The 54,367-nt window shown below is 68.8% G+C and carries 39 protein-coding genes and 5 pseudogenes; 17 read left to right on the top strand and 27 right to left on the bottom strand.

Annotated features, from left to right (window positions below; all coding sequences use genetic code 11):
* From C665_RS03410 to C665_RS03395, 4 genes are all read right to left on the bottom strand, one after another.
* Positions 1 to 368: biotin/lipoyl-containing protein (locus tag C665_RS03410; RefSeq protein ID WP_004300084.1), on the bottom strand; the 368-nt coding region annotated here is incomplete at its 3' end.
* Complete coding sequence (locus C665_RS03405) at positions 365 to 1,345, bottom strand: alpha-ketoacid dehydrogenase subunit beta (protein ID WP_004300082.1); 981 nt, start codon at positions 1,343 to 1,345, stop codon at positions 365 to 367. The genes C665_RS03410 and C665_RS03405, both read right to left, overlap by 4 nt.
* Entirely contained in the window at positions 1,338 to 2,441 is a 1,104-nt protein-coding gene (gene pdhA / locus C665_RS03400; protein WP_004300080.1) for a pyruvate dehydrogenase (acetyl-transferring) E1 component subunit alpha, read from the bottom strand. Before pdhA ends, C665_RS03405 begins: the two co-directional genes overlap by 8 nt.
* Before the next feature lie 189 nt (positions 2,442 to 2,630).
* The gene (locus C665_RS03395) at positions 2,631 to 3,311 is read right to left on the bottom strand and encodes a histidine phosphatase family protein (protein ID WP_004300079.1); all 681 of its coding nucleotides are present in this window, start codon (positions 3,309 to 3,311) and stop codon (positions 2,631 to 2,633) included.
* A gap of 305 nt (positions 3,312 to 3,616) precedes the next feature.
* On the opposite strand from C665_RS03395, the pseudogene C665_RS03390 reads away from it, so the two are divergent.
* Positions 3,617 to 4,129: pseudogene (locus tag C665_RS03390) on the top strand (hypothetical protein); the annotation flags it as partial.
* Positions 4,130 to 4,142: 13 nt separating this feature from the next.
* Positions 4,143 to 4,349 carry a YMGG-like glycine zipper-containing protein gene (locus tag C665_RS03385; RefSeq protein ID WP_004300075.1) on the top strand — a complete coding sequence of 69 codons (207 nt, stop codon included), beginning with the start codon at positions 4,143 to 4,145 and terminating at the stop codon, positions 4,347 to 4,349.
* A 118-nt stretch (positions 4,350 to 4,467) separates the two neighbouring features.
* On the opposite strand, the gene C665_RS20005 is transcribed toward C665_RS03385, so the two are convergent.
* Positions 4,468 to 4,626, bottom strand: coding sequence for a DUF3309 domain-containing protein (locus tag C665_RS20005; RefSeq protein ID WP_004300073.1), 159 nt, complete (start codon positions 4,624 to 4,626; stop codon positions 4,468 to 4,470).
* Positions 4,627 to 4,931: 305 nt separating this feature from the next.
* Here C665_RS20005 and C665_RS03375 point away from each other — a divergent pair, with 305 nt between their 5' ends.
* From C665_RS03375 to C665_RS03365, 3 genes are all read left to right on the top strand, one after another.
* Positions 4,932 to 5,267 carry an ElaB/YgaM/YqjD family protein gene (locus C665_RS03375; protein ID WP_004300071.1) on the top strand — a complete coding sequence of 112 codons (336 nt, stop codon included), beginning with the start codon at positions 4,932 to 4,934 and terminating at the stop codon, positions 5,265 to 5,267.
* A gap of 85 nt (positions 5,268 to 5,352) precedes the next feature.
* Complete coding sequence (locus C665_RS03370; RefSeq protein WP_004300069.1) at positions 5,353 to 5,667, top strand: BON domain-containing protein; 315 nt, start codon at positions 5,353 to 5,355, stop codon at positions 5,665 to 5,667.
* Between the two features lie 120 nt (positions 5,668 to 5,787).
* On the top strand, positions 5,788 to 14,898 hold the full coding sequence (locus tag C665_RS03365; protein ID WP_004300067.1) for a glycoside hydrolase family 94 protein: 9,111 nt from the start codon (positions 5,788 to 5,790) through the stop codon (positions 14,896 to 14,898).
* 69 nt (positions 14,899 to 14,967) lie between these two features.
* Here C665_RS03365 and C665_RS21260 read toward each other — a convergent pair whose 3' ends face one another.
* The 13 genes and pseudogenes from C665_RS21260 to C665_RS03320 form a co-directional block, all read right to left on the bottom strand.
* Positions 14,968 to 15,096 (bottom strand): hypothetical protein, encoded by a 129-nt coding sequence (locus tag C665_RS21260; RefSeq protein WP_281054720.1) that lies wholly within the window; start codon positions 15,094 to 15,096, stop codon positions 14,968 to 14,970.
* 155 nt (positions 15,097 to 15,251) lie between these two features.
* Complete coding sequence (locus tag C665_RS03360; RefSeq protein WP_004300065.1) at positions 15,252 to 16,568, bottom strand: enoyl ACP reductase FabMG family protein; 1,317 nt, start codon at positions 16,566 to 16,568, stop codon at positions 15,252 to 15,254.
* A gap of 188 nt (positions 16,569 to 16,756) precedes the next feature.
* Complete coding sequence (locus tag C665_RS03355; protein WP_004300063.1) at positions 16,757 to 17,992, bottom strand: DUF2254 domain-containing protein; 1,236 nt, start codon at positions 17,990 to 17,992, stop codon at positions 16,757 to 16,759.
* A gap of 96 nt (positions 17,993 to 18,088) precedes the next feature.
* Complete coding sequence (locus C665_RS20585; RefSeq protein WP_004300061.1) at positions 18,089 to 18,235, bottom strand: lmo0937 family membrane protein; 147 nt, start codon at positions 18,233 to 18,235, stop codon at positions 18,089 to 18,091.
* Positions 18,236 to 18,325: 90 nt separating this feature from the next.
* Positions 18,326 to 18,895, bottom strand: a pseudogene (locus C665_RS21255) (diguanylate cyclase domain-containing protein); the annotation flags it as partial.
* 5 nt (positions 18,896 to 18,900) lie between these two features.
* A pseudogene (locus tag C665_RS21250) lies at positions 18,901 to 19,245 on the bottom strand (PAS domain S-box protein); the annotation flags it as partial.
* Positions 19,246 to 19,328: 83 nt separating this feature from the next.
* Complete coding sequence (locus C665_RS03345; RefSeq protein ID WP_004300055.1) at positions 19,329 to 22,097, bottom strand: chemotaxis protein CheB; 2,769 nt, start codon at positions 22,095 to 22,097, stop codon at positions 19,329 to 19,331.
* Positions 22,066 to 23,439 (bottom strand): Crp/Fnr family transcriptional regulator, encoded by a 1,374-nt coding sequence (locus C665_RS03340; protein ID WP_004300053.1) that lies wholly within the window; start codon positions 23,437 to 23,439, stop codon positions 22,066 to 22,068. The genes C665_RS03345 and C665_RS03340 overlap by 32 nt, the downstream gene beginning before the upstream one ends.
* Positions 23,440 to 23,768: 329 nt before the next feature.
* Positions 23,769 to 24,068 (bottom strand): annotated as a pseudogene (locus C665_RS21045) (alpha/beta fold hydrolase); the annotation flags it as partial.
* 17 nt (positions 24,069 to 24,085) lie between these two features.
* Positions 24,086 to 24,295 (bottom strand): annotated as a pseudogene (locus tag C665_RS21360) (alpha/beta fold hydrolase); the annotation flags it as partial.
* 254 nt (positions 24,296 to 24,549) lie between these two features.
* Positions 24,550 to 24,882, bottom strand: coding sequence for a DUF1840 domain-containing protein (locus C665_RS03330; protein ID WP_004300051.1), 333 nt, complete (start codon positions 24,880 to 24,882; stop codon positions 24,550 to 24,552).
* Positions 24,883 to 24,955: 73 nt separating this feature from the next.
* A complete protein-coding gene (locus C665_RS03325) occupies positions 24,956 to 25,399 on the bottom strand; it encodes a PRC-barrel domain-containing protein (RefSeq protein ID WP_004300049.1) in 444 nt (147 codons plus the stop codon).
* 39 nt (positions 25,400 to 25,438) lie between these two features.
* On the bottom strand, positions 25,439 to 25,627 hold the full coding sequence (locus C665_RS03320; RefSeq protein WP_040828424.1) for a CsbD family protein: 189 nt from the start codon (positions 25,625 to 25,627) through the stop codon (positions 25,439 to 25,441).
* On the opposite strand from C665_RS03320, the gene C665_RS03315 reads away from it, so the two are divergent.
* Entirely contained in the window at positions 25,626 to 26,690 is a 1,065-nt protein-coding gene (locus C665_RS03315) for a Crp/Fnr family transcriptional regulator (protein WP_245537131.1), read from the top strand. The genes C665_RS03320 and C665_RS03315 overlap by 2 nt on opposite strands.
* Here the strand turns inward: C665_RS03315 and recJ are convergent.
* Together recJ and C665_RS03305 are read right to left on the bottom strand one after the other, a co-directional pair.
* Positions 26,615 to 28,306: a single-stranded-DNA-specific exonuclease RecJ gene (recJ, locus tag C665_RS03310; protein WP_004300043.1), complete on the bottom strand. Its 1,692-nt coding sequence runs from the start codon at positions 28,304 to 28,306 to the stop codon at positions 26,615 to 26,617. The genes C665_RS03315 and recJ overlap by 76 nt on opposite strands.
* Before the next feature lie 317 nt (positions 28,307 to 28,623).
* Positions 28,624 to 29,694, bottom strand: a complete 1,071-nt coding sequence (locus C665_RS03305) for a hypothetical protein (protein WP_004300041.1) — start codon at positions 29,692 to 29,694, stop codon at positions 28,624 to 28,626.
* A gap of 180 nt (positions 29,695 to 29,874) precedes the next feature.
* On the opposite strand from C665_RS03305, the gene C665_RS20575 reads away from it, so the two are divergent.
* Positions 29,875 to 31,302: a class I adenylate-forming enzyme family protein gene (locus C665_RS20575; RefSeq protein WP_004300038.1), complete on the top strand. Its 1,428-nt coding sequence runs from the start codon at positions 29,875 to 29,877 to the stop codon at positions 31,300 to 31,302.
* Here the strand turns inward: C665_RS20575 and istB (C665_RS03295) are convergent.
* Both istB (C665_RS03295) and istA (C665_RS03290) read right to left on the bottom strand, forming a co-directional pair.
* The gene (istB, locus tag C665_RS03295) at positions 31,285 to 32,082 is read right to left on the bottom strand and encodes an IS21-like element helper ATPase IstB (RefSeq protein ID WP_004298999.1); all 798 of its coding nucleotides are present in this window, start codon (positions 32,080 to 32,082) and stop codon (positions 31,285 to 31,287) included. The two genes, C665_RS20575 and istB (C665_RS03295), sit on opposite strands and share 18 nt — an antisense overlap.
* The gene (gene istA, locus C665_RS03290) at positions 32,079 to 33,575 is read right to left on the bottom strand and encodes an IS21 family transposase (RefSeq protein WP_040828304.1); all 1,497 of its coding nucleotides are present in this window, start codon (positions 33,573 to 33,575) and stop codon (positions 32,079 to 32,081) included. The genes istB (C665_RS03295) and istA (C665_RS03290) overlap by 4 nt, the downstream gene beginning before the upstream one ends.
* Before the next feature lie 170 nt (positions 33,576 to 33,745).
* Between istA (C665_RS03290) and C665_RS19825 the strand changes: the two genes are divergently transcribed.
* Positions 33,746 to 35,677, top strand: a complete 1,932-nt coding sequence (locus C665_RS19825; protein ID WP_157277008.1) for an acetate--CoA ligase family protein — start codon at positions 33,746 to 33,748, stop codon at positions 35,675 to 35,677.
* 45 nt (positions 35,678 to 35,722) lie between these two features.
* On the top strand, positions 35,723 to 37,507 hold the full coding sequence (locus C665_RS03275; protein WP_004300032.1) for an acetate--CoA ligase family protein: 1,785 nt from the start codon (positions 35,723 to 35,725) through the stop codon (positions 37,505 to 37,507).
* 18 nt (positions 37,508 to 37,525) lie between these two features.
* On the opposite strand, the gene C665_RS03270 is transcribed toward C665_RS03275, so the two are convergent.
* Together C665_RS03270 and C665_RS03265 are read right to left on the bottom strand one after the other, a co-directional pair.
* Positions 37,526 to 38,440: a class I SAM-dependent methyltransferase gene (locus C665_RS03270; RefSeq protein WP_004300030.1), complete on the bottom strand. Its 915-nt coding sequence runs from the start codon at positions 38,438 to 38,440 to the stop codon at positions 37,526 to 37,528.
* Entirely contained in the window at positions 38,437 to 39,414 is a 978-nt protein-coding gene (locus tag C665_RS03265) for a tripartite tricarboxylate transporter substrate binding protein (RefSeq protein ID WP_040828418.1), read from the bottom strand. The genes C665_RS03270 and C665_RS03265 overlap by 4 nt, the downstream gene beginning before the upstream one ends.
* Before the next feature lie 88 nt (positions 39,415 to 39,502).
* Between C665_RS03265 and C665_RS03260 the strand changes: the two genes are divergently transcribed.
* The 4 genes from C665_RS03260 to C665_RS03245 all read left to right on the top strand — a co-directional run bounded on the left by C665_RS03260 (position 39,503) and on the right by C665_RS03245 (position 43,073).
* The gene (locus tag C665_RS03260; RefSeq protein WP_004300027.1) at positions 39,503 to 40,030 is read left to right on the top strand and encodes a tripartite tricarboxylate transporter TctB family protein; all 528 of its coding nucleotides are present in this window, start codon (positions 39,503 to 39,505) and stop codon (positions 40,028 to 40,030) included.
* Entirely contained in the window at positions 40,018 to 41,505 is a 1,488-nt protein-coding gene (locus tag C665_RS03255) for a tripartite tricarboxylate transporter permease (RefSeq protein WP_004300026.1), read from the top strand. The genes C665_RS03260 and C665_RS03255 overlap by 13 nt, the downstream gene beginning before the upstream one ends.
* A 144-nt stretch (positions 41,506 to 41,649) precedes the next feature.
* Positions 41,650 to 42,165, top strand: coding sequence for an invasion associated locus B family protein (locus C665_RS03250; protein WP_004300025.1), 516 nt, complete (start codon positions 41,650 to 41,652; stop codon positions 42,163 to 42,165).
* A gap of 35 nt (positions 42,166 to 42,200) precedes the next feature.
* Complete coding sequence (locus C665_RS03245; protein ID WP_004300022.1) at positions 42,201 to 43,073, top strand: hypothetical protein; 873 nt, start codon at positions 42,201 to 42,203, stop codon at positions 43,071 to 43,073.
* Here C665_RS03245 and C665_RS03240 read toward each other — a convergent pair.
* The 3 genes from C665_RS03240 to istA (C665_RS03230) all read right to left on the bottom strand — a co-directional run bounded on the left by C665_RS03240 (position 43,034) and on the right by istA (C665_RS03230) (position 46,110).
* On the bottom strand, positions 43,034 to 43,927 hold the full coding sequence (locus C665_RS03240; RefSeq protein WP_040828416.1) for an alpha/beta fold hydrolase: 894 nt from the start codon (positions 43,925 to 43,927) through the stop codon (positions 43,034 to 43,036). The two genes, C665_RS03245 and C665_RS03240, sit on opposite strands and share 40 nt — an antisense overlap.
* Positions 43,928 to 44,101: 174 nt before the next feature.
* Entirely contained in the window at positions 44,102 to 44,890 is a 789-nt protein-coding gene (istB, locus tag C665_RS03235; RefSeq protein ID WP_004299423.1) for an IS21-like element helper ATPase IstB, read from the bottom strand.
* Positions 44,890 to 46,110 (bottom strand): IS21 family transposase, encoded by a 1,221-nt coding sequence (gene istA / locus C665_RS03230; RefSeq protein ID WP_004299421.1) that lies wholly within the window; start codon positions 46,108 to 46,110, stop codon positions 44,890 to 44,892. The genes istB (C665_RS03235) and istA (C665_RS03230) overlap by 1 nt, the downstream gene beginning before the upstream one ends.
* Positions 46,111 to 46,354: 244 nt before the next feature.
* Between istA (C665_RS03230) and C665_RS03225 the strand changes: the two genes are divergently transcribed.
* From C665_RS03225 to C665_RS03210, 4 genes are all read left to right on the top strand, one after another.
* Positions 46,355 to 50,680: an autotransporter domain-containing protein gene (locus C665_RS03225; RefSeq protein WP_004300019.1), complete on the top strand. Its 4,326-nt coding sequence runs from the start codon at positions 46,355 to 46,357 to the stop codon at positions 50,678 to 50,680.
* Between the two features lie 136 nt (positions 50,681 to 50,816).
* Positions 50,817 to 51,554 (top strand): class I SAM-dependent methyltransferase, encoded by a 738-nt coding sequence (locus C665_RS03220; protein WP_245537130.1) that lies wholly within the window; start codon positions 50,817 to 50,819, stop codon positions 51,552 to 51,554.
* 86 nt (positions 51,555 to 51,640) lie between these two features.
* Complete coding sequence (locus C665_RS03215) at positions 51,641 to 53,545, top strand: ATP-binding protein (protein ID WP_004300014.1); 1,905 nt, start codon at positions 51,641 to 51,643, stop codon at positions 53,543 to 53,545.
* Positions 53,546 to 53,745: 200 nt separating this feature from the next.
* Positions 53,746 to 54,367: YgiQ N-terminal domain-containing protein (locus C665_RS03210; RefSeq protein ID WP_503169802.1), on the top strand; the 622-nt coding region annotated here is incomplete at its 3' end.

Raw genomic sequence — 54,367 nt, 5'->3', positions numbered from 1 at the left:
GCGCGCACCGCCGGGGTGGCGCGGATCCCCGCTCCGCCGTGGGCTGCCGGTGCGAGCGCGGCCGGCGCCTCGGCGCGCACCTCCTGGCCGACCTGCATCTCGCCGACCACGGTGCCGGTGTCGGCGGTCTCGGCGCCGCCCTCGAAGCCGGCGAGCGGTGCGCCCACATGCACGAGCTGGCCGACCTCGCCGTACAGCTTCGCGACCCGCCCATCGTAAGGGGAGGGGATGTCCACGATCGCCTTGGCGGTCTCGACCGATACCAGCGGCTGGTCGGCGGCGATCTCGTCGCCCGCCTTGACATGCCATTCGACGATCTCGGCTTCCTGCAGTCCTTCGCCCAGGTCGGGCAGCTTGAAGATCTTCATGATGCCTCCAGGGTCTTGCGCGCCGCCGCGACGATGCGTTCGACGCTCGGCAGGTACTGGGTTTCGAGCCGCGACAGCGGCATCACCGTGTCGTAGCCGGTGACGCGCTGCACCGGCGCGAGCAGGGAATACAGGCCCTCCTCGGCGAGGCCGGCCGCGATCTCGGCGCCCAGGCCGGCGGTGCGCGCGGCCTCGTGCACGATCACGCAACGCCCGGTGCGGGCGACCGACTCCAGGATGGTCGGCAGGTCGAGCGGCTTGAGCGTGGCGACGTCGATGACCTCGGCCGAGATGCCCTCGGTGGCGAGCGCGTCGGCCGCGGCCTGGGTCTCGTGCAGCATCGCGCCCCAGCTCACCAGGGTGAGGTCGGTGCCGCCGCGCAGCGTGAAGCACACGTCCAGCGGCAGCGCCTCGCCGTCGTCGGCGACCTCCTGGCGGAACAGGCGGTACATCCGCGTCGGCTCGAGGAACATCACCGGGTCGGGGTCGCGGATCGCCGCCAGCAGCAGGCCGTAGGCGCGTGCGGGCGAGGACGGCATGACCACGCGCAGGCCGGGGGTGTGGGCGAGCATCGCCTCCGGGCTCTCCGAGTGGTGCTCGGGCGCATGGATGCCGCCGCCGCAGGGGGTGCGCACGACCAGCGGGCAGGTGAGCCGGCCGCGGGTGCGGTTGCGCAGGCGCGCGGCATGGTTGATCAGGTGGTCGATCGCCGGATACAGGAAGCCGGAGAACTGGATCTCCGCCACCGGCCTGAGGCCCATCGCCGCCATGCCGATCGCGGTGCCGACGATCGCGGTCTCGGCGAGCGGGGTGTCGACCACGCGCCCGGCGCCGAAGCGCTGCTGCAGCCCGACCGTGGCGCGGAACACGCCGCCGTTGGCGCCGATGTCCTCGCCGAGCAGCACGACCGCCTCGTCGCGCGCGAGCTCGTGGGCGAGGGCCAGGTTAACCGCCTCGACGAGATTGATCTCAGCCATGATCGCCTCCCGGTTGTCCGCCCGCCTTGCGCGGCGTGAAGCGCAGGGCCTCGTCGCGCTGGGCCACGAGCGCGGCGGGCAGGGTCGCGAAGAGGTGCTCGAACATCGCCGCGGTGGTGGGCGGCGGGGTGTTCAGATAGGCCTCGACCGCGGCATTCACGGTCTCGGTGCATTCGCGCGCGAGCGCCTCCTCCTTGTCCGGCCCCCAGGCGCCGAGCCCGACCAGGTGGTTGCGCAGCCGGGTCAGCGGCTCGAAGGACCACTGCTCCTGCACCACCGCAGGGTCGCGGTAGCGCGAGGCGTCGTCGGCGGTGGTGTGGTCGCCGAGGCGATAGGTGACCGCCTCGATCAGGGTCGGTCGACCGCCGGCGCGGGCCTTCGCCAGCGCTTCACGGGCAACGTGGTGCACTGCAACGAGGTCGTTGCCGTCGACCTGCACGCCCTCGACGCCGGCGGCGATGGCCTTCTGCGCCAGCGTGGCGGTGGCGCTCTGCGCGCTGCGCGGCACCGAGATCGCCCACTGGTTGTTGCTCACCACGATCAGCAGGGGCGCCTTCCACACCGCGGCGAAGTTGAGCCCCTCGTAGAAGTCGCCCTTCGAGCTGCCGCCGTCGCCGAGGAAGCACACCGCCGCGCGCGCCTCGCCGCGCAGCTTGAAGGCATAGGCCGCGCCCGCGGCGTGGCAGACCTGGGTGCCGATCGGCACGCAGTTGGGAAAGTCGTGGCGGGCCTGGGCGAAGTCGCTGCCGCGCTCGTCGCCGCCCCAGTAGCGCAGGCTCTCCTCGATGCGCACGCCGCGCACGAGCTGGGCGGCGTGCTCGCGATAGGAGGGAAACAGCGCGTCCTCGGCACGCATCGCGCTCGCCACCCCGACCCCGATCGCCTCCTGGCCGAGCGCCGACGCGAAGGTCCCGAGCTTGCCGGTGCGCTGCAGCGCGATCGCCTTGGCGTCGAAGGTGCGCGTGAGGTACATCGCGCGGTACATCGGGACCAGCTGTGCGGGATCGCGCGCGAAGTCGGGCAGCGGCCCGAGCGCCTCGCCCTGCGGGTCGAGGAAACGGACGTGATCGATGTGGAACCGGGCGACAGTGCTCATGGCGCGCTCCCTTCAGGCTCGGTCGGCCCCGCATGCCTGCGCGCCCCGGTCGGGGTTCGTCTCCTTTGGGCGCCGGTGGCATCCGGGCGTGGATGTCGTCGGCGACCGGGTGGCGGCGCCGCGACGTTTTCCGTTTGCGGGATTGGAGCGCGCCCGTGCGCGGATGTTCCCGACGCGGTTGCCGCTTCGTCAGCGCGCGCCGGTGAGGCCGCCGCGGTGGCGGTCGCGATAGCCGGCGTGGAGGCCGTCGTCGTCCTGCCAGAAGAAGGCGGCCTCGAGGTAGCCCGGCCAGCGCTCCGGGCCGGCCGGCGGCGGGCCGAGGAAGCGCGCCGCCGCGATCGCGAGCAGGATGTCGTGGGTGACGAAGACGTGCAGACCGGGCGAGCCCGCGGCGATCGCGAGCATGTGCATGGCGAGGTTCTGCGCGCCCACGCGCGCCGGACGCGTGCCGGGCAGGTCCTCGTCGGTCGTCGCCAACTGCTCCATGATCCCCTCGCTGCCGAGGCGCTTCCAGTTCTCGCCCGCCAGCGCGCGGTCGAGCACCCAGGCGCCGGGGTCGCCGAGCATGCGGTCGGTGACGATCGGTGGCGTGTCGCCGGCCACGCGCGCGAAGACCTCGGCGGTGTGCACACAGCGCTGCAGCGGGCTGGTGTGCAGGCTGCGCAGGCGTCCGTGCAGGCGCTCGCCAAGGCTGCGCGCGAGCTCGACGCCTTCGGCGTTGAGCGCGTTGGCGTAGCCGAGGTCGCCGGGCGGCAAGGGGTCGCGCACCGAATGGCGGACCAGCATGGCCACGCCGCGCTCGGCCGGCACCGCGTCCAGCCAGCGCAGGGTGGCGGCGGGGACCCGCCAGTCCGAGGCGTCCGTACTCATCGCGGCAGGCCCGGCTCAGAGCTTGTGATCTTTTCGATCACGCCCGCAGAAGGGGGCGTGAGCGGGTTTGTGACCGCTGTAACGCTGGGATGATCTGTTCAGCATGAATGTGCTCGCGCCTTCCGGCTTCTTGGGTCGTCCTTCGCCGTTTCGTACTCTAAAACCCCGATTTCGGAGGCTGCAGGCGCACCTTTCCCCAGGGCGAGCATCTCCGGCGCCAGGCTGGCCATACGCATCAGCTTGCGGGCCAAGGCAAGGAACAGGACAAAGGCGTTGACGGGGAATTCTCACAAACCCTCGCTGGACGCCCTGGCTTTTCTTCATCCTACAAGGCCTTTGTCCACATCATCGACTCGATGTTCAATCAGCATGCCAAGCGGCTCAAGGCCACCAGCATGGAGATCCCGTGGCGACGGCCGATCGCCTCGCTCGACGAGCTGCTCACCTTGCATGTCTGGCGTCAGGACCACAAGGGCTTCTCACACCAGGACCCGGGCTTCATCGATCATTTGGTCGACGAGAAGGCGGACATCATCCATGTCCATCTGCCGCCCGGCGCCAACATGCTGCTGGCGGTCGCCGACCAACGAGCATGTGCGCGCCTGCGCATGGCGAGCGGCGCGCGTTATGTGCGCCAGCCGACAGACGGGATCGGCGCGAGGGCTCAGTTTGATCAAATCCGAGCCGAACGGTGCAGGGGGTTTTCCACCGATGCGACGCATCCTCGCCGGTCCTCTCCGCTCCTTGGCAAGGTGGGGTGCATGACCCGGCGCGATCCGCCAAGGCATCACTTCCCGCTTCATCAGATCAAGGAGTAATGCCATGAGAACAATGCACGGATTGGCCGTTGGTACGGTCGCAGCCGCGATGCTGCTCGGCCTCGCGGGCTGTGCCGGCATGTCGAATCAGGACAAGAACACGGCTGTCGGCGCCGGTGTCGGCGCGGTCGGTGGTGCAGTGCTCACCGGTGGCAGCGCCATCGGCACCGTCGGGGGGGCCGCGGTCGGCGGCATCATCGGTCACGAGGTCGGCAAGTAAGGTCTCGCGATGCGCGCGCACGGCGCGGGGCTTCAAGCCCGAGCCGTTCTGGAACGACGGAGAGCCGCTCCCGAGCGGCTCTCCGTCGTTCACCTTCTCCCCGTGCTCGTGGCGCTTGCTAGATCCGCCACATCAGGAAAAGGATCAGCACGACCAGCAGCACCACACCGAGCAGTCCGCTGGGCGCGTAACCCCAGCTCCGGCTATGCGGCCAGCTTGGAAGAGCGCCGATCAGGAACAGGATCGGCACGATCGGCAGGATGGTTCCGAGTGACATTTTAGTTTTCCTTGCAGTCATTGAGTGCCTTCGGCACGGCGCCCACAAACCGCGATCGCAGCAATGTTGCGTCGTGCGTTCGGGCTGAGGACCGGTCGGGATGCGCGGCGCCAAACGAGTGGCTGCGCGTCACCCTTGCCTTGGCCGAGTCTTGGCGAGACGTGATCTGCGGTCTGTTGGCTGGCGCACAGACGGGTTTGGCCGCAAGGACGAGTATCCGAATCCAGCGTATCCCCGACCTTATTCACAGGGAATACCCGCCCGGATTCGAACCGTCGGGCCAACGACGCTCAACAGGAGCAATTATGAATACCCAACTCAATGCAGCCGAGCACAGTGCGGTCGCGGACATGCGCGGGCAGGTGGTGCAGGATCTGAAGGGGCTTGTCGCCGATACGGAGAGCCTGCTCAAGGAAGTGCTCGCCGCCAGCAGCGACGAGTTCGCCGCGGTGCGAACGCGCATCGATGACCGCCTGGGCGAGGTCAGTGTGCGTCTGGACAAGGCGCGCGTTGCGGCCGGCCGACGCATGGGTGAGGCCGCCGACATCACCCACGAGTATGTGGTCCACAACCCCTGGAAGGTCCTCGGCGCTGCCGCCGTGGCCGGGTTGGTCATCGCCACGATGTGGCGAAGCCGGTGATGCATGAATCCGGCGCGGCATGTCCGCAACCGGACTGAAGCAGCAGTCAGAAGTCCCGCGTCACCAAACTTTGGAGATTCCGATCATGAAACAGCTTGGCAAGTATCTATCCGCGCTTTTCCTCTCACTCACCCTGATCACCGCCGTGGGTTGCGCCTCGACCTCGAAGCAAGAGGGCATGGGCGAGTATGTCGATGACAGCGTCCTCACGGCCAAGGTCAAGGCGGCCATCTTCGAACATCCCAGCCTCAAGTCCGCTGAAATCAACGTCGAGACCTTCAAGGGCGTGGTCCAGCTCAGTGGCTTCGTCAATTCGCAAGCCGACATCAACACCGCGGTCGGACTGGCACGCGGCATCACGGGCGTGCAGTCGGTCAAAAACGACATGCGCCTGAAGTAAGCGATGCCTTTCCCGTGGCCACTGCTGAAGCGCATCATCGACGGTGGCCGCGGGGCTTCCCTTGCGGTCTTTCCAGCGTTGCGCTCCCGAATGGGGAACGCTGCCGACGCCGAGTCGCCATTGCGCGCAGAGCTGTTCAGCAGCGAGCAGATGGCGCAGCACGGCAAGGCCCTTGCCGCCGCCCATGAACTCGCGTCGGGCCCGCGTCCGGACCAACTGCTGACCCGGCTGGCGGCCAACGAGCACGCACTTGTCGAAGCCTCGCGGCGTCTTACCACCGCCGTCACCGAGGGCCGCCGCATTACGCCGGCGGGCGAATGGCTGCTCGACAACTTCTATCTCATCGAGGAACAGATCCGCACCGCACGGCGACACCTGCCGCGCGGCTACAGTGTCGGCCTGCCGCGCCTGGCCAATGGGCCATCGGCCGGGCAGCCGCGCGTGTACGACCTGATGCTCGAGATCGTGTCGCATGGCGATGGTCGCGTGGATGCCGAAGAGCTGCGCCGCTTCATCGCCGCGTACCAGACCGTCAGTGCATTGAAGCTGGGCGAGCTCTGGGCGATCCCGATCATGCTGCGGCTCGCGCTGGTCGAGGGCCTGCGCCGAACCAGCGTGCGGGTGGCCGATGCCTGCGCCGAGCGTGATCTGGCCGACTCCTGGGCCGACCGCGTGACCGAGGCTGCCGACACCGACCCCAAGAGCCTGATCCTGGTGCTAGCCGACATGGCGCGCTCGAACCCGCCCATGAGCTGCACCTTCGTTGCCGGACTCGTGCGTCGGTTCCAGCATCGCGGCCCCGCGCTGGCCTTGCCGCTGTCGTGGATCGAGCAGCAGCTTACCGAACACGGCATGACGGTCGAGCAGTCGATCCAGGCCGAGAACCAGCAGCAGGCCGCCGATCAGGTGTCGATCAGCAACAGCATCGGGAGCCTGCGGTTGTTGAGCGCGCTGGACTGGCGCGCCTTCGTCGAGACCATGAGCGTGGTCGAGCATGCGCTGCGTGAGGACCCCAGCAGGATGTACGCGGGGATGGATTTTGCAACCCGTGACCGTTACCGGCACGTGGTCGAGGCGATCGCGAAGAAGAGCGCCTGCAGCGAAGGCGGGGTGGCGCACCAGGCGGTAGTGCTGGCGGGTGGCGCTATCCCGGCGGGTGAGCAAGCAGGGGATCGCGCGGAGGATGCGGAGGAGAAAGGCGACGCGTCAGCCCGCGCCGGGCACGTCGGCTTCTATCTCATCGACAAGGGCCGGCCGGCGCTCGAGCGCGCGGTCGCCTTTCGTCCATCCCGGCGCGCGGCGTTGAGGGCTCGGGCGCGGCGTTGCCCGCTGGCTCTCTATCTCGGCGCCATCGCGCTGTTGAGTATCGCCATCGCCGTCGGCTTGCTCTGGCCCTTGCACGCCCGCGTCGCGGAGGATGCTGCGGTGGGCGGAGGAGGGGCTTGGCTGCTGGCCGCGGCAGCTGCCCCCCTTGCGCTGCTCGCCGCGAGCCGGCTGGGCGCAGCCCTGGTGAATTGGCTGGCTACGCTGCTGGCGACGCCGCACCCGCTGCCACGCATGGACTTCTCGGCCGGCATCCCGCCGCAGTGGCGCACGCTGGTGGTGGTGCCGACCATGCTTACCAGTGCGGACAACGTCGACGAGCTGGTCGAGGCGCTGGAAGTACGCTTCCTGGCCAATCGCGACGACAGCCTGCATTTTGGCCTGCTCACCGACCTGCTCGACGCCCGCCAGCAGTCGCTGCCTGAAGATGCCGCGCTGGTCGAGCGCGCGCGCCTCAGCATCGATGCGCTCAACCGCAAATATGGCGATGGCCGGCCCAATGCCGCTGGCGACATCTTCTTCCTCTTCCATCGCCCGCGGCGCTGGAACCCGAAGGAAGGCGTGTGGATGGGGCATGAGCGCAAGCGCGGCAAGCTCGCCGAGCTCAACGCGCTGCTGCGCGGCATTCCCGCTGCCCGGGGCGCGGGCTTCGCGTGCGTGGTGGGCGATACCGCTGCGCTGTCCGGGGTGAAGTTCGTCATCACCCTCGACACCGATACCCAGTTGCCGCGCGATGTGGGTCGGGTGCTGGTGGCGGCCATGGCGCACCCGCTCAACCGCCCGCAGCACGATCGGCTCACGCGCCGTGTCGTTGCCGGCTACGGCATCCTGCAGCCCGCGGTGGCGATCAGCCTGCCGGGCGCCAGCCGCTCCCGCTATGCGCGCTTGAATGGTGGTGAATCGGGAGTCGATCCGTACACGCGGGCGGTGTCGGACGTGTACCAGGACCTCTTCGGCGAAGGCTCCTTCGTCGGCAAGGGCATCTACGATGTCGAAGCGTTCGAACACTGCCTCGGCGGCCGTCTGCCGCCAGATCGCATCCTCAGTCACGACCTGCTCGAGGGCTGCCATGCGCGATCCGGGCTGCTCAGCGACGTGTCGCTCTACGAGGACTATCCGGCGCGCTACGGCACGGACGTGAGCCGCCGTCAGCGCTGGATTCGTGGCGACTGGCAGCTCATCGCGTGGCTGCGGTCGCCCGTGCCGGTGCAGTGCGCCGAGCCCACGGCCGGCGAGGGTGGCGAAACCCGGGCCCCCTGTCGCGAGCCCAATCCGCTGTCGGCCCTGTCGCGCTGGAAGCTGTTCGACAACCTGCGCCGCAGCCTCGTCCCCGCGGCGCTGGTGCTGCTGCTGGTGCTGGGCTGGATCGTACCCGGCGTGGCATGGACGTGGACGCTGTCGGTGATCGCCATCGTACTGCTGCCGTCGGTGCTCGCGACGCTGCACGGGTTCGTGCACAAGCCGCAGGAGGTGAGCTGGCTGCAGCACGTGACCGCGGCAAGAATCGCGGCGGCGCGCCGCGGCGGACAGGTGGCGTTCGAACTGGCCTGCCTGCCGCACGAGGCCTGGTTCAGTCTGGATGCGATCCTGCGCAGCGTGTGGCGCATGGCGGTGTCGCACCGACGGCTGCTGGAGTGGAACCCCTCCAGCGAGGCCGAGCGGGCCTCGGCCCAGCGTGGCGCCCATGGCTTCGCCAGCGTGCTGCGCGCGATGTGGATGGGGCCGACGCTCTCTGGCGCCGTGGTTTCCCTGCTTGCGCTGACGAATCCCGCCGCCCTCGGTGCGGCGCTTCCCGTACTGCTGCTGTGGTTCGCATCGCCCGCCATCGCGTGGTGGATCAGTCGGCCGCTCGCCCGCCCGGTGGTGGAGCTCTCGCTCGAACAGCTTCGATTCCTGCGCGTGTTGTCGCGCCGGACCTGGGCCTTCTTCGACACCTTCGTCGGTCCCCTCGACCACTGGCTGCCGCCGGACAACTTCCAGGAATATCGCGTGGGCCTGGTCGCCCACCGCACCTCGCCCACCAACATCGGCATGGCCCTGCTGGCGAACCTGTCCGCCTACGATTTCGGCTATCTCACCGCCGGCGGCGTCGTGCAGCGCACGGCCGATACCCTGCACACCCTGGCCGGGTTGGAGCGCCACCGCGGGCACTTCTACAACTGGTACGACACGCGCACGCTGCAGCCGATGCCGCCGCTCTATGTGTCCACGGTGGACAGCGGCAACCTTGCCGGCCACCTCATCACGCTGCAGGCAGGCCTGCGCGCGCTCGGCACCGACCCGATCGTGCCGGCGCGGCTGCTCGAGGGCGTGCGTGACACCTTCGCCATCGTCGAGGCGGACTCCGATATCGCGCCGGATCGCCTGGCGGCATTTGGCCAGGCGCTGGCGGGCGCGGCCGGTACGCCGACCATGGCCCTCGCGGCGCTGCGGGCCAGTCTGGCGGCACTGGCCGGTCTCGCGGAGGTGCTGGTCCCCGCAGCGGGCGAGCGCCCAGGGGGCGAGAACATGCAGGGCGACAGCGCACAGGGTGACAACGTGCTGCAGCGGGAGACGCGCGCGCCCGAGGGCGCCGGGGGCGAATGGCCCCGGGCGCTCGCGGGCCAGTGCCGTGCGGTGCTGGATGAAGTCGATTTCCTTGCCCCCTGGCTGAGCCTTGCGCCGCTTCCGCCGGGGCTGGAGGCAGAGCTTGCTGGCGAGCTTGGCGCCGAGCTCGCCGGCGCGCTCGCCCCGATCGGTCCGGACGCGCCGATTCCGACCCTGCTGGAGCTCGCGAGCGTGGACGTGCGCTGCGCACCGCTCATCGCCGATCGCCTGGCGCTGGCGGCGTCCGCGGCCGCGACTGCGCCCCGCCATGCCTGGCTGAGCGCGTTGCAGCGCCAGCTCGTCATCGCCGGTGCGCGTGCCCGCGAGCGTCTCGCGACCATCGACACACTGGCCATGCAGGCCGGCGAGCTGGGGCATATGGAGTTCGGCTTCCTGTACGACCACGCCCGCCATTTGTTCACCATCGGCTACAACGTGGCGGAACAGCGTGTCGATGCGAGCTATTACGACCTGCTGGCGTCCGAAGCACGCCTGAGCACCTTCGTCGCCATTGCCCAGGGGCAGATCCCGCAAGAGAGCTGGTTCGCCCTTGGCCGCCTGCTGACCCGCACCGCGGGCGAGCCGGCGCTGCTGTCGTGGAGCGGGTCGATGTTCGAGTACCTGATGCCGCTGCTGGTGATGCCGACCTACGACGACACCTTGCTGGACCAGACCTGCCGGGCGGCAGTGGCGCGCCAGATCGAGTATGGCCGCCAGCGCGGCGTGCCTTGGGGCATCTCGGAGTCCGGCTACAACACGGTGGATGTGCACCTCAACTACCAGTACCGTGCCTTCGGCGTCCCCGGTCTGGGACTCAAGCGCGGCCTGGCCGACGACCTGGTGGTCGCACCCTACGCCTCGGCGCTGGCGCTGATGGTGGCGCCCGAGGAGGCGTGCGCCAATCTGCAGCGCCTGGCCGCGGCAGACTTCATGGGCCGCTTCGGCCTGTTCGAAGCCATCGACTACACGCCGGCGCGCCAGCGGCGCGGGCAGGAATGCGTCGTGGTGCGCTCGTTCATGGCGCACCATCAGGGCATGACGCTGCTCGCGCTCGCCTCCCTCGTGCTGGCGCGCCCCATGCAGCGCCGCTTCGAGGCCGATCGGGAGTTCCAGTCGGCGCTGCTGCTGCTGCAGGAACGCATCCCGCGCGCGACCGAACTGTTTCCGCACACTGCCCAGCTCGCCGAGATGCACTCGGCGGCGCCCGCTGAGGAACCACCGATCCGCTTCTTCGACACGCCGCACACGCCGATGCCCGAGGTTCAGTTGCTGTCCAACGGGCGCTACCACGTCATGCTCAGCAACGCCGGTGGCGGCTACAGCCGGTGGAAGGAGCTCGCGCTCACGCGCTGGCGCGAAGACGGCACCTGTGACAACCGTGGCGCGTTCTGCTACCTGCGCGAACTGGGCACCGGGCAGGTGTGGTCGACCACCTGCCAGCCCACGCTGAAGCCATCGGCCGTCTACGAGGCGATCTTTTCCGAAGGCCGCGCCGAGTTCCGCCGCCACGACGTGCTCGGTGACGGGAGCTCGAGCGAGGGCAGCGCAGGGGAGGGCGGCGACAGGGTGGACGTAGGCAGGGTGGACCAGATCGAGACCTACACCGAGATCGTCGTCTCGCCAGAGGACGACATCGAGCTGCGCCGGGTGCGCCTCACCAATCGCTCGGGCCAGCGCCGACAGCTCGAGCTCACCAGCTACGCCGAGGTGGTGATCGCACCACCGGCCACCGACGCCTTGCATCCGGCGTTCAGCAGCCTGTTCGTGCAGACCGAGATCGTGCGCGCCCGCCAGGCCATCCTGTGCACCCGCCGGCCGCGTTCGCGCGACGAGCAGGCGCCGTGGATGTTCCATCTGATGGTGGTGCGCCCGCAGGCGTCCGGAGTGGCGTCCGGGGTTGGGGCTGAGCCTGGTTCCAAGGCCGGGCCGGGCACGGTGTCTTACGAGACCGATCGCGCACGCTTCATCGGCCGCAATGCCAGCACCGCGGAGCCACTGGCGATGCGCGCCGCGGGGCCGCTGTCCGACAGCGAGGGCTCGGTGCTCGACCCGATCGTGGCCATCCGCTGCACGGTCACCCTCGAGCCTGACCAGACCGCCATGATCGACATCGTCACCGGCATCGCCGAGCGCCGCGAGGTGGCCGAGTGCCTGATCGACAAGTACCAGGACCGCCACCTCGCCGACCGCGTCTTCGAGCTGTCGTGGACGCACAGCCAGGTCGTGCTGCGCCAGCTCGACCTGAGCGACGCCGACGCCCAGTTGCACGCTCGCCTGGCGAGCGCGGTGCTCTACGCCAACGCCGCGCGCCGCGCCGATGCCAGCGTGCTGGTGCGCAACCATCGCGGCCAGTCCGGGCTGTGGGGGTATGCGATCTCGGGCGACCTGCCGATCGTGCTGCTGCAGATCGCCGACACGGCCAACCTCGATCTCGTCCGCCAACTGGTGCAGGCCCACGCCTACTGGCGGCTGAAGGGGCTGGCGGTGGATCTGGTGATCTGGAACGAGGAGCACGTCGGCTACCGTCAGCGCCTGCAGGACGAGATCATGGGTTTGATCGCGTCTGGCGTGGGCGCGAGCGTGATCGACCGGCCGGGCGGCATCTTCGTGCGCATGGCCGAGCAGATCGCCAGCGAAGACCGCATCCTGCTGCAGTCGGTGGCGCGGGCGGTGCTCTCCGATGCGCGCGGCACCCTCGCCGAGCAGCTCGACCAGCCAGCTCCGGCCAGGGTGCGCGAGCCGGCCTTCCGGCCCCGGCGCAGCGATGCGCTGGCGCTTGCGTCCGACAGTCCCGGGACGACGACTTCAGGGGCTGCGGGCGTGTCGGGGCCGGCGCCGCGCACCGATCTGATCCTGGGCAACGGCTTGGGCGGCTTCACCGCCGACGGGCGCGAGTACGTGATCACGCTCGCGCCCGGGCAGGTCACGCCCGCGCCGTGGGTGAACGTGCTCGCCAATACGTCCTTCGGCACCGTGGTGTCGGAGCGCGGGGCGGCGTACACGTGGGGCGAGAACGCGCACGAGTTCCGCCTGACGCCGTGGGACAACGACCCGGTCAGCGATGCGGGCGGCGAAGCGCTCTACCTGCGCGATGAGGACAGCGGCGAGTCGTGGTCGCCGACGCCGCAGCCGATGCGGGCCGAGGCCACGTGCGTGATCCGCCACGGCTTTGGCTACAGCGTCTTCGAGACGCGGGTGCATGGCATCGTCTCCGAGCTGTGGGTGTATGTCGCCACCGATGCCGCGATCAAGTTCTCGGTGTTAAAGCTGCGCAACGAGTCCGGACGGCCGCGTCGGCTGTCGGCGACTGCGTACGTCGAATGGGTGCTGGGCGACCTGCGGGCGAAGTCGGCCATGCACGTCAGCACGGAAATCGACTCCGCCAGCGGCGCATTGCTGGCGCGCAATCCCTTCAATGCCGAGTTCGCCGAGCGTGTGGCCTTCTTCGATGTCGATGATCCGACCCGCAGGGTGAGCGGCGACCGTGCCGAATTCGTCGGTCGCAACGGCAGCCTGCGCCATCCTGCGGCCCTGGGGCGATCGCGCCTGTCGGGCACGGTGGGGGCGGGGCTGGACCCGTGCGGGGCGATCCAGGTCACGGTCGATCTGCCAGCCGGGCAGGCAGGCGAGATCGTGTTCCGCCTCGGCGTCGGCCGCAACGCCGACGAGGCCAGTGTGCTCGTGCGCCGGTTCCGCGGTGCGGAAGCCGCGCGCACGGCGCTCGAGGCGGTGTGGCAGCGCTGGAATCACACCCTCGGTGCGGTGCAGGTCGAGACTCCCGAGCCTGCGCTCGATGTACTCGCCAATGGCTGGCTGATGTACCAGACCCTGGCGTGCCGGATGTGGGCGCGCAGCGGCTACTACCAATCGGGCGGCGCCTTCGGTTTTCGCGATCAGTTGCAGGACGCGATGGCGCTGGTCCATGCGGAACCCGGGCTGGTGCGCGCGCATCTGCTGCTGTGCGCGAGTCGCCAGTTCATCGAGGGCGACGTGCAGCACTGGTGGCACCCGCCCGCGGGGCGCGGCGTGCGCACCCAGTGTTCGGACGACTACCTGTGGCTGCCGCTGGCGGTGTGTCGCTACGTCAGCACCACCGGCGACACCGGCGTGCTCGACGAGCGCCAGCCCTTCCTCGAGGGGCGGCCGGTCCTGCCCGAGGAGGACTCCTACTACGACCTGCCCATGCGCTCGAGCGACGAGGCCAGCCTCTACGAGCACTGCGTGCGCGCCATCCGCCACGGCCTGCGCTTCGGCGAGCGCGGCCTGCCCCTGATGGGCTCGGGCGACTGGAACGACGGCATGAACCGCGTCGGCATCCAGGGCCGGGGCGAGAGCGTGTGGCTGGGCTTCTTCCTGTGCGAGGTGCTGGGGCGATTCGCCGACCTGGCAGACAACCGCGGCGATCATGATTTCGCCGGCTTCTGCCGCGGCGAGGGCGCAGCACTGCGCCAGCGCATCGAGCAGCACGCCTGGGACGGCGACTGGTACCGCCGCGCGTGGTTCGACGACGGCACGGTGCTCGGTTCGGCGCAGGGCGCGGAATGCCGCATCGATTCGATCTCGCAGAGCTGGTCGGTGTTGGCGGGCGTTGCCGACGAGGCGCGCTCGCGGCGGGCGATGCAGGCGGTCGACGAACACCTCGTACGGCGCGCCGACGGCCTCGTCCAGTTGCTCGACCCGCCCTTCGACAGCGCCCGGCTCGATGGCGCCGGCGCCAGTGGCGCCAGTCTCGACCCCGGCTACATCCGCGGCTACGTGCCGGGCGTGCGCGAGAACGGCGGCCAATACACCCACGGTGCGATCTGGGCGGCGATGGCCTTTGCCGCTCTCGGCGACGGCGAGCGGGCGTGGGAACTGCTGCGCATCATCAATCCGGTGAACCACGCGCGCTCGCCCCAGGCGATCGACGTCTACAAGGCGGAGCCCTACGTCGTTGCTGCAGATGTCTATGCGCGCGCGCCGCACACCGGGCGCGGGGGCTGGAGCTGGTACACCGGCTCGGCAGGCTGGATGTACCGGCTGATGATGGAGTCGCTGCTTGGGCTACGCGTGGAAGGCGATCGGCTATGCTTCATGCCGAACCTGCCGGCCGAGTGGCCGCAGCTCAGGCTTCACTACCGTTATCGGGAAACCGTCTACCACATCCTCATCGTGCAACTGCCCGCCCGCGGCGATGCGGCGGGCGGTCTTCAGCGCGTGAGGCTCGATGGGGTGGAACTGGCTGACCGCAGCATTACGCTGGTGGAAGATCAGCGCGAGCATCGGGTCGAGGTGGAGGTGTGGCGCAAGGCCGAGGCCGCAGGCCTGGGCGGCGGGGCCTGAGCGCAGCGCGCCCGGCGCGGGCGCGCAGGAGATACACAGGGTTGGGCACGCAGGTGGCGTGCGCCCGGTTCAACGCGGGGTGATCAGCGGAGCGGCGTCGTTGGCGTGCTTCTTGGCCTGCTTGGCGGCTTTCTTTTCCTTCGGGTCGAGGGCCGGCTGTTTCTTGGTTTCCTTGTTGCTCTTTCGGATCTTGTTCATGGTCGTGCTCCTGACGCGGACCGGCGAATGTCGGCCCCTCCCCACTATAGGCCTATGGAGCGCGGAAAACCGGCGTCGGCAAAAGATAGCTTCACGGGCGCGGCGCACCGCTGCGTGCCGCGCCCCAACGCGCCCGACGTCCCCTTCGAGCGCGCTCAGGCGTGGAGCTGGTTCAGTTGCCGGGCAACGATGTCGTGGTTGAGCCACAGCACCGGGCCCGAGGGCGCCGACGATTCGCGGAAGATCAGGGCGCCGCTAGCCTCGAGGACGAGACCGCTGAGGAGATCGGTGATCAGGGCCTTGCGGTCCTTGTGCATCTGCACGATTTCGTCCGAGGTACGTATCTGCAGCTCGGCCTGGGCGGGGCTGTTGGGCATCGGCCAAGCCGCAAAGTCGCGGAACGCCCGCATGACCTCGCTGCCCTGGAAGGCGTCGATCTTGTGCAGCACGTCCTCCAGGCTGAAGCCCTCTGCCAGGCGCTCGCGGCAGGCCTGCCACTGCGACTCGGCCCATGCGCCGCCGCCTTCCTTCTTCAACGTGTACAGGAGCGAGATCAGCGGCAGCTCCACGCCGGCAAAGACGTCGGTCGAGTTGGTGCGGATCTCGGGGCAGTTATAGACCGTGGCCTTGATGCCTTGCGCCCACGCTGCCTCGGCAATGCGCTCGAGGCGCATCTTGGCGTAACCCTGGGTGTAGTTGGTGTAGGTCTGCCACTGGTAGCGGTCGTCGATGAGGATTCCGGTGCCGTGATAGCCGTAGGCGGTGAAGCGGACCTGGCCGCCGGAGGTTTCGACGCGAGCACGGATCGCCGCGCTGCCTTCGATCAGATGCTGGAAGGTGTTGGCCGAGACTTCATCGAAGTTCTGCAGGATCAGCTTGCCCAAGTCGCTGTCGAGCAGGGTCCGGGACGACATGAAGCGGTCGCCCGACCCCTTGTAGATGCGATTGGCGATCACCATGAAGACCTTGGCCTTGGGGATGCCGCCGGCCATGGTGTGGGCGAAGAGCACGTTGCGGTCCTCACCGATCATGCCGTCGAGCACGGCCATGGCTTCCGCCACCGCAGCGCGGAAACGCCGGGTGCCGAGCGCGCGGCACTTGTCGATATGGGCCCAGTCGAGCGTGTCCTGCTCCCAGGTCTTCAGCGTTATCTTGTTGAGCAGATCGGTCGGCGTGGGTTCGCCCGCCGGCGCATCGAGGTCGAAACCGGCCATCAGGGGGACGTTGATGATTCTGCCGCCCAGCCCGGCCTCGGCCGTGGCCAGCTCTTCGTCGTTGAGCGGGCGCAGCGCGTTGTTCTCGTCGCGCCGCCCGACGGTGATGCCGACGATCTCCAAGCCCGCCTGGCGTGCTTCATTGACAAGGCCGCTGGCGTAACCGCGGCCGAACAGTTCGCCGAAGAGCACGAACACGTCGCCTTTGCGGAAGAGGGTGGTTTGTGGGAGCTGGCTGAGGGCAATCCGATTGTTCATGTCGAATTGGGGGCACGGGAAGGTTGGAAAATATTCCCGCGATCCTACCCAGTTCGGCACGCCCGCCCCACGCTTCTCGTGCACATGCGCACCCGCCGCACGCCTGCGACGGAAGGGTGGGCGCATGGTTCCCGGCGGCCCGGGGCGTCCGTCGGCGTTGCGATCGACCCGCGCCGCGGCAGCGGAGCTCAGATCGTCGCCGACACCTGCTCCAGCCTCGCGACATCGGCGGCGAGGGGGATCGCGTGACGGGCGCGTGCCACGGCAAGCGCCGACTGATGGCGTGCTGCGTTGCGAAACTCGGGGTGATCGAGCGCGGCCAGGGCGTGCAGGGTCTTCTGCAGCCGGATGCCGACCGCGAGCGTGCCGGCGCCGGATTCGGAAACCGGCGAGAAGGCGTCGTTGAACAGATCGTCGACCGCCAGCACCGGAATGAATACGTGGGGGTAGAAGATCTCGCAGTCCTCGTGACGGGGCTCGACCAGGATCGCGAGCACGCGCACCAGTGCGGCCATCGTTGCGATCGCGGTGCCGGGGTCGTTGATGGCGGGGGAGAGCGCCTTCGCCGCAATCTCCGACAGCACGATGAGACCGAAGCGCGGGTCCTGGTCGAACGAGCGCCGGGCGCCGACATTGAAGGCGGTGCGCACCGCCTGCACGGCATCGTCATCCGGGGCGAAGTCGAGCCATGCGATCGGTCTTGCCGTATCGACGAAGGCGCCCGGCAGGGCCTCGACGTGGATCTCGCCGCCGCCCAAAGCCGCCACCCGCTCCAGCGCTTCGACGTCGATGTGCTGAACGTAGCCGATCTTCGCGCTGCTGACCGCAGCGACCGTCGGCGCCGGCCCGGCCCGCATGCGCGCGCCGATGCAGGGGTGCTTCCAGCGTGCGCGCATGGCATGGATGGCCGCGGCTTCGACGCGGTCGATGGCGTCGCCCACCCGGCCGAAGCGCGCGAGCAGGTCGATCCAGCGCAGCAAGGTGATGACGATGACGGCGATGACGCCGATCGTGCCGACGAAAAGCACCACGCGCCCGCTGTCGCCATACACGCCGGCATTGAGCGCGATGATACCCACCAGGCTGAACAGAAAGCTGCCGACGAAGGTCGCGAGGGCATTCTGCGCGCTGCTGTCCTGGATCAGCAACTCGGCCACTCGCGGGGTGGTCGCACTCGACGCGCTGGCATAGGCCGACACCATGGTCGCCAGCGAGAACGTCGTTACCGCCAGCATGCTCGAGGCCAGGATGTCGAGTACGTTGCCGACCGAGTCGGCGCCGATCCTGCCCGACCAGTCGGCGGGAATCAGGGGTGCGAGGGCAATGCCGATGATGGCGGTAAAGATGCCGGCCACGGCAAAGATACTCGCCCGCACCCACAGGCGGCGGGCGAGTTCGGTGATCAACCAGCGCAGATTGGGCATGCTCGACGCCTCCGGTGCAGTTCAGGGGTCACCTGAAAGACCGGAATTATGGCGCCTGGCGCGTATCTTTCGCGGCTTTGGCCTGAGCCTTGCGGGTCAGAGGCGGCGTCCGTTGATGACCTGAAGCAGGACGACGACGATCGCGATCACCAGCAGGACGTGGATGAAGCCGCCGATGGTGGTCGAGGTGACCAATCCGAGCAGCCACAGGATGAGCAATATGACGGCGATGGTGTAGAGCATGGAATCCTCCGTTCTCATGTGTGCAGGACTCACTATCGACGCTTGGGTGGCGGGCGTCGGTCTCCTGGCGCACATAAGGCGCGGAGGGCGTCAGGCGCTCCGTTGCACGTCGAACAAGCAATAGCGATTGCGGCCGGCCTGCTTGGCCCGGTACATCGCCTGGTCGGCATGACGCAGCAGATGGTCGGCATCCGTGGCGTCCTCCGGGTAGAGCGTCACGCCGATGCTGGCGGACACCTGGAGCGTGGTGCCGGCCAGCGAAACCGGTGCCGAAGCGGATGCCAGCAGGCGGACGAGCATCGGCGTGGAGTCCCGCAGGTGTTCGAGGTCGACCAGCACGGCGACGAACTCGTCGCCGCCGATGCGGGCCAGGTGTCGCCCCCGCGTAGGGCCGCCTTCATGCGTTGCGCGAGGATCACCAGCAGGTCGTCGCCGACCTTGTGCCCATGGCGGTCATTGACCTCCTTGAAGCCATCGAGGTCGAGATAGGCCACTGCGAGCGAGCGCCCGCGGCGCTGACATTGCAGCATGGCGTGCTGCAGTCGGTCGGCCAGCAGCACGCGGTTGGGCAGGTTGGTGAGCAGGTCGTAATGCGCGATGCGCTCGAGCTGCTGCTGTTGCGCCTTGAGCGTGGTGATGTCGGTGACGACCGCGTTGCAGCCGAGCCCGTCGTGGGCCAGGGTGGCCTCGATGCTCACGATGCGTGGAGGTTCATGGTTGCCGGCCAGGCGTAACTCACGGGCGGGCGCCGGCCGAGCGTCCAACACCTGGCCCAGAAAAGCATTCAGGCCGGGCAGGTCGTGGGGGGCGATGAAGGCCCCCAATTGCCCCCGGGTGAGGCGCGCACGCTCGACACCCAGCAGCCTGGCGCCGGCCAGATTGGTCTGGAGGATCGTCCCCTTGCGATCGAGGCTGAAGTAGGCCAGCGGGGAGAAGTCATAGAGTTCGGTGTAGCGCGCGAGCGCGGCCTCGACCAGCGCGCGTGACTTGCGCAGCTCCTCGTTCTGCATTTCGAGTTCGATCTGATGAACCTCGAGTTCGTGCAGCAGGCGTCGCGTGCGCTCGGTGTCCGGGGGGGACGGGCCCGGCGTGATCATGTGCTCAGGTCTCCGAGACGCTTTTCCAGGATGCGCTGGGCCTTCGTCAGCACCTCTTCCAGCGCCTTCGCGCGGTCCAGCGCCTCGGTCTGCTCCGCGAAGCGGCCCTGCAGCGCTGCCAGCGCCTCGCGCAAGGTCTCTTCCTGGGCGTGGGCCGCGCTTACGTCGACGAAGGTGATCACCACGCCGTCGATGCGGTTGTCCTGGGTGCGGTAGGGCATGATGCGCACGGTGAACCAGCGCCCGTCGCGTGCCGGTACGTGGCATTCGCGAAAGATCAGCGAGCGCAGCACCTCACGCACATCATCGGCCAGTTGCGGGTATTCCAGCTCGGTGACGAGGTCGGTGACGGGGCGGCCGGCGTCGCTCGGGATCAGCTTGATGATGCTCGTGGTCTGGTCCGTGAAGCGGCGCACCCTGAGGTCCTCGTCGAGGAACAGGGTGGCGATGTCGGTGCTGTTGAGCAGGTTCTTCATGTCGTCGCTGGCCTGCGACAGCTCGTCCACCTTGGCCTGGAGCTCGTGGTTGACCGTCTGCAGCTCCTCGTTCATCGACTGCATCTCTTCCTTGGAGGTGGTCAGCTCTTCGTTCGTGCTCTGCAGTTCCTCGTTGGTGGACTGCAACTCCTCGTTCGCCGCCCTGAGCTCCTCCTGCGAGCTTTGCATCTCCTCGCGGGTGATGTGCAGCTCGTCGCGGCACTGCGCCAGCTCCTTTTCGGCCGCGCTCAGGCGGGCGCGATGGACGCCGATGGGGTCGGGCGCGACCTCCTGGAGCGTCGTGACGGGCGGGGCGACGTCGCGGAACACGACCAGCACCATGGCGCGTGTGGCATCCGCAGTGGTGAGCGCCTGCACGCTGACGTCGACGTACTGTGTTCCGCCGTTGGTCCCGACCCGCAGGGCGTTCAGGGTCACCTGCGTTTGCTGGCGCAGGGCCTTGGCAAAGGCCGAATGCACGGCGCTGCCCAGACCATCGCGTGCCATGGCGAAGATGTTCAGGTTGGCCTTGCCGGCGGCCGGCTCGAGGTACTTTCCGGTCCTGCCGCTGATGTAGACGATGTCGCCCTTGGCGCTGGTGAGGACCGCAGCCGGGCAGTGGTGCAACAGGAGCTCGGCCTCGGTGAGGGCCTGCAGGTTTGGGGCAGACAGCGACGCGGGCTCGGTGGCCGTGGTCGACGTCGGCAACACTGCGGCGGCTGCGCGCTGGCGCGCGAAGGCCGTCGAAAAACCCATCAGCTCGCTGCGCGCGTCGTGGTCCCGGCGCAGGTAGAGCCGGGTGCGCCCGGGCAGGGGTGCGAACAGGTCGGTCGCGTCGCCGATGGTCTCGGCGCTCCCCAGGATCAGGACGCCGCCGGGGTTGAGGCTGTAGTGGAACAGCGGCAGCAGCTTCTTCTGCAGTTCGGCCTCGAGGTAGATCAGCAGATTGCGGCAGCTCAGCAGGTCGAGGCGGGTGAAGGGTGGGTCCATCACCAGGTTCTGCGGCGCGAAGATGACCATCTCGCGGATCTCGTTGCTCACCCGATAGCCGTGATCGTCCTGCACGAAATACCGCTTCAGGCGTTCCTCGCCGACATCGGCGGCGATGTTGGCGGGATAGATGCCGGTGCGCGCCCTGTCGATGGCGTCATGGTCGAGGTCGGTGGCGAAGATCTGCAGGCTGAAGCGCGCCGCGGGCGCGAGCGCCTGCAGCAGCTCGCGGAAGACGATGGCGAGCGAGTAGGCCTCCTCGCCGGTGGAGCAGCCGGCCGTCCATGCCCGCAGGACGGCGCCCTCGGGGTGGGCGGCCAGCAGCGCGGGCAGGATCTCGGTGCGCAACTGCTTCCAGACCTCGGGGTCGCGGAAGAAGCGGGTGACGCCGATCAGCAGCTCCTTGAACAGGAGGTCGGCCTCCTGCGGGTTGTCGCGCAGGTAGCGCACGTAGTCGCCGATGTGGGCGAGCTGGTGCAGCCCCATGCGGCGCTCGATGCGGCGATACAGCGTGCTCTTTTTGTAGAGCGAGAAATCATGCCCGGTGCGCGCGCGCAGGAGCACCAGCACCTTCTCCAGTCCGCTCTGGTTGGTGTCCGTCGTCTGGGGGGTGGGCGGCGCGTCAAGTGTCGGCAGGTGTTGTAGGTAGCTGAGGATGCGGCCCGGCAGCTCCGCGGCGCTGGCCACCACGTCGGCCTGGCCGTCATCGACCGCGCTGCGTGGCATGCCGTCGAACTTGGCCGAGGCGGGGGCCTGGACGAACACCGCGCCCGCCTTCTCCTTGATGGCGCGCAGGCCCAGCATGCCGTCCGAGCCCATGCCCGAAAGGATCACGCCGATGCCCAGCGCCTGCTGATCGTCGGCGAGCGAGCGGAAGAAGAAGTCGATCGGCAGGCGCAGGCCACGCGGAGCGGCCGGCTCGAGCAGGTAGAGCGCGCCGTGCAGGATCGACAGGTCGCGGTTGGGCGGGATCACATAGACATGGTCGGGCGCGACCTTGACGCCGTCCTCGACCTGGGTGACCGGGATGGCGGTGGCGCGCTGGAGCAGCTCCACGATCATGCCCTTGTGGGTCGGATCGAGATGCTGGACGACCACATAGGCGAGGCCCGAGGAGGGCGGCACCTTGCCCAGGAACTGCTCCAGCGCCTCGAGCCCGCCTGCCGATGCGCCGATGCCGACGATCGGGAAGGGCGTTGCGGGCGCGTCGTCGCGTGGCTCGGCACCCGTCGTGGCGGCGGGGGCGGGCGGTGACTTGGTGCGCGGACTACTGCGCGGACGCTTGGGCTGTGTGGTCATTGACTACCTGGTGTTCGGGATCCGTGTGGCGGCGGTCATGCTCCGCCGTTGGCCCGCTCGGGATGATGTCGAGCACCGCCATCTGGATCTCGTGACCGCTCTCATCGGCAACGGCCTGGATGCGGACCGGACGCTCCGCGTGGTGGGCGGTGACGAGCAGCACGAGCTCGCAGCTTCGCCTGCACCTGCCGCGCAGCTTCTCGTCGAGAAAGTCATTGAACACGGGCAGGAACTCGGGCTTGACGAACGCGGCGAAGCGGTGAGGCCGCGTTTGCGAGCGCTGGATGTCGAGCAGGATTGCCCCGGCCAGGTTGAACTGGACGATCACGCCCTGGGCATCGAGCGTGAAATAGGAGATGGGTGCGAAGTCGTAGATATCCGCGTACTTGCGGTGCAGCGCATCGGCCTCGTCATAGGCCTGGCGCAGGGCCTCGTTGCTCATCTCGAGCTCGATCTGGTGAACTTCGAGTTCGTGCACCATCCGTGCTTGCTGCCATGCGGCGTCCGCGTTCGATTCTGCCTTCGATGCTGCGGCCCGCTCGGCTCTCTCCTTCTCCAGCCGCGCTTCGGCCCGCTTGCGCAGGCTGGCCGGATTGGGGCGCGCGCGGTCGCTGGGCAGGATCATCTGCGGGAGGAGGAACAGGCGCTCGTACTCTGCGCGAACGACGCTGTAGCACTCGCACACGCGGGCTTCGAGGCCGGGGCGGTCGGTGACCGTGATCTGCCCGCGGCGGTAACGGATGAGCCGGGCGGCCTGCAGCTTGCCTGCCGCATCGGTGACCGCCTCGCGGCGCACACCGAGCATGTTGGCGATCAGCTCCTGGGTCATGTTCAACTGATTGTCGGGCAACTGGTCCAGGCTCAGCAGCAGCCAGCGGCACAACTGCTGATCCACCGCGTGATGGCGGTTGCACACCACGCTCTGCGCCATCTGCGTCATCAGCGCCTGCGTGTAGCACAGCGCCAGGCGCAGCAGGTGGCCGTGCTGCTCGAGTTCCCAGGTCATCACCTCGGCGCGCAGCCGCCACGCCGTGCCTGCGCACTGGACTACCGCCTTGTGCGTAGAGGTCCGGCCGCCGAGAACGAGCGGAATGCCGACCAGGCCATCCTTGCCGGTCATGGCCAGCTCGGCGGTGGCGCCGTTCTCGGTGGTGAACACCAGCGACACGATGCAGGAGGTGGGGAAGTAAACGAAGCCGAGCACGTCGCCCGGCTCGTAGAGCACATGGCCGAGCGGCAGGGTGACCTGTTCGAGGTCGTCCATCAGTCGCGCGCGCTCGTTGACCGGAAGGGCGGCGAGGATGCGGTTCTCGCCAGCGGCGGGCACCGGGGGCTCGGTCATCGGGGTCTCCTTTCAGTTGCCGTGTGCTGGCTTGCGCGGGGCGGTGGCCGGGGTGCACTGCCGAACAGATGCATGCAGCCTGAGTGGAATAATAGTTCACGAAAAAGGAAGGATGCTTCGGCAAGCCGCTCGTGGGGCAGGCCGGCGCAAAGGGTGTCGAAGGTAGCACGCGAATCTCGACCAACACGGAAACGCGGGTCGCCGCGCGTCCGGTTCGAGCTGGCGATACGGCTGGTCAACACCTCCGCGCTGAATGAACTGGCAGGGAAGTCGGCAGGCCTCGGGAAGCGCGCTCCTCATGACCTGTTGGCGGGTGCCGCTGCCGTCGTTCAACCCGGCAGTGTGCGCAGCCAGTCGCGCAGGATCTCGGTGACCTGCCCGGGCTGCTCGAGTGGCGAAAGGTGGCCGCAGTTCTCGATGACCTCCAGTTTCGCCCCGGGTATTGCCGCGACCAGTTCTTCGTGCACAGCGGGTGGCGTGATCACATCCTCGCGGCCGCAGATCACCAGGGTCGGGCACTTGATGCGGGCGAGGCCGGGGCGGCTGTCGCTGCGGCCGATGATGGCGCGTTCCTGGCGCACGAAAACCTCTTTTCCCAGTCCGTTTGCGGATGACTGGAACATGCCGCCGACCTCGGGCGTGCGTGGTCGGGGTGCGCCATGCGCGTCAGCAGGGTTTCGATGACGGTCTGGAACTTCGTTTCGGCGAGATCGACGAGCTTCTTGCGCGCGGCGGTGGCTTCGCGCGTCTCGGGGTGCGCGCTCGTGCTCACGAGGACCAGCGCGCGGACGCGTTCGGGTGCCTGACGCATGATCTCCAGCGCGACGTAGCCGCCCATCGACAGGCCGACGAGCACGAACTGTCCATCGGGTGCAGAGGCGAGGGTGTCGGCGGCAAGCTGGCCGATCGTGTCAGCGCCGGTGAGGTCTGCGATGGTGATGCCGGCAACGTCTGCAAGCGCGTCGGCCTGTTGCTCGAACAGGCTCGCGTCGTTGAGTAGTCCGGGCAAAAGGACCGGTTGGGATTCTTGATGGTGGTTCTCCTCCGACGGTGAGTGCGAAAGGCGAAATGCGGAACGCGAGACGCGGAATGCACGCGCTGCCGCGCCGGCTAAACCCCCCAGACGACGGGCGCGCCTTCTGCCAGCGCGCGCTCCATGAGCTCGAGCATCGGCACCGCACGCTGACCGAATTCGACGCGCTCGTCGAGCTCGTCGTCCCCGCTGGCCACCTCCTTGCCGGCGTTGTCGGCCGCTGCGAGCGGCTGGGTCTTGTCGGCAGCAATGGCCGCCCGAACGCTGTCGATGGCGGCTGGAAGCTGGTCCACCGTGATGATCCCGGTGGCCTCGTCCGGGGCCTTGCCGATGCAGCGCAGGAAATCCTTCGCGGCCGTCTCGAACATCAGCACATCATTGCTTGCTGCGGACTTGAACTTGATCAACATGACCGTTTGCCTCATGACAGGGCACCCTCCGCCGCTGGGTGCAGACGGGGGGCGCGTGGTTCTCGATGGGCACTCAGTGGGTCAGCTCATCCCTGTGCTGCTGGGTGCCGTAGTACGAATGGATGGTGCTTGACCACGCGGGGTCGGCCATGTTCGGCCACTTGCCCTTGTCGAAGCCGGGCGCCTCGCTGAGGCGATCCTTGGCGACGTTGAGCACGAAACGCTTGTTCTCGGTGTCGAGCTTCAAGGCGCTCCATGGTACGGCGAAGAGCTTCTCGCCCATTCCCAGGAAACCGCCGAAGGACAGCACGGCGTAAGCGATGCGGCCGTTGTGCACTTCCAGCATGATCTCCTTGATTTCGCCGACGTTTTCGTCGTCGTGGTTCACCACCTCATTGCCGATCAAGGTATCTGCGCCCATCAGGTGCGGACCCGGTCCGGTTTCCATGTCGGGCCCCAGTGTGGTCGGGGCGATGGCTTTGTACATCCCGTAATTGTCGCGTTCTTCGTCATTCATCTCAGCCCCTGGCAGTGCATGGGGTCAAACAGCGTGGCGTCAGGCGGGCTTCTTGACGGCGTCCTTGATGTCTTCCTTCAGGTCACCATAGTCGGCCTGGACCTCGCCGACCACCTGGTCGACCTTGCCTTCCGCTTCCAGGCTTTCGTTGCCGACCACCTTGCCGGTGACTTCCTTCACCTTGCTGGTCGCTTCCTTGATCCGGCCCTTGACTTGATCCTTGTTCATGCGCGTCTCCTTGCTGCTGGGTTGGCCTTTCGGCGCCGCTGCGGGGACGGTGCCGGGCAGCGGGTTCATGCAGGATGTGCGTATCCATGAGCGCGGTCTGTACGTCAGGGCACATAAGCCGCGGTCGAAATTTCCGGGCTCGCCCTCGTCCCGTGCGTGCGCCGTCGAACAGATGCATGCCGACATGAGGAATACAAGTTCAACTGGACACGCGTCGCGCTGCGGGTCTTTTTCCACAGCGCACACCGATCGGCGGTATCAGCAGCAGAGGAGTGACATGGTGCGGCTACTGGCACACGATCCACGCCAGAACCAGATTCTGGCGGCGCTTCCAGCGCGCGACTACGCGCGGCTGGTGGGGGAGCTCGAGCGTGTCACCCTGGTGCCGGGCGTGCTTCTCCACGCGCCCGGTGCGCCCTTCGAGTTCGCGTACTTTCCCACCACCGCCATCGTGGCGCTGATCCTCGCCAACGACAGCGGCGCGTCGGCCGAGTTGGCGATGACCGGCAAGGACGGCCTGGTCGGCATCCCGCTGGTGCTCGGGGGCGTGAGCACGCGCTTTGCGATGACGGTGCAGAGCGGGGGCGAGGCCTGGCGCCTGCCCGCCGAGGTGATTGCCCGCGAACGCGACCGGGGCGGCACGCTGCAGCGTCTGTCGCTGTGCTATGCCCAGGCGCTGATGACGCAGATGGCGCACAGCATCGTCTGCAATCGCCACCACCTGGTTGACCGCCAATTGTGTCGCTGGCTGTTGTCCAGCCTGGATCTGCTGCCGGGCAATCAGCTCGATGTCACCCAGGAGGTGATCGCGCACATGCTCGGCGTGCGCCGCGAGGCGGTCACCGAGGCGGCGGGCAAGCTGCAGGCCGAAGGCCTGATCCGCTATCGACGCGGCCACATCACGGTGAATGATCGCGCCGGCCTCGAGGCGCGCACCTGCGAGTGTTACCGCGCGGTGCGAACGGAGTGCGATCGCCTGTTCGAGGCTCAGGCCGCCTCGAAGTGCTCCAGCATCAACTGCACGCTCGACACACCGCGGAACTCGTTGATCCCCAGGCGGTAGGCCGCGTGGATCTGCTCCGGGGCGCCACCGGCGTGGTTGAACTGGATCGCCTCGTAGCGCGCGGTGTTGCGGCACAGATCGAGCTTGAGGTGCTTGTCCTTCAACAGGCGCTGGCGCTCGACGCGGAAGACGTCGTCGAACAGCGGCGCCGGAAAGCCCTGGCCCCAGATCTCGTTGTCGAGCATGCGCGCGGCGTCGAGCGCGAAGTAGCCGGATTCGAGGCTGCCGTCGGTATCGATGCGGCGCTCGAGCTGGGCGGGCTCGAGCAGTTCGCCGACGACCTCCTCGAAGGCCGCGTCGAAGCGTGCGAGTTCCGATTCGCGGATGGTCAGGCCGGCCGCCATGGCGTGGCCGCCGAAGCGCACGATGAGGTCGGGCTGGCGCTTGGTGACGAGGTCGAGCGCGTCGCGCAGGTGCAGGCCGGGGATCGAGCGCCCGGAGCCCTTGAGTTCGCCGTCGCTCGCGCGCGCGAAGGCGATGGTGGGGCGGTGCAGCCGCTCCTTGATGCGGCCGGCGACGATGCCGATCACACCTTGGTGCCAGTCGGGTTCGAAGAGCGCCACGGTGGCGCGGTTGCCGGCGTCGAAACCCGCCAGGCGGGCGAGCGCTTCTTCCTGCATGCCGGCCTCGATGCTGCGGCGTTCGCGGTTGAGCTTGTCGAGCTCTTGGGCGATGTTCATCGCCCGGCCGGGGTCGTCGGTGATCAGGCACTCGATGCCCAGGCTCATGTCGGAGAGTCGCCCGGCCGCGTTGAGGCGAGGGCCGATCATGAAGCCGAGGTCCATCGTGCTGGCGCGCGCCGGGTCGCGCCCGGCGAGCCCGAACAGCGCGCGGATGCCGGGCTGCAGGCGCCCGGCGCGCATGCGCGCGAGGCCTTGCGCGACCAGGATGCGGTTGTTGCGGTCGAGCTTGACCACGTCGGCCACGGTGCCGAGCGCGACGAGGTCGAGCAGGTCGGCAAGGTTGGGTTCCTTGGCGCCGGCGAAGGCGCCGCGCTCGCGCAGTTCGGCGCGCAGCGCGAGCATCGTGTAGAACATCGCGCCCACGCCGGCCAGCGCCTTGCTCGGGAAGTCGCAGCCGGGCTGGTTGGGGTTCACGATCACGTCGGCTTCGGGCAGCACGTCGCCGGGCAGGTGATGGTCGGTGATCACCGTGGCCATGCCATGGGCGCGCGCGGCGGCGATGCCCTCGACGCTGGCGATGCCATTGTCGACGGTGATCAGCACGTCGGGCTCGAGGCGCGCGGCGATCTCGACCATGGCCGGGGTGAGGCCGTAGCCGAGCGTGACGCGGTCCGGCACGAGGTAATGCACGTCGGCACCGAAGGCGCGCAGCGCGCGCACGCCCACCGCGCAGGCGGTGGCGCCGTCGCAGTCGTAGTCGGCGACGATGACCATGCGCGCGCCGGCCTCGATGGCGTCGGCGAGTAGGATCGCGGCTTCCGCCGTGCCGGTGAGCGCCTCGGGCGGCAGCAGGTTCTTCAGGCTGGTGTCGAGCTCGTCGGCGCGCGCGATGCCGCGCGCGGCGTAGAGGCGGGCGAGCAGCGGATGCAGGCCGGCATCGGCGAGGCGGGCGAAGGCTTGCTGCGGGATGGAGCGGGGCTGGATTCGGGTCATCGGTCGAAGAAAGCTTGTAGGTGGCCGGTGTTCATGCACAGGCCGCGGCGCGTCGGCGGCGCGGCAATCGCGGCTCGCGCCGCTCCTACGGAAAGCGCCGCGCATCCGGAGCCGCGGCAATCGCGGCTCGCGCCGCTCCTACAGAACGTGTCGCGCATCCGGACTGCCGCAGGAGCGACGCAAGTCGCGATCACCGGCCTTGCGGTCGGCGCCGCGCATCCGGAGCCGCGGCAATCGCGGCTTGCGCCGCTCCTACAGAACGTGTCGCGCATCCGGACTGTCGTAGGAGCGACGCAAGTCGCGATCATCGGCTGCGCCTATGGGGCGCCATGGGCGGGGCGCGGGGCGTCGGGCATCTGCATCGGCGCGGGGGCGATGGACTTCAGCAGCGCGTCGAAGGCGTAGGGCTTGCGCCAGAACTTCCAGCGTTCGCCGGCGCGCAGCTCGAGTTGCAGCGTGCCGCGATCGCCGGGGGCGGTCAGACGCAGGGTGTCGATGCGACCGGCGCGGAAGGCCTCGGCGAGCGGGCCGAACCAGTCGCGCTCCATCGCCTCGAGGCCGCGCCGCCAGGTGTCGAGGTCGAGCTGCTGTGCGGGCTTGCGCAGCTCGTCGAGGACGACCAGCGTGTCCTGCGCAAGCGCTGCAGCGGGATCCGGCGCACCGAACGCCACCCCGGCAGCGCGCGCGAGGCCGATGCTGACCGGATCGCTCGCCTGGACCTGGCGGGCGGGCGCCCGCGGCGGCGCATCGAGCGCGCCCGCGCCCCACAGCCAGACGCTGTTGACCGCGCGGCGGCCGGCCTCCTCGCGGGCGCGGCTGCGCGCATGGTTGTGCAGCACGATCTGCGCTTCGTTCATGGTGCGCTGCCACAACCGGGCATCTTCGCCTTCGGGCAGGAAGTGCTTGACCGGGCGCCCGGTCACGTCGTCGAGCGGGTAGAGCGTGACCGCGGTCGGGCGGTGCAGGCGCAGGTACCAGCGCGTGGGCGTGCAGGCTTCGAAGCGGCCGAGGTCGGCGAAGATCGCGTTGAGCTCGGCGACCAGCTCGGCGCTCTCCGCCGCGTCCAGCTCTTCGTCCGGAAAAGCCTGCAGCAGCAGGTGTTCGCGGGCGAACGACAGGTTCACCGGATCCGCGCACAGCCAGTGCCTGCCGGGCTCGGGCGCCGGCGCATCGGCCTCGCCCAGGCGGCGCAGGGTCGCCATCGGCAGGGTGTCGCCGTGCACGCCGAACAGGCGCGCGAGCTGGCGATCGTAAGGCTCGAAGGCGGTCAGCTCCCGGCGGCCGCGGCCGAGCAGGGTCGCGAGACCCTCGAGCGCGAGTCCGGAGGCCGGCCCGAGCAAGGTTGCGACAGGCCATAGCAGGCCGGGGATCAGGAGCTGGATCTGCATCGAGGTCGGGTGTCTGAAGGCGGCGCGAGTCTACCATGCGTGGCGCTGCGGGCTCTCCGCCGCGACGGGTCGCCTGCGGTGGCGGTCGCGGCACTCCACCCGGTGGAATGCGCATATGATCGGGCGCTCGGGCTGAGCCGCACGCAGCCTTGTTTTCCCGCTCAAGGATTCGCGCAGGACATGAATGTTGTCGATCTGCTTCTGCAGCAGGCTTCGAGTCGCCCGGAGGCCCTCGCCGTGCGCCATGGCGATGAAGTGCTCGGCTATGGGGCCTTGGGGCGGAGGGTGTGCTCGGTGGCCGCGGGCCTGGCGAACGCCGGAGTGGCGCGAGGGGACGTGCTCGCGCTATGTCTGGACGACCCCCTCGATCATCTGGTGGCGTCCTTGGCGGTCGCTCATCGGGGGGCGACGGTGGTGAGTGTCCCGCGCACCCTGCCCGATGCGTTGCGTGGGCGACTGTTGGCGCTCACGCGGGCTGGTCGGGCGCTCGCCGACGACGGTCGTCGAACTGGAGCGGACCTCGGCGGGCTCCCGGTCCTCGCCTGGTCCATGCTCGAGAGAAGCCCGCCGTCGATGACGCCCGAGCCGGCGCGCGAGGTGGCGGATCGGCCGTGGATCTATGTGACGGGCTCTGGTTCCACGGGGCGACCCAAGATCATGCCGGTCACGCACCGGCAGCAATGCCTGCGCTCGAGGCTGGGGCCGAGCTGGCTGCCCTATGGCGCGCAGGACGTCTTGTGCTCCATGGTGAGCATGCATTTCTATTCCGCGAAGCAGCGCTGCCTGGAGGCGATGGCGATCGGGGCGGGAATCTTCCTGGACACCCCCGGCCGCGTGGACCTTCGCCGTGAAGTCGCCGAGGGCGAGGTGACGGTGATCCACGCCATGGTCTGCCACATCGAGACCCTCCTGCGTCGGCTTCCGGCGGAGGCGACCGGCGCGTTCGCCCGGCTGCAGGCGCTGATGGTGGGGGGCTCGACGGTGTCGATGGCGCTGCGCGACGAGATCCGGCGACGCTTGACCCCCCGCATCCATGTCTTCTACGGGACGAACGAGAGCCACACCGCGACCCTGACTCGACTGGACGAGGTTCACCGGACGAGCGGCGGCGTGGGGCGTCCTTTTCCCGGCATCCGCATCGAGGTGGTCGATGAGCGCGGGCAGCCGGTCCCGGCAGGGGTGGACGGACGGGTGCGGATCGCCTCGCCGATGGTCATCGACGGTTATCTCGGTGACGAGGAGGCGAACCGCAAGGCCTTCGCGGAGGGCTGGTTCTATCCCGGGGACATCGGCCATCTGACGACCGACGGGCAGCTGGTGCACAGAGGGCGCATGGACGACATGATGATCGTCGGTGGCGTGAATCTCCATCCAGCCGAGATCGAGCAGTGCCTGCGGCGGCATCCGGGCGTGGCCGATGCGCTGGCCACGCCCCTGCGGCATCGCGTGCTGCAGGATGTCCCGGTCGCGCTGGTGGTTCCCGAAGCTGGAACGCATCCGAGCGCGCATGAACTCGTCGCTGCCCAGCGTCAATTACCTTGGCCGGTCGACGTCAATTATCCTGGCCGGTGGAAGCGAGGCATGAGGGGTTCAGCCTTTCGGCTTTGAGGTGTTGAGGGTGCGTTGCTCAGAAGGGGCGAGCCCCTTCTGAGCAACGCGGCGGCGGAAGCTTTCCACGTTCATCTCGAAGAGCGTGGCGTGATGCACGAGCCGGTCGACGGTGGCCAGCGTCATGGCCGGTTCGGCAAAGACGTGGCCCCACTCCGAGAACGGCTGATTCGCAGTGATGGCCAGGCTTCTGCGCTCGTAGCGCTCGGCGATGAGCTCGAAGAGCACCGAGGTCTCGCCCTGGTCGCGGCGGACGTAGCTGAAGTCGTCGCAGATCAGCAGGTCGAAGCGGTCGAGTTTGGCCAGCTCGGCCGGCAAGCGCAGATCGCGCCGGGCGGCCTGCAGGCGCTGCACCAGATCGCTCGTGCGGGTGAAGAGCACGCGGTAGCCACGTTCGATGAGGGCGTGGCCGATACTGGCGATCAGGTGCGTCTTGCCAACACCCGGTGGTCCGAAGAGCAGGATGTTCGCGCCTTGTTCGAGCCAGCTGTCGCCCTCGGCCAGCGCGGTGACGTGCGCCTTGGAGACCGTCGGCACGGCCGTGAAGTCGAAGGCCGACAGGCGCTTGTCCGGCGGCAAGGCGGACTCGGCTCGATGGCGGTCGATGCGGCGCGTCTCGCGCTCGTGCATCTCGTGCTCGCACAGGGCGGCCAGAAACCGCTCGGCCGGCCAGCCTTCGCGGTTCGACTGCTCGGCCAGCGCCGACCACAGCCGCTTGATGGTGGGCAGCCGCAGCTCGGTGAGCATCATGGGCAGCGTCGCCGTCTCGATGACGCTCATGCCGCCACCTCGTACAGCGTGTCGTAGACCGACAGCGCGGGCAACGACACAGTGACCGCCGGCATGGGCGTCTGGCGCGGCGCAAAGCGCGCCTCGAGTCCTTCGAGATCGGGCAAGGTGCCCGCCTGCAGCAAACCCCCGAGGATCTGCGCGAGTTGGACCTCGCACGCGCCGCGTGCGGCCAGATCAAGCAGCCCCACCATGAGCTTGCAGGCCTGGCGCTCGGGCAAGGTCTCGACCAAGCGCTCCCAGGTCTGCCGGTACTCGGCGCGGGGGAACATGTCGTCGCGCAGCGCCCAACGGGCAAAGGCGCCGGGTTTGCGCTTGAGCGCGGGCAGCAAGTGCCGGTAGTCGAGCTGCTTGCCGCGCCGCTTGCCTGCCGGCACCGCTCCGCGCGCGCTCTCGAACACGCACACCCCGCCCAGCCAGCCCTCGAGGCGCTCGGGGTAGAGGCGAAACTGGAGCCGATGGCCGATCAGGCGCGAGGGCACGCTGTAGAGCACGCGGCGGATGCTGACGGTGCTGAACTTGGTCACGCGCGCCTCGATCTCCTCGTACTCGCTGGTCCGGCGCATGGGGAGCTCAGCGAGCTGGCTGCGCTCTTCGGCCAGCCGCGTCTGGATGCGCCGGTTCAGGCGTGTGACGACCTCTGCGACGAACCGCTGATAGTCGGCTGTGGTGGCGAACTCGCGGTGCCCACGCAGCAGCAGCGCCTGCTCGAGCGCGCCCTTGAGGCTGCCTTGGCGCGATTCAATGGCGCCGTTCTCGTGCGACTGGCCCAGATTGTTCCGGCTCGGACGCAGGCCATAGTGCCGGCACAGATCTTCGTAGCGGCGCGTGAGCGTTTCCGCTTCGGCCAGGTTGTTGAAGGCGGCCGACAGGCTGTCGGTACGGTGTTCTTCGGGCACCCCACCCAGGGCCCACAGGGCATTCTGCAGACCCTGCGCCAGGGCGGCGAAGCTCTCGCCGCCGCACACGAGTTCAGCATGGCGCCAGCCCGAGTACGCCAGCGCGAACTGGTATAGGCGATGCGCGAAGTGTTCGCCGCCCACCGTGATCCTGAGTTCGTCACACACGGTGAAGTCCGACAGCGCCAAACGGCCCGGCGGATTGGCTTGCGAGAAGAACACCTCCTTCTCGTGTCCGTGCTCGGCGCGCCACATGCGGATCCGCCGCTGCAGGGTGCGCAGCACCCCATCGCCGAACACCTCACCGTGACGGCGCTGCAACTCCTCGAGCAGGGTTCGGCCCTGCAGCCCGGGTTCGCGCTCGAGCAAGGGCACCAGCTCCTGCTCCCAGACGTCCGCCAACGGATCGGCGCGCGTCCGCCATGTCCTCGGTCCGCGCTGCGACGGCAACCCGTCAGCCTGCTCGATGCGCCGTGCTGAGCGCACGCTGATGCCCATCCGGGCCGCCGCGATCTGCTGCGTCGCCTGCCTTCTTGCTTCCTTGTATTTGCGCACTTGTTGGTCCGTGATCTTCTTGCCGGGCACCGAGCGCCTCCCAACGCCTGTCGTCAGAAGAGCACTCTATCCCTCGCTTCCGGACCTTCCCGGCTGCAGATCCAACCGGCCAGGATAGTTGTCGTCGACCGGTCAGGTTAATTGTCGCCGGCCACGTCGCCCATGTCCGCGCAGCCTTGGGGCGCCATGCCCTGCACGACGTGATCTGGGTCGACCGCATCCCGCGGAGCGAACAAGGCAAGGTGCAGCGCGAAGCGGTCGAGGCGGTTCTGGAGCGCCACGATTGGGCGCACGAGGGCGGTCGGGCGCAAGGGGCGCGCCGCCACTGGTCGAGACCGCGTCAGTTGCAGACCCGCTTCGAGATCGAGTTCGCACCGCCGATCGCGCCCGCCACAAACCGTCTGGGCGCCTGGATGGCCTTGCTGGGCGAGGACGCCCCGCTCGGGACGAGGCCGTCCGAGGGGTGCGAAGACGCAGACACGGCCCGGTACTGGCTGCAGCAGGTGCTGCGTCTGGCGCGGCTGTTCCTGCAGTTGGTCCGCGTGCCGGTGTTCGACGCCTTCGAGCTCATCGACTGCGCTCCGGTCGACGAACATCGGCGGCGGTGGCGGGCGGCGTTCCTGTGTGCGGGACCCGAGTTCGTCTCCGCTACGGCGTGCATGGAGGTGGTCGGGATCGCATTCCGCATCGCACAGCTTGCACAGGGCGCGGATCCGGGCAGCCCGCAGGACCGCGAGCGTGTCTTCGTGGCCATCGGAGACGAGCTTCTGCAGCCCCATGGAAAGCGGATGCCCGCGGGAAAGTCGACCCTCGAGGTCTTGCGCGCAGCCTATCGGCTGGATATTCCCTTCCGGCCCCTTGGAAGGGGCGTGTATCAGCTCGGCTGGGGCAGCAGGGCGAGGCGTATCGAGCGCAGCACGACCGATGGCGACTCGGTCTTCGGCATGCGCTGGACGCACGACAAATGGATGGCGTCCGAACTGTTGCGTGCGGCCGGACTGCCGGCGCCGGTGAACCGGCTCGTCATGACGGCGGAAGAAGCGCGCGCGGCAGCCCGCAGCCTGGGTTATCCGGTGGTCGTCAAGCCCGTCGATCGGGATCGCGGCGAAGGGGTGAGCGTGGATGTGGGCGATGACGAGGGAGTGGCGCGGGCTTACACGACGGCTCGTGAATGCTCGCCGGGCAAGCGGGTTCTGGTGGAGCGACAGGCGCCGGGGGTCTGCCATCGGATCTTCGTTGCTGCGGGACGTCTGCTGTATGCCGTGAGGCGGCTCCCGGCCGGCGTGTACGGGAATGGCAGGACTTCGATCGGGGGCCTGGTCGATGCCGAGTGCGCGCGTCGGATGGGTTTGCCACCGTGGAAGCGCGCGCCGCTTTGCGCGCTGGACGACAGCGCGCTCGAGATGCTCGCGCGCCAGGGCCTGGGGCCGGAGGACGTGCCGGGTGCCGGCCGGTTCGTCGCCTTGCGTCGTATCGAGACCACGGCCTCGGGAGGCGTGGATGAGGAAGTCACCCATGCGCTGCATCCCGAGAACGTGCGTGCCGCGATTGCCGCCGCACGCCTCTTCGGCCTGGAGGTTGCCGGGGTGGACATGATCAGCCCCGACATCACCGCGCCATGGCATGCCAACGGCGCCATCCTCAACGAGGTGAATTTCGCCCCCCTGCTGGGCGGTGGCGAAATATCGCGGCGCTACGTCGAGGAATACCTGTTCCGCCTGGTCGATGGGCGTGGGCGGATTCCCGTCGAGGTATTCGTGGGCGGGGCGGCCGCCTGGGAGGCGGCTGCAGCGCGCTGGCGGACCTTGCTCCAGGCCGGCATGGCCGCGGTCCTGAGCAGTGACGTGCGTACCCTGGGCGGCGACGGCCAACCCTTCGGCCTGGCGGTCGATGGGCTGCATGCAAGGGTGCGTGCCTTGACGCTGCGCGCCGAGGTGGGCGCGCTGGTCCTTGTCGTGCAGACGCTCGAGCTGCTGCGGACGGGGATCCCGCTGGATCGGGTCGACCGCGTCGTCGTGATCGACGGCGACATCCGGACGGCCGGTTCGCCAGCGCGGCAGGCCGCGGATGCGGAGGTGGCCGGGCTGATCGCCCTGTGCCGCGCCTGGGACGCCAGCGGGACTGCGTCTTGAACCGCCGGGGCGGGTGAGGATTCCATCGGACGGCAAGGGGAGATCATGGTCGAATTGGTTCGGGTGGGCACCCGCTTCACATGGCTGCGCGGAGCCGCCTTCGGTTTGCAACAGGGCGCACTCGCCGGAGAACTCGTGTTGACGGACGAGGGGCGTGCCGGCATCGTCGAGGAGATGCTGGCGGCGTTCGCCGACGAAGCGTCGACAGGCGGGGAGCGGGCGGCGGGCGCCTCGGGCGTCGAGTCCCTGATCGACTGCATCCTTCGCTGCATCGGCGCGTTGCAGCGACGAGCGGGAATCCCGGTGTCGTGGAGAAGCCATCGTACCCTGATCCGGACCGTGGCGGATGTGCGCGTCTTCAGGGTGGCGCTGCCGTCGGACCAGCCTGCGGCGACCGAGCGTGCGTTGCGTTGGGTGGTGGCCGAGGTGAATCGACGCGCGACCGGCGGGCAGGCCGGGAGCAAGGACGGGCGCAGCTCGCAGGAGTCGCTGGAAGAGCTGGATCGCATGCTCGGCGCGCATGCGATCCCCGGCATCAACCCGATCAACATCGCACTTGCCGCTTACCGCGCCGGGATCCCTGTGGGGCGCCTCCTGCATGATGTACTGGTGCTCGGTCAGGGGCGGAAGGCGCGCTGGATGAGGAGCACGATCACCGACCGGACGTCCGGCATCGGCCTCGGGATCGCCCGCAACAAGGTGCATACCGCAGAAGTTCTCCGTGCCGCGGGCCTCCCGGTGCCGCAGCAGGTGGTCGTGCGCTCGCCGGAAGGCGCGGTCGAGGCCGCCCGTGCGCTGGGCTACCCCGTAGTGGTCAAGCCTGCGGACCAGGAGCAGGGGGCGGGGGTGCAGGCCGGGCTGTCCGACGATGCGATGGTCCGCATCGCGTATGACGCGGCCAGCGCCCTGTCGCGGACGATCCTCGTCGAGCGCCATGTCGAGGGCTACACGCACCGCCTGACCGTCTTCCAGGGCAGGGTGGTCCGCGTGATGCGCAGGGTGGCGGGGGGCGTGGTGGGCGATGGCGTGTCCGCTGTGGCCACTCTCGTGGAGCGGCGCCTGGAGGACGAGATCCACAGGCGGCGCGCGCAGCGCGCGGGGGCTCCCCTGCTGAGCCTGGACGCGGAGGCGCTCGATCTGCTGGCGCGCCGAGGCATGGGGCCCGCATCGGTGCCCGCAGCCGGCGAGTACATTCGCTTGCGGCGGCGCGACAACATCAATGCCGGTGGGGAAAACCGCCCCTGTGCGCTCGGCGACGTCCATCCGGCGAATCTGCAGCTCGCGGTGGACGCCGCGATGGCGTTGCGGCTGGATCTGGCCGGCGTGGATCTGATCATCGAGGATGTCTCCAGATCCTGGCTGGAGGCGGGCGGGGCGATCTGCGAGGTCAACGGCCAACCGCAGATGGGGGGCAATTCCCACGCGGGCGTGCTCGATGCGGTGGTGCGCGAGCTCGTCGGAGGCGACGGACGCATCCCGGTCCACCTCGTCGTCTGTCCGGACCGCGAGGACTGGCACGCGGGCCTTTCGGCGCGGCTGCTGCAGCACGGCGAGGTCGATGGCGTGTCGTCGCGTCATGGCCTCGTCCTGCGCGGAGCTCGGGTAAGCATGCCGTTCGAGGACGCGCTGGCGGCGGCGCAGGCCCTGTTGTGCCGGGCCGATGTCGGCTCCGCGGCGTGCCTGATGTCGGCGCCCGACATCCTGCGGCTGGGTCTCCCGAGCGACGTGCTCGACAGCCTTCGGGTCGCCGACGAGACGGCGATGAGCGCGGCCGAACGCGGCGCACTCGCTGCGATCCGGCCCATGATCGAGCCGCACCTGCGCCGGTGAGGGGCCTTGCCCGCGTGCTCAGGCGGGACGTCCCAGAGTAACGAAGAGGTATTCCGCTGCGCCGACTGTCGGCCCGGTCACCCCGGGCCGGGCTGCTTCGGAGCGCCGCCGGTCGCAGTCCAGCCAGAGCAGGCCCGCGGCTTCGGCGAGCCGGCGCAGGCTCGCGTCGCCATTGACCGGATACGAGGCGCAAAGGTCGGCGTAAGCGGCGGCGAGCTGCGCGGCTTCCCTCCGGTCCAGCCCGCGGCCGGAAAGCTCCGTCAGCGAGTCGACGACGGTGCGCACGAGCGCTTCCTTCTGGTCCGGCCCGAAGGGTACGAGCTGGTCTTCCGCGCCGGGACGCAGCCGGGTGGTGAAGATCAGGCGACCGCCCGGCGCGAGCAGCGCCGCGTAGCGCGAGAACAGCTCCGCGCGCCGGGCGGGGGGAAAGTAGCCCAGGAAGCTGCTGGTGAGGATCAGCTCGTAGCCTCCCGGGTGGCGATGGTCCAGGATGTCCGAGCAGACCGCAGCGAGGTCGCCGCCGTGCCGGCGTGCATACCAGCGACTCAGGATCAGCGGGGTCGCGCAGAGGTCGAGCGCGGTCACGCGCGGTTGCGCCGACAGCCCGGCGCAGCCGGCAAGCACATGGGCGTAGGCGGAATAGTCGGCGCAGCCGCTGATCAGGATGCGAAACGAGGGGCCGAGATGGGTCTGGGCGGCCTGCCGGATCGCGGCGACGAATTCGGCGCTGAAGCCGCTCATCGTCTTTCCCAGCCCGAGCAGGCGAAGGTACTGCCAGAAGCCGTGGTAGGGCTGGCAGGAATCCCCTTGCGCGCCGCAGCGACAGGCGAAGCGCGAGATCTCGAGGGCAAAGGGAGCCGATTCGAGCACAGGTTCGGCGAGCGGACCGGTGCCTGCGGGCGCGAGCGGGCGGGGGGCCTGTGCATGGCTCATCGCGTCTGTTCCGGAAGGAGGGAAATCAGCCGGGCGTAGCGCTCCCGTTCGCGCTCGATCAGCGCGTCGAAGGCCGGCCCGGAAGTGAAGCTGGGGGAAATCCCGCCGTGCTGGCGGTCGAGTGCGGCGCTCGTTTGCGGACTGGCCATTGCCTCCTGCAGCAGTCCCCGCATCGCGTCCCGGATCGGTGCCGGCGTGCCCGCATGGCCGTACCAGCCGAACCAGAGCGTGCCGTCGAAACCCGGCGCCACCTCGGCGAGGCTGGGCAGATCCGGAAAACGCGGCGAGCGTTGCGGCGCCGCGACTGCGAGCAGCCGCAGCTTGCCCGCCCGCACGAGCGGGAGGGCGGAGGCGCCGGCGAACGCGACTCGCACGTCGCCGCGCGCGAGACCGGTCGCGGCGGATCCGCCGCCCTTGTAGGGAACGTGGTTCAGCCGCAGTCCGAGGCGTGCCGCCAGGTCGGCCATGAGGAGATGGTGCATGCTGCCGATGCCGCCGCTCGCGTAGTTCAGTGGGCGCTCCGCCGCCCGCGCCTCGAGCACGAGCTCGGCCATGCTCCGGATCGGATCCTCGGCCCCGACCGCGAGAAAGAAGAAATTGCTGCCGACCTGGGCGACCGGTGCAAGACCGTGCAGCGGGTCGGCGGACTCGCGCGGGTAGAGCCGGGGATTCACCACGATCAGGCTGTCGGCCGCGATCAGCCAGGTGCTGCCGTCTGCCGGCAGGGTGAGAAAATCCGCCAGGGCCCGCTCGCCGTTGGCGTCCGGGAGGTTGACGATGCGTGCATGGATGCCGTGCCGGTCGGCGAGATGCCCAGCGATCGCACGCGCGACCGAATCGGGGCCGCCACCGGCGGCGACCGCGACGAGGAGGGTCGGCCGCTCCGGTATCATCCGGACGCCGTTTCCTTCTCCGGCTCGGGCGCGCGCTGCCGCGAGGCCGGCGAGGGCGCCGATGAAATGTCGTCGGTTCATGAATCACGCTCGGGAGGAAGTGGATGACCGCAGAGTCGAACTCTAGAGCCATGCGGCCCCCCGCGCCACCGTCGGGGGCGTGCCGGCCATGACTCCGACGCAGGACCGCCGCGTGCGGGGGCAGGGGCCGGATCGTCAAGCGCGCCTGTGGCCGCTGGTGCTGCTTGCGCTCTCGGGCCTCGGTGCGTGGCTCGTGCTCGGGGGCGCCGCGCTGGGCCTGGGCTCCTTGCGACGCCTCGGGCCCGGGGCGTTCCCCGTGCTCGCGGGGGCGGCGCTGCTCATCGCCGCAGCCCTGGCGTGCTTGCGGCCATGGTCCATGTCGGCGGACGATTCCTCCACCCCGCGCGAGAGGGACGACGCGGGTCTGCGCGGCGTGTGGGCGGCGGTCGCCGGACTGGCGGGTTTCGCCTCGCTCGCGCCCGTGCTGGGTTATGTGCCGGCCGCCTTCGCGGCTGCGCTGCTTGCGAGCGCTGGGGATGCGCGCTGGGAGCGGCGTGGGAAGCTCCTGCAGGCCGTAGTGCTGGCGGGCCTGGTGGCAGCGATGTTCGGCGTCGGGCTGGAGCTCCCCGCGGCGAGTTTCAGGAATCCTTTTGCGGGGGTGTCGTGGATGCCTTGAGCGGCCTGATGGCGGGGTTCGAGGTCGCGCTGTCGCCGGGCAATCTCTGGTTCTGCCTGATCGGGGTGGCGCTCGGAACCCTGGTCGGCGTGTTGCCCGGGGTCAGCTCGCTGGCCGCGGTCGCAATGCTGTTGCCATTCACGCATGCCTTGTCGCCGACCGCGGCGCTGGTGCTGTTGGCGGGGGTCTATTACGGCTCCGAGTACGGCGGGGCGATCGCGGCGATCCTGCTCAACGTGCCGGGAACGCCCGCTTCCGCGGTTTCATGTCTCGACGGTCACCCGATGGCGCGCGCGGGGCGTGCCCGCGAGGCGCTGATCCTGAGTGCGGGAGCGTCCTTCGGCGGCGCGGTCGTGGGCATCGGCATGATGCTCGCCATGGCCGCCCCGCTCGCCGGGCTCGCGTTCATGCTCGGGCCGGCCGAATACTTCGCGATCATGATCTTCGGACTGGTCTGCACGGCCGCCGTGGGCCGCGGGCGTCTGGCCGCGGGCATGGTGGCGATGCTCGCCGGGGTCGGCCTCGCGATGGTCGGTACCGACGCCCAGACCGGCGTGGCCCGTTTCACCCTCGGGCTGACGGAACTGCGCGACGGCATTCCGCTGGTGGTGCTCGCCATGGGGCTCTTCGGCGTTTCGGAGGTGATGCTGTCGATGTTCGGCGCCTTGCCTGTGGTGCGTGGCGGGATTGGCGAGCGCAGCGCGCTCCCGCGCTGGAAGGCGTGGCGCCGTGCAGCAGGGCCGGTGCTGCGCGGGGGCGTGCTGGGCGGATTGTTTGGTGCCTTGCCGGGCACCGGACCCACCCTGGCGTCGATCGCCGCGTATGCGCTCGAGCGTCGTCTTTCTGCTCGCCCGGAGTGCTTCGGCCGCGGCGCGATCGCCGGGCTGGCGGCCCCCGAGGCGGCCAACAACGCGGCGGCGCAGACGGCTTTCGTGCCCACGCTGGCGCTGGGCATCCCCGGCAGCGCAACCATGGCTCTCATGCTCGGCGCGATGTCGGCCCATGGGGTGGTGCCCAGCCCGCTGCTGGCGGTCGAGAATCCGGAGCTCTTCTGGGGGCTGATGGCGAGCTTCGTGATCGGCAACCTGCTGCTGCTCGTGCTCAACGTTCCGCTGGTGGGGGTCTGGGTTCGCATCCTGCGGCTGCCGCCCCAGCGACTCTATCCACTCGTCCTCGTGCTGATCGCGGTGGCGACCTTCGGTGTGCGCGGCAGTGCCTTCGACGTCTGGGCGGCCCTCGCCATCGGCCTGGTGGCCTACGGGATGAGGCGATCGGGGGTGCATCTGGCACCCGTGCTCATCGGCTTCGTCCTCGGGCCGCTGGTCGAGGACAACTTCCGCCGCGCGCTGGCAATTTCGCAGGGCGACTTTGCGATCTTCGTCTCCAGCCCGATCGCCCTCGCGGCGCTCGGCGCGGTCTTCGTGCTGCTCGCCGTCGCCGTCTGCCGGTCGATGCGCAGCGCAAGGGCCGCGTAGGGCGACGTGCCCGCTGCCGGCCGCCGGGAAGCGCGTCGCACGTGGCCTGGCGCTGGCGGCCGGGCTGCCGGATGTGCTGTACAGTGGCCGCGAGCTTCGGTAAGAATGAAAGCACGCTTTCACCCCGACCAGAGGAGCTGTCCAATGCTCAAGGCCCGAGCCCCGCGCGCGATTCCGCTGCTGCTGTCCCTGTCGCTCTTGCTCGCCCCCTCCATGTTGCGCGCGCAGGTCGCGCAGGGGGAGCGTTTCGGCGACTGGGTCTACGAATGCCAGGCGCTTTCCGGTGCGAGCAAGGCCTGTGCGCTGGTGCAGGTGCATTCCTTCGGCGAGGGGGACAAGCGCTCGGTGCGCTTCAACATCAGCCGTCCGCCCCAGGGCGGCGGGGTCGGCATGAGTGTGGTCGTGCCGCTCGGCATTCACCTGCCCAACGGCATCCGGGGCGACGTCGATGGCAAGAACGGCTTCGCCATGACACCGCTGACCTGTGTCGCGCAGGGCTGCATCGCCACGGTGCCGCTCGACGCGGGCATGATCGAGGCACTGAAGGCCGGCCGCGTGCTCAACCTCGAGTTCTACGGCAACGCCGGCAGGCAGCAGGTGAAGGTGGCCGGCTCGCTAAAGGGCATCACCAGCGGCTTGCGGGCGAGCGGGCTGGATTGAGCCGGGCATGACAGGGACCGGCGGAGGCCTCGGGCATGGATGAGCTGATCCGCGCGCTGGGGGGGCTCGATCGGGTCGTCGGGGTTGGCATCGGCGGCTCGCGCGGGCTGCGGATCGCTTCCGAGGCTTCGGATTTCGATCTGGTGCTGTTCCGGCGTGGCGGCGAACGGGTCGATGCGCGGGAGATCCTCGACGCGCTTCGCGCGTGCGCCGGGGTTTGCGAGCTCAGGGATCCTGCGGGATTCGTGTCGGGGAGGCTGGGTACGCATCGATTCGAGATCTTCCAGAAGGATCTCCTGGCCATCGAGCGCGAGATCGGGCAGGCGCGGGAGGGCGCATTCACCTGGTCGATCCGGCAGCTCTTTCCGCATGGCGACTTGAGCACCGGGCTGATCAGCCATGTCGTCCATCTGATCGTGTGCAGCGACCCCGACGGACACCTGGAGCGCCTGCGCGCCGCCGCCACGCCTTTCCCGGTCGCGCTCAGGGCCGCGCTCGTCGATACCTTCCTCCAGCAGGCCGAAATCACCGTCACACATGCGGCGAAGATCTCCCGTCGGCTGGATCTTCAATACCTCGTCGGGCTGTGCTCGGGCTTCGTCTTCTTCGCCAACCTCCTCGTCTTTGCGGTGAATGGGGTGTATCCGGTTCTGGTGAAGGGGGGCAGCCTGGTCATCGCCCGCCTGCCGCAGCGTCCGGCGCACTACGAGCAGCGGATCGCGCAGCTCTTCTCTTGCGCGGCTGCGGGGGACTACCCGGCGGCGGTGGCGATGCTCGAGACCCTGCTCGGGGAACTCCGGTTCCTGGCCGTCGAGGGCCGTCGAGCGCTCGCCGCCGACGAGTCGGTGCGCACGCGACCAAACGAGGCTCAGCGCGCCGGGTCGGGGCGGGGTGCCGGATCCGGGTAGAGCGTCGGCCAGGCCTCGACCCAGCAGCAGTGATGGTCGAAGTCGGGAACCACTTGCAGGCGGGCCGCGCTGGGGGTGCGCAAGCGGCGCAGCCATCCTTCGGCGAGCTCAGCGGGCAGTTCGCGATCCTTCGCCCCCGCGAGATGGATCTGCTCCAGCTTCGAGAGCGCGGGCGCCACATCGACCGGATCCAGCGATCCTTCGAGCGGGGTGATCCGGTGCAGGCGTGTCCAGGCCGCAGGGTCGAGGTTGCCGGCGACGGTTATCAGACGTTCGACATCGCCGCGGCGCGCGGCGAGCAGCGTCGCGATCGCCCCCCCGCCCGAATACCCCACCAGTTCCAGCCCTTGCGCACCCTGATCCGCCTTGAGGCGATCGATCGCGCGGCTCATCGAATCCACGACCTCGCCGGCAAAGCGATGGGAGGTCCAGTATTGCTTGCTGCAGTTGCGGCGCTCGGGGTCGAGGGTGAATTGGCAGGGTCGGGCCAGATGTACCGCGGCCCCCGAGGGTTGACGCAACGCGAGGCCCAGGGCAACCGGATCGAGCGGCGTGGGGTCGCGCGATGGCTCCGAGCGACTCAGCCAGGCCAGCCCGTCACCCTCGATATAGACACTGAGCGTGTCCACGCGCTGCACGGGATGGGGGCGGTGAGCGATCAGCACGAAGCGTCCGCTGTCGATCGCGACACGCTCCCAGCCTGCATGCGCGGCGAGGCTCCGCGCTTCGGTCCGGCGCGCTTCGAGCCCGGACGGCGCGCACGCGCTCATGGCGCCGGCTGCCATGAGCGCGAGTGCGATGCGCACGGGCGGAGGAAGGAGAGGATTCGCGAGTGTTGCGTTCATGCGTTGCATGTGAGGTTTGTGCCCATGCAGGGTATGCAATCGGATCTTGTTGCAGTATGTTTCTGGATAAGAGATCGTTTCTACACCTTGGTGCCGAAGAAGACTTGAAGCTCGCGATGGGGGTGTCAAGCGACACGAAGATTTAACCCCCTGACGACATCTGGAATTGACCCCCTGGGTTAATCAACTCTCCGACGTGATCGGGGTGGGGGCAGCGGCCTTCTGCAGAAGGCCGCTGCGGCGCTTGTCGCGCAGCCGGTAGCTGTCGCCCCTAATTGTGATGACCTGGCTGTGATGCAGCAGCCGATCGAGGATGGCGGTAGCGGCCACCGCGTCGCCGAACACCTGCCCCCACTCGCCAACGGGCCGGTTGCTGGTGATCAGCATGCTGGCCCGCTCGTAGCGTCGCGACACCAGCTGGAAGAACAGGTGCGCAGCGGCCGGCTCGAGCGGCAGGTAGCCCAGCTCATCGATGATCAGCAGCTTGGGCTTGGAGAGCTGCAGCAGCTTCTCCTCGAGCCGTCCGTCGGCGTGCGCCTTCGTGAGCCCGGCCATCAGCGCCGCTGCCGAGGTGAAGAGCACCGTGTAGCCGCGATCCACCGCTTCGCGCCCGAGGGCGACCGCCAGGTGCGTCTTGCCTACGCCCGGCGGACCGAGCAGCAGCAGGGCCTGACCGTGCCCGATCCAGCGACCGGAGGACAGATCCCGGATCTGCCCTGGATCGATCGAGGGCTGCGCGTCGAAGTCGAAGCCTTCGAGCGTGCGCACGCACGGGAAACGGGCGAGCTTCATGCCCATCTGGATGCGTCGGGTGTCGCGCCGGGCGACCTCGCGCTCGGCCAGGAAGAGCAGCGCTTCGCGCAGTGTCATCTGCGCCCGGCTGGCTTCGTCGAGCAGGCTGTCGAGCTGGTCGCGGATCGCCGTGAGCCGCAGCCGGGTGAGCAGTTCGTCGAGTCGGTCGGCATCGATCATCACCAGCCTCCTCCGACGAGCGCTTCGTACTCGGCCAGCGGACGCAGCAGCGCATCGGTGGGCGGCGGCGCCTCGATCTGGGCCGGCGGCAGCGACCCACCCAGCAGGTGGCTGCGCTCGATGCTGCGACCGCGACTGCCGGCGAGCTCCGCATGGCGGGCGACTTCCTCGCCGGCGTACTCGACCACCACGGTGTCGGCGCTGACCACGACCGTCACCGTCTCGCCAATCAGCCGCCACGGCACGCTGTAGGCGTTGGTGTCGAGCTCGATGCAGCCCTCCGCATTGACTCGGCGCACGAGCTCGCGCACCTGCAGGAAGGGGGCGATCCCGGCAACCGGACGCAGGTGTTCACGCTCCAAGTCGAAGCGCTCAGCGGGCGTGACACCGGTCGTACCGTGGATGCGCACATCGGCCACCTCGCGCTGCCAGCGCGCCAGGTGCGCCTCCATCGCCGTCCAGCTCTCGAAAGCATGGCCGGCGATGGCGTTCTTCTTCACGTAGCCCACGCCGTTCTCGGTCTTGCCCTTGGTGCGCGCGCGAAACGGCGCGCACGCCTTGGCACGGATATCCCAGTGCCGGCAGAACGCCTCGAAGCGGCTGTTGAGTCGGACCTGGCGCGTCTGCGTGTCGTGTTTGTCGACCAGCGCCTTGGCGTTGTCGATGAGCAGCGTCTGCGGCCGTCCGCCGAAGTGGACAAACGCCGCCTCGATCCCAGCGAACCACGCACTCTGGCGCTCGTGCCGGAACGCGCACGCAAATCCCCGGCGCGAATAGCCCAGCGTCGCCACGAACAGGAACACTCGCACCGACTCGCCGCCGATCAGCACACGTGTCTGGCCGAAGTCGATCTGCATCTGTTCGCCCGGTCCGGTCTCGAAGCGGATCGTCGCACGGCGACTCGCCTCCAGTTCCTGGCGGAACCCTCGACACGCGCGCTCGACCGTGCGCAGGCTCGTCTCGATCCCCAATTCCTTGCTCAACTGCTGACGCACCACGTCGCAGTTGCCCCGGTGCTGCAGGAAACGCTCCCGCAGCCATGCGTCGTGACCGCCCAGCACGCTGGCACGCTGCGGCTGCCGGTACGCCACCGGCCCGCCCGCGTTCAGATACCGCCGCACCGTGTTGCGCGCGATGCCCAGCGCCTTCGCAATCCGCTTCGCACCCCAGCCCGATTGCCCCAACCGAACGATCGTCGTGACCGCCTCCGGCTCCAACATCTCCTGCACTCCGCAAACCAGACGGCGTACAGGATTCACCTCGATGTGCTTCGTTTCCAATGATGGCCTCCTCGCGAACGAGGGGGTCAGTTCCTCGTGTCGCTAGGGGGTCAATTTACGGTGTCGCCTGACAATGGGGGCGAGAAACAAGCGTGAAGACTGGCGCCATACGATTGATCCGGAGACCCTCTGGCTGGGTCGATGGACGTGTTTCTCGTGACTTCTCTAAGGGAGGCTTGACGTCATGAACAAGAGTCATCGTATCGTCTGGAGCGACGCGCGCAACGCGTACATCGTCGCTGGAGAGAATGCTTCGACGAAGGGCAAGCCCTCGTCGGTCAGGAAGGCGCTGGCCACCGCGATCGCAGCGCTTTTCATGGGGCCCGGCCTCGCCGCAGCGCAGTCCTGTGAGGGGCAAAATCCGCTCACCGACGCGCAGACTTCCACGCAATGCTATGAGAACGTCGATGTGACCGTCGCGGCCGGCGGGAGCGTCGCGGTCACGGGTTCGGACGTGGTGGCGATCGAGGTGATGGCAGCGCCTTATTCACGTAACTTCGCGAACCAGGGCGCGCTCGCGGCCGATGCCGAGGGTTATTACGCCTACGCCCATGGCGTGCTGTTCGAGGGGCGGGTCTCCGGTGGCGTCGTCAATGCGTCGACCGGTACGGTCTCCGTCTCCGCCACCGGCCAGGGGAGCGATTACGCCTACGCTTACGGCGTGCTGGTCAGGGGGGATCTCGGCGGGACGCTTGCGAACGACGGCATGGTCGAGGTGTCCACGGAGAACGACCGATACGCTGGGGCGTACGGCGTCTCGATCGATGGCGACGTGGATGGGACGCTGGCCAACTCGGGTAAGGTCCGGACCGAGTCCCGGACGGGTAGTACCGAAAGTTCCTCCTATTCCTACACCGATGCCGAGAGCGTCCGCATCCGTGGATCGCTCAACGGGGTGCTCGGCAACAGCGGTGTCATCGAAGCCCACGTCGAGAGCCTTGATGGCGCCGGGAGCGACTACTACGACTATGACTACGCTCGAGCCTACGGGGTCTCGATCGGAGAGGATCTCACCGGCTCGCTCGAGAACACCGGCAGGATCAGTGCATCGGTCGAGCGCTCGTCGGAAGGCGAGGATTCCTCCTACTCGGATTACATGTGGGCCGTCGGCGTGCATGTCGGCGATGATCTGACCGGAGAGTTGCTCAACTCGGGCGAGATCCTGGCCCGGACCGAGGTCAGCGGCGGCGACCAGTACGGCTACGCGAATGCCTACGGTGTGCGAGCCTACGGATCGATGAGCGGGACGATCGACAATGCCGGGACGATCCGCGCGGAATCCGTCCGGACCGCGGGCGAAGGCGGCTCTTCGACCTACACGAAGGCCTATGGCGTCGTCACCGGCGATCTGGTCGGCAAGCTCGCCAACAGCGGCAGCATCGGCGCCCGCAGCGAGGCCGAGGAGGGCTATGCACACGCCTACGGTGTTTCGACCTATTCCGGCGACCTGATCGGCACGATCCAGAACGACGGCGAGATCGCTGCCGAAGCCGTGAGCAAGGATGGCTACGCCGGCGCCTACGGGGTCGGCGTCGGCTACAACGTCTCCGGGACGCTGCAGAACAACGGTGAAATCTCGGCGCGCGCCGAGGCGTCGAACGCACGTTCGCGTGGCGTATCGATCCGCTACGGCGATCTGACCGGCACGATCGGCAACGACGGCACGATCGATGCCACTTCGATCACGCAGGATGGTTACGCGAACGCGGTGGGGGTCGGTTTCGGCACGGGTGAGGATTACGACGGCGAAGACTCTTACGGCAAGGTCTCGGGCACCTTGCGCAACGCGGGCACGGTGACAGCCACGGCTCTCGCGCAAGGCCGTGATTACGAGGCGGGGTACAGCCTGCTCGCGATGGAAGATGAGCCGGCGCCTTCGACGAGCGTCGCGGTGCGCGCAGGTGGCACGTATGCCATCGGTGTGGGTACCGGGCTGGTGTCCTCGCAAGGGCGTATCGAGAACAGCGGTACGGTTGTCGCCGAGGCGCGCTCGGAAGCCGTCGCCGAGGCCGAGGATGAGGCCTACGCAGGGGCGTACGGCGCCGACGCCGCAGGTATCGGGAGCGCTGTGGTCGATGGCAAGGTCTCGAACACCGGGTCGGTGTCGGCCAGCGCCATCGTGTCTGCCTCGGCAACCGGTGATGCTGCGGCAGCGATGGCCAGTGAAGCATGGACCTCGGGTGTCAGCTTCGGCGGTGCCGGCGGGGACTTCGAAAACGGCGGCAGCATCGTTTCGCGCGCGACGGTCACGGCCCTGGCGAATGGCGGCGCGAGCGCCAGCGCATATGCCGGAGGCGCCGAGGCGGCTGGCGTCGAGATCTGGGTTTCGGGTCCGGGCGTCTACACCGGCAACTTCACCAACTCCGGAACCATCCAGGCAGAAGCCACCCTCTCGGCCGTCGCCACGGGCGAGGAGGCCGAGGCTCGATCCTACGACGGGGCGTCCGCATACGGCGTCGTGGTGGATGGCTTCGACGGTCGCTTCACGAACACGGGCACCATTCATGCATCCGCTTCCGCGACGGTCACCGCCAACGGCGAGAACGTCGAGGAGACCGCAGGTGCAGGTGCGGTTGGTGTATTGGTCGTCCATGGCATCGGCGCCGACGGCGTGCTCGACAACCGTGGCACGATCAGCGCAGTTGCCGAGGCTGCCGCTACGGGCATGAGTGGCGTCGCAGGCGTCGTGATCGGCGCCGACGAGATCATGAGCGAGCCGACTCTGGCCGTGATGGTCGGCGAGGACGTCCCGGAGGATGGCTTCTACGGCACCTTGAACAACTCCGGAACCATCACCGCAGAAGGTCGTGGCGGCATCGAGTCGGCGGGGGTGTTTTCCGTCATCGCCTCGGGTGGCACCGGAACGGTCAATAACCTTCAGGGTGGCTTGATGTCGGGCCGCTTGTTCCTCGGTGGCGAGGTCGCCATGAACAACGCGGGAATGCTCGACATCCGCGACAGCGGTGGGCTGCTGAGCGATCAGTCCGAGGCGCCCGCCGAGGAAGAAGTCGAAATGGTGGCGATGGCCGCATCGCCCCTGGAACGTGGCGGGAGCCACGTGGGTGGCAACTTCACCCAGAGCGCGACGGGCGTGCTGAAGATCGACGTCGTGCCGATCCGCGGCGAGGCGGATGCCGTCGTCGATAACGGCTATGGCACGCTGCATGTCGGTGGCACGGCCCAACTCGCCGATGGCACCGGCGTCCGCGTCATGGTCGACCCGGCCAGCACGCTCGCCAACGGGGATGTGCTGCAGGACGTGGTGTATGCCGAGGGTGGCATCACTCGGGGTGCGGTGAAGGTGACGGACAACGTCCTGCCGCTGAATTTCATGGCGACTTCGGACGCATCGCCCAACGACCTCGATCTCTCCGTCGTGGGCACCGGCCTCACCACGATCTCCAACGCGGTGAATACGGCCGGCTTGAGTTCGGCCACGGGAGTCGCCGGTGTGCTCGACGGCCTGCTCGGATCGGCCGACTCGCAGCCGGGAGCCTTGGGTGACTTCCTCTTCGATGTGGCCGGTTCGGGCAATGCCCGCGAGGTCGCGGACAAGGTCGCCACGCTGCTTCCGCTCGCCAGCGGTGGCGTCACCACGGCGACGCTCGGTGCGCTGCACGGGGCGAATCGCGTGGTGCAGGCGCGGGTCGACAGCAACCTCGGGCGTTCGTCCGGCGACGGCTTCCTCGGCGACAAGCGCATGTGGCTGAAGGGCTTCGGCAGCTGGGCGGAGCAGGACGCGCGCAGCGGCGCTTCCGGCTACGATGCGGACACCGCCGGCCTCGCAGTCGGTGTGGATGCGATCGTGACCGATACCAACCGGGTCGGCGTGCTGTTCGCATATTCCGAGACCGACGTCGACAGCACCGGCGCGGCCAAGCAGTCCGCCGATGTCGACACCTACCAGCTCGGGCTGTACGGCAGCCACACGCTGGATGAACGCACCGACATCAACGGCATGATCGGCTTCGGTCGTCACAGCACCGACGGCACGCGCCATACGACGGGCGGCGTGGCCGCCTCCAGCTACGACAGCAGCAGCATCGTGGCTGGGGTCGGGATCGCGCGTACCTACCCGATGAGCGAGAAGACCACGCTCACGCCGTCGGTCCGCCTCGACTACGCCCGGATCAAGGATGACGCCTATCAGGAGCAGGGCGCGGGCGCGCTCGACCTCAGCGTGGGCAAGAACACCGTCAGCGAGCTGATCCTGTCGCTCGACGGCAAGATCACGCACGAGCTGTCGGACACGCTGACCTTCGTCGGTCATGCGGGGGTGGGTTACGACTTCGAGAACGAGCAGTCCTCGATCACCTCCACGCTCGCCGGCGCGCCGGGGGCTTCCTTCGTGACCCGCGGTGTCGATCCGAGCCCGTGGCTGGTGCGCGCGGGCCTGGGGCTGGTCAATACGCCGATCGAGTCCTGGGAGTTCTCGGCCCGCTACGAGGTCGAGGGCCGCAGCGACTTCCTCAACCACACCGCGTGGCTGAGGGCGCGCAAGGCCTTCTGATTCGACAAGCGCTGTCCTAAGCTCGAGCCACGGGTTCAACGCCCGTGGCTTTTTTTTCGATCGGCGGCGGGCCGTGCGGGTGACGGATCCCATGCGCCGCACACGGGGCGCCGCTGCAAGTGATGATGGCGAAATCTTGAGCAAGACCTACCAGGAACTTTTCGACCAGCGCGGCTCGGCCTACGACCGCGCGATGAGGCGTTACCCGGAGGCCCGCAGGCAGGAGTTCGAGCAGGCGATCGAGGCCGCAGCCCCGGCGCCGGGCATGGTGGTGGCCGACGTGCCGGCGGGCGGGGGCTATCTTCAGGCGTATCTGCCGTCCGGCTGCACCTGTCTGGGTCACGAACCCTGCGCGAGCTTCACGAACCATGGTGCCGTGGCGGGGCAGCCCACGCAGCTGCTGCCCTTGCCCTGGGCTCGTGCGACCGTGGATCGGGCGATCAGCCTCGCGGGGGTGCATCACCTCGACGACAAGCGACCGCTGTTCTCCGAGCTGCATCGGGTCGTCCGGCCCGGGGGGCGGCTCGTGGTGTCGGATGTCGCGGCGGCCTCGGCCGTGGCGCGCTTTCTCGACGGCTACGTCGGAGGACACAACAGCACGGGGCACGAGGGGATCTTCCTCGACGAGCGCACGCTCCGCGAACTGGCCGAGGCGGGCTGGACCGTGGAGAACGCCGCGATCCGCGATTTTCATTGGGTCTTTCCGGATCGAACCGCAATGGCGATGTTCTGTCACGAACTCTTCGATCTGCGTTCATCCACCCCGGCCGATACGCAGGCTGCGATCGAGGACCAGCTCGGGGTGAGCACGCTCGCCAACGGTGGTGCAGCCATGCACTGGTCCTTGATGACCATCTCGGCGCGGCGGACATGACCGGGCAGGAGCGGCAGGGCCGCCTGTTTGGGAGCGGGCCTTGCCGCCTGGTCCCCGGTCATGTTCGCGGCAGGCGCCAGCCCTGCATGCTGGTCAGCGTGCTGGCGGATGCCGATGCGATGGGGGCGCTGGATAGCGCCGACCCGGGACCTGTCTGGCAGGTCGTCGGACAGGCCTGGCGCAAGGCTCTGGGGGAGGATCTGCCGTGGCGCACCGAGCCGCCCACACCGGCGGCCTGGCGCGTGTGGGCGGCGTTGCTGGGTGCGTGCGCGGTCGCGCTGCTGCAGCGCGCAGGGCTGGCGGTATTCGAAGCCGCGGAGGTGTTGCAGCTCCCGAGACGGGAGACGGGGCCGGCGGCGCGGACCACGCTGTTGCTCCCCGTGATGCCCGGACGCGCGGATGCGACCCGGCAGGCATGGTCGCTGGTGCTGGAGCTCTTCGAAGGCGCGTTCGAGGTCGCAGACCCGATGCGGCTGGAGCGCATGGAGGAACGCCTGCGCCCGGGCCTGGCGTCGCTGGGGCGGCAGGCCCCGCGCGGCGGCAACACGCCACGCTTCCTGCGTGCCGCGCACGAGCTCGGCATACCGGTGATGGCGCTCGCCTTCGAAGGCTTTCAATACGGCCACGGCAGGCGTGCCCAGTGGCTGGAAAGTACCTTGACCCTGCAGACGCCAGGTCTTGCCGTCGCCCTGGCACGCGACAAGCTTGCCGCCGCTGCACGGCTGCGGCAGGCGGGCCTGCCGGTGCCCGTCCATCAGGCGGTGTTCGACGCGGACGAAGCCGTGCGTGTCGCACGGCGGCTCGGCTTCCCCGTGGTCGTCAAGCCGGTGGACCGGGATGGTGGCGTGGGCGTGTCGACCGGTCTCGAGACCGAGGAAGAGGTTCGCGCCGCCTATGCCGGTGCGAGCGCGGTCTCCCCTCGGGTGCTGATCGAGAAGCACGTCTTCGGAAGGGACTACCGGCTGACGGTGCTCGATGGGAGATTGCTGTGGGCCATCGAACGGATTCCCGCCGGGGTGACCGGTGACGGCGTCTCCACCGTCGAGGAACTCGTCGCGCGCGAGAATCGGGATCCGCGCCGCGGGGAAGGCCCTCACGCCGCACTGAAAAGGCTGAGCCTCGATGACGAGGCAAGGCGCCTCCTTGCCGCGCAGACACTCGCCGCCGACGCAGTTCCTGCGCGCGGCCGGGAGGTCCGGCTGCGCCGCATCGCCAACGTGAACGGCGGTGGTAGGCCGGTGGCGGTGAACGAGCGGGTGCATCCCGACAATGCCGCGCTGGCGGTGCGTGCGGTGGAGGCCTTGAGGCTCGACCTCGCCGGGGTGGATGTGCTGATGCCGGACATCGCGCGCTCCTGGCTCGAGACCGGGGCGGCGATCTGCGAGATCAATGCGCAACCCCAGCTCGGTGCGACCACGGCGCCACATCTTTACGGTGAAATCCTGCGCAGGCGGCTCGGTGGCGATGGACGCATCCCGATCGTAGTCGTGCTGGGCGACGCGGGATCGCCGCCGTTGAGCGAGGTCCTCGTGATGCAACTGCGCCAGCGGGGTTGGGCAGTGGGCTGGTGCGACCGGCGCGGAGCCGGGATCGACGATGAATGGCTCGTGCGGGGAGGTGGCATGTTCGCCTCGGGGCAGATGTTGCTCACCCACCCGCGTGTGGATGCCCTCGTGCTCGCCATCCACGACGACGAGATCCTGCAGACGGGACTCCCAATGGATCGCTTCCACTGGCTCGTCCTCGCCGGCACCGCGGTGTCGCCGCGCGTCGCGTGCGGACCGGGGGCCGGCACGCCCGGGCGCGGAAGCGAGGCCCTGCTCGACGAGTTGCTCGCATCCTTGGTGCCGGCGTGCTCCAACCGTGTCCTCGTCGTCGCCGGGTCGGGCTACAGCGGTGTCGGGCCGGCGCAAGGCGGCAAGGGGGCGGGCGCGTTCGAGGAGATCGGGCGCGCGGAGCTGAGCGTTGCGCTGGAGCAGTTCCCGGCGTGAAGCCAGGGGATCTCGGCGCGGGGAATGCGGGCGCGCGATCGGAGTCGAAGGAGACGTCGTCGACCCTCCTGCCCGATACAATGGCGCCCATCATGCCTTCACATCCCGACTCCGAAACCGCCCGGGCCGTTGCCGACCCGGTCGCGACCAGCCTCTTTGCCGGCGCCGTTCTCGGCTGCCGCGCCGCCCCCTTCCTGCCCATGTCGCGCGCCGAGATGGACGCGCTGGGCTGGGACGAATGCGACGTCATCCTCGTCACCGGCGACGCCTACATCGACCACCCGAGCTTCGGCATGGCCTTGGTCGGACGGCTGCTCGAGGCGCACGGTTTCCGCGTCGGCATCCTCAGCCAGCCCGACTGGCACTCGGCCGAGCCTTTCCGCGCGCTGGGGCGGCCGCGGCTGTATTTCGGCATCACCGCCGGCAACATGGACTCGCTGGTCAATCGCTACACCTCGGACCGCAAGATCCGCTCCGACGACGCCTACACGCCCGGCGCCGAGGCCGGCAAGCGCCCGGACCGCGCGGTGACCGTGTATGCCCAGCGCGCGCGCGAGGCGTACCCCGGCACGCCGATCGTGATCGGCAGCATCGAGGCCTCGCTGCGCCGCATCGCGCACTACGACTACTGGTCGGACAAGGTGCGGCGCTCGGTGCTGCCCGACTCCAAGGCCGACATCCTGCTGTTCGGCAACGCCGAGCGTGCGCTGGTGGCGCTGACGCATCGGCTGGCCGCGGGCGAGCCGATCGAATCGATCCGCGACCTGCGCGGCACCGCGTTCATGGTCAAGCCGGGCTGGCGGCCGGCGGACGAATGGCACG

It is taken from the genome of Thauera aminoaromatica S2, assembly GCF_000310185.1.
In the GTDB taxonomy this organism is placed as follows: domain Bacteria; phylum Pseudomonadota; class Gammaproteobacteria; order Burkholderiales; family Rhodocyclaceae; genus Thauera; species Thauera aminoaromatica.
The sequence above is the reverse complement of the archived record's forward strand: the minus strand, read 5'-3'. Positions and strand labels throughout refer to the sequence as shown.

What these genes read in the sequence shown, in the direction of transcription:
- C665_RS03215 (WP_004300014.1), top strand. Translation starts at nt 51,641, where the DNA reads ATGCTGGTCAGCGTGCTGGCGGATGCCGATGCGATGGGGGCGCTGGAT.
- C665_RS03405 (WP_004300082.1), bottom strand. Translation starts at nt 1,345, where the DNA reads ATGGCTGAGATCAATCTCGTCGAGGCGGTTAACCTGGCCCTCGCCCAC.
- C665_RS20575 (WP_004300038.1), top strand. Translation starts at nt 29,875, where the DNA reads ATGAATGTTGTCGATCTGCTTCTGCAGCAGGCTTCGAGTCGCCCGGAG.
- C665_RS20005 (WP_004300073.1), bottom strand. Translation starts at nt 4,626, where the DNA reads ATGTCACTCGGAACCATCCTGCCGATCGTGCCGATCCTGTTCCTGATC.
- C665_RS03250 (WP_004300025.1), top strand. Translation starts at nt 41,650, where the DNA reads ATGCTCAAGGCCCGAGCCCCGCGCGCGATTCCGCTGCTGCTGTCCCTG.
- C665_RS03345 (WP_004300055.1), bottom strand. Translation starts at nt 22,097, where the DNA reads ATGACCACACAGCCCAAGCGTCCGCGCAGTAGTCCGCGCACCAAGTCA.
- C665_RS03245 (WP_004300022.1), top strand. Translation starts at nt 42,201, where the DNA reads ATGGATGAGCTGATCCGCGCGCTGGGGGGGCTCGATCGGGTCGTCGGG.
- C665_RS03240 (WP_040828416.1), bottom strand. Translation starts at nt 43,927, where the DNA reads ATGCAACGCATGAACGCAACACTCGCGAATCCTCTCCTTCCTCCGCCC.
- istA (WP_004299421.1), bottom strand. Translation starts at nt 46,110, where the DNA reads ATGTTGGAGCCGGAGGCGGTCACGACGATCGTTCGGTTGGGGCAATCG.
- C665_RS03375 (WP_004300071.1), top strand. Translation starts at nt 4,932, where the DNA reads ATGAATACCCAACTCAATGCAGCCGAGCACAGTGCGGTCGCGGACATG.
- C665_RS03305 (WP_004300041.1), bottom strand. Translation starts at nt 29,694, where the DNA reads ATGCAGATCCAGCTCCTGATCCCCGGCCTGCTATGGCCTGTCGCAACC.
- C665_RS03320 (WP_040828424.1), bottom strand. Translation starts at nt 25,627, where the DNA reads ATGAACAAGGATCAAGTCAAGGGCCGGATCAAGGAAGCGACCAGCAAG.
- C665_RS03325 (WP_004300049.1), bottom strand. Translation starts at nt 25,399, where the DNA reads ATGAATGACGAAGAACGCGACAATTACGGGATGTACAAAGCCATCGCC.
- C665_RS03260 (WP_004300027.1), top strand. Translation starts at nt 39,503, where the DNA reads ATGACTCCGACGCAGGACCGCCGCGTGCGGGGGCAGGGGCCGGATCGT.
- recJ (WP_004300043.1), bottom strand. Translation starts at nt 28,306, where the DNA reads ATGACCCGAATCCAGCCCCGCTCCATCCCGCAGCAAGCCTTCGCCCGC.
- C665_RS20585 (WP_004300061.1), bottom strand. Translation starts at nt 18,235, where the DNA reads ATGCTCTACACCATCGCCGTCATATTGCTCATCCTGTGGCTGCTCGGA.
- C665_RS03395 (WP_004300079.1), bottom strand. Translation starts at nt 3,311, where the DNA reads ATGAGTACGGACGCCTCGGACTGGCGGGTCCCCGCCGCCACCCTGCGC.
- C665_RS03265 (WP_040828418.1), bottom strand. Translation starts at nt 39,414, where the DNA reads ATGAACCGACGACATTTCATCGGCGCCCTCGCCGGCCTCGCGGCAGCG.
- C665_RS03385 (WP_004300075.1), top strand. Translation starts at nt 4,143, where the DNA reads ATGCACGGATTGGCCGTTGGTACGGTCGCAGCCGCGATGCTGCTCGGC.
- istB (WP_004299423.1), bottom strand. Translation starts at nt 44,890, where the DNA reads ATGATCGATGCCGACCGACTCGACGAACTGCTCACCCGGCTGCGGCTC.
- C665_RS03330 (WP_004300051.1), bottom strand. Translation starts at nt 24,882, where the DNA reads ATGTTGATCAAGTTCAAGTCCGCAGCAAGCAATGATGTGCTGATGTTC.
- C665_RS03370 (WP_004300069.1), top strand. Translation starts at nt 5,353, where the DNA reads ATGAAACAGCTTGGCAAGTATCTATCCGCGCTTTTCCTCTCACTCACC.
- C665_RS03270 (WP_004300030.1), bottom strand. Translation starts at nt 38,440, where the DNA reads ATGAGCCATGCACAGGCCCCCCGCCCGCTCGCGCCCGCAGGCACCGGT.
- C665_RS03340 (WP_004300053.1), bottom strand. Translation starts at nt 23,439, where the DNA reads ATGACCGAGCCCCCGGTGCCCGCCGCTGGCGAGAACCGCATCCTCGCC.
- C665_RS03225 (WP_004300019.1), top strand. Translation starts at nt 46,355, where the DNA reads ATGAACAAGAGTCATCGTATCGTCTGGAGCGACGCGCGCAACGCGTAC.
- C665_RS03275 (WP_004300032.1), top strand. Translation starts at nt 35,723, where the DNA reads ATGGTCGAATTGGTTCGGGTGGGCACCCGCTTCACATGGCTGCGCGGA.
- C665_RS03360 (WP_004300065.1), bottom strand. Translation starts at nt 16,568, where the DNA reads ATGAACAATCGGATTGCCCTCAGCCAGCTCCCACAAACCACCCTCTTC.
- pdhA (WP_004300080.1), bottom strand. Translation starts at nt 2,441, where the DNA reads ATGAGCACTGTCGCCCGGTTCCACATCGATCACGTCCGTTTCCTCGAC.
- C665_RS03355 (WP_004300063.1), bottom strand. Translation starts at nt 17,992, where the DNA reads ATGCCCAATCTGCGCTGGTTGATCACCGAACTCGCCCGCCGCCTGTGG.
- C665_RS21260 (WP_281054720.1), bottom strand. Translation starts at nt 15,096, where the DNA reads ATGAACAAGATCCGAAAGAGCAACAAGGAAACCAAGAAACAGCCGGCC.
- istB (WP_004298999.1), bottom strand. Translation starts at nt 32,082, where the DNA reads ATGAGCGTCATCGAGACGGCGACGCTGCCCATGATGCTCACCGAGCTG.
- C665_RS03315 (WP_245537131.1), top strand. Translation starts at nt 25,626, where the DNA reads ATGCGCGTCTCCTTGCTGCTGGGTTGGCCTTTCGGCGCCGCTGCGGGG.